We start from the raw sequence: 56,928 nt of genomic DNA, 5'->3' as shown, positions 1-56,928 counted from the left end.
GCTCGCGGTGGGCAAGATCGGCGACATCTTCGCCCATCGGGGCGTCTCCCATCTGCGCAAGGCGCCGGACAACATGGCGATGTTCGACCGCGCGGTCGAAGCGATGGGAGAGGCGACGGACGGCGACCTCGTCTTCGCCAATTTCGTCGATTTCGACACGCTGTTCGGCCATCAGCGCGACGTCGCCGGCTATGCGGCCGCGCTCGAAGCCTTCGATCGCCGCCTGCCCGAAGCACTCGACCGGCTTCAGCCTGGCGACCTCCTGATCCTGACCGCCGATCATGGCTGCGACCCGACCTTCCGCGGCACGGACCATACGCGCGAACAGGTTCCCATCGTCGGTGCCGGTCCGGGTCTCAAGCCGGGCTCGGTCGGCGTTCGCCGGAGCTTCGCCGATATCGGCGAGACGATCGCGGAACATCTGCGTCTCGCGCCCGGTCCGCATGGGCGATCCTTCTACGCCTCGATCGCCGCCGATGCCTGAACTGCCCGAGGTCGAGACCGTCCGGAGAGGACTCGCCCCGATCATGGAAGGTGCGACCATCGTCGCCGTCGAACAGCGCCGGCCGGACCTGCGCTTTCCCTTCCCGGAAGACTTCGCATCGAGACTTCAAGGCCGGCGCATCGTCTCGGTCGGCCGGCGGGCGAAGTTTCTCGTCATCCATCTCGACCGCGACCCGGTGCTGATCGCGCATCTGGGCATGTCGGGCTCGTTCCGCATCCATGACGGCACGAGCGAAGGCATCCCCGGCGACTTTCACCACGAACGCTCCAAGATCGCCGCGCACGACCATGTCGTTTTCCATCTGGAGCGCGGCGGCGCAGCGCATCGCATCATCTATAACGACCCGCGGCGTTTCGGCTTCATGGTCTTCTCGCAGGCGCGCGATCTTGAAAGCCATCCGTTCCTCGCCTCGCTCGGCATCGAACCCACCGGGAACGCGCTCGACGGCGCGGTGCTGGCCGCGCTTCTTGCCGGCCGCCGCTCGCCGCTCAAGGCCGCCCTTCTCGACCAGAAGCTGATCGCCGGCCTCGGCAACATCTATGCCTGCGAAGCCCTCTGGCGGGCCGGCCTGTCGCCGAAAAGACTGGCCGGAAGCGTCTCCGGCCAACGGGCCGCGCGCCTGGCCGATGCCATTCGCGCCGTCATCGCTGACGCGATCGCGGCCGGCGGGTCGAGCCTGCGCGACCATCAGTTGACGGACGGCTCGCTCGGCTATTTCCAGCACTCCTTCAACGTCTATGACCGCGAGGGCGAACCCTGTCGGCGCGCGGGCTGCGCGGGCACCGTCAAAAGGATTGTGCAGTCGGGGCGCTCCACCTTCTATTGCTCCGCCTGCCAGCGTTAGCTATGCCTCTGGCCGACAATCACGCCGGCATCGAAGGAGGAACAACTTGGCCTACGAAACTATCCTGGTCGAAACCCGGGGCCGCGTCGGCCTCATCACGCTGAATCGCCCCAAGGCGCTCAACGCGCTCAATTCCGACGTGCTCAAGGACGTGGTCGCCGCCGCCGAGGCGTTCGAGGCCAATCCCAAGATCGGCGCGATCGTGCTCACCGGCTCGGAAAAGGCGTTCGCCGCCGGCGCCGACATCAAGGAAATGCATTCGAAGTCCTATATCGACATGTATATGCAGGACTTCTTCTCCGGCTGGGATGCGTTCACGCGCGTGCGCAAGCCGGTCATCGCCGCCGTTTCCGGCTATGCGCTGGGCGGCGGCTGCGAACTCGCCATGATGTGCGACTTCATCATCGCCGCAGACAACGCGAAGTTCGGCCAGCCTGAGATCACGCTCGGCGTGATGCCGGGCATGGGCGGCTCGCAGCGCCTGACCCGCTTCGTCGGCAAGTCGAAGGCCATGGACATGTGCCTGACCGGTCGCATGATGGACGCGGCCGAGGCCGAGCGGTCCGGTCTGGTCTCGCGCGTCGTTCCCGCCGGCGAACTGGTCGAGGAAGCGATCAGGGCAGCCTCGAAGATCGCCGAGTTCTCGCTACCCGCCGTGATGATGACCAAGGAAGCGGTCAACCGGTCCTACGAGACATTTCTGGGCGAAGGGCTACGATTCGAACGGCGCGTTTTCCATGCGATGTTCTCGCTCGACGACCAGAAGGAAGGCATGGCCGCGTTCTCCGAGAAACGTTCCGCGAATTTCCGCAATCGCTAGGCGGGATGGGCGTTGACGCAAGGGGGCAAGTTCGACTATAAGCCCCCACGACTGAGGCAGCTTGCGGGCTGCCCCAATTGTTTTTGCGCCCGGCTCCAGCTCGTTCGGCGCGTCCACGCAAAAGAACTGAAGAGAGGCATTCGATGGCCAATACGTCTTCGGCCAAAAAGGCAACGCGCAAGATCGCTGCCCGCACGGCTGTCAACAAGAACCGCCGCTCGCGTGTTCGCACCTTCCTGCGCAAGGTCGAGGAAGCGATCCTGTCCGGTGACAAGACCGCCGCACAGGAAGCCTTCCGTGCCGCCCAGCCGGAATTGATGCGCGCCGCTTCCAAGGGGGTCTTCCACAAGAACACCGCCTCGCGCAAGGTCTCGCGTCTTGCCAATCGCGTAAAGGCTCTCGGGGCCTGAACCGGCAGTGATCCGACTTCGAAAAACCCGGCCTCGTGCCGGGTTTTTTGTATCCACTCACCATCCTCCCTGCCCTTTGGGAAGGGCAAAATGTCATCGATTGCAACGACTTGCCGACGAACGAATCCTTGGTCGCCCCTGACGTTCCCCAAGGTTACGGTCCAGCTTCGCGCCGGCAATTTTTTTGTCGTATAATCAATAGCTTAGCCGGGGTATTTTGAAGCGCCTCAAATGAGGTCCCCACCCCGCGAAGCTGCCAGCGAGTCAAGCTGCGTTTGGATTTTTTTTTTGCAACCCACAATCAAATCGACGGGCCGGCGAAAAGGTTTTGAATCAAAACGGTTTATGCGCCGACGAGCAATTCTGAGCGTTGCAAGAAGGGCTCGATCGGGATGCAGAGATGAAGAATCCGTTACGCCGGTCTTGCCTGCTCGCCACCGCCTTTTGTAAGGTCGCTTCCGTTGAGAGGGGCAGGGAAAACCTGCGGATTTAAGCCAAATCCGGCATGTCGGGCAACGTGGAAGCGATTCCACGCACGCTATCGGCTGGCTCACTTTCAGCACATTGCAAATCGAATTGCCGTCGTATCCGACGGCCTGCCGCGCTGGCTTTTTTGGCCGGACGGCATTGTATTGCCCAGGGGGCTCAAAAGCGGGCGGTTGCCACCAGACCGCGCAAGCAAGAGGATCGATGATCCCGGCAGCGACCGGGAGCGAGCGGAAATCAACGAGGAAGCGGCAGGTGGATCATCGTCGAGGAGATGCGCCATGCCGCTCGCACAACAGGGACACTTAACATGCAAAGCGGCGTCGAAGCGGGTGAGCGGGCAAGCACCTCCTTTTCGAAGATCAAGGTCGAGGGACAACAACAGATGGACGGCGACAGCGCGGCGGGGGCCGGAGCGACATTCGAACGCGTGACTGCGCAACTGAAGGCGCGCCTGGGCAACGATGTGTATTCGAGTTGGTTCGGCCGGATGCAGGTTGCCGAAGCCTCGCGCGGCATCGTCAGGCTGTCGGTGCCGACAGCCTTCCTGCGCCAGTGGATCAACGGCCATTATCGCGACCTGATCGGCGAATTGTGGAAACAGTCCGATCCCTCCATTCTCAAGGTCGAGATCGTGGTGCGCAGCGCCACCCGCCCGATCAAGGTCGTCGAGGATGAAGAGATCCAGCCCGACAAGCCGCGCACGCTTCCCGGCGCCACCGTCACGCAGTTGCCCGTCCGCGCCGGCATTGCGCCGGGCCACCTTCCGCGTTCGAGCGCAAGCGAACCCTTCGTGCAGCGTCAATCCGTGCTCGGTTCGCCGCTCGACAGCCGATACACCTTTGCGTCCTTCGTCGATGGACCCTCGAACCGGGTGGCCTTCGCCGCCGCCCGCGCCGTCGCCGAAAGCGCGTCGAACGCGGTGCGTTTCAACCCGCTTTTCCTTCACGCCTCGGTCGGCCTCGGCAAGACGCATCTGCTCCAGGCCATCGCGGCAGAGGCGCTTCAGCGCCGTCCGCAGTCGCGTGTCGTCTACCTCACGGCCGAATATTTCATGTGGCGCTTCGCCACCGCGATCCGCGACAACAATGCGCTGACCTTCAAGGAGCAGTTGCGCGACATCGACCTGCTCATCATCGACGACATGCAGTTCTTGCAGGGCAAGTCGATCCAGCACGAATTCTGCCATCTCATCAACACGCTGCTCGACAGCGCCCGCCAGGTCGTGGTGGCGGCGGACCGCCCGCCATCGGAACTGGAATCGCTCGAGCCGCGCGTGCGCTCGCGCCTGAATGGCGGCGTCGCGCTCGAAATGGCGACGCCGGACTTTTCGATGCGGCTTTCCATGCTCCAGCAACGCCTTGCAGCCGCGACTGCGGAAGATCCGTCCATCGCGATCGCCGACGGCATTCTCGAACATGTAGCCCAGACGGTGACCGGCTCGGGCCGCGAACTCGAGGGCGCTTTCAACCAGCTTCTCTTCCGCCAGTCCTTCGAGCCGCAATTGTCGGTCGACCGGATCGACGAACTGCTGGGCCACATGTACCGCACCGGCGAGCCCAAGCGCGTGCGCATCGAGGACATCCAGCGCATCGTGGCGCGGCATTACAATGTCTCGAAGACCGAGCTTTTGTCCAACCGGCGCACGCGTACCATCGTCAAGCCGCGTCAGATCGCGATGTATCTCGCCAAGATCATGACGCCGCGCTCGCTGCCAGAGATCGGCAGGCGTTTTGGCGGCCGCGATCACACGACGGTCCTTCATGCCGTCCGCAAGATCGAGGGGCTTACCGATGGCGACACCAAGATGGCGCAGGAGCTGGAACTCCTGAAGCGCCTGATTTCCGATCAGGCGTGATCGACCCCGAGGCAGGGTCTATCCACGCCTTTGACATGCTTCCGGGTCGCTCCTTGCGGCCCGGACTTGCGTTTTCGCCGGATTTCCTGTCAGTCTGCCCACCCGTTTCCGGCGCCGTTCCGGCCGCCAGAAACCCTGCCATCAAGTCCTTCGCGAGTATAATCGGTCATGCGCGTCATCCTCGAACGGTCGAACCTCCTCAAGTCGCTCAACCATGTTCACCGTGTGGTCGAGCGGCGCAACACGATACCGATCCTGTCGAACGTGCTGCTCAGCGCCGACGGCGACCACCTGTCGCTCAAGGCGACCGATCTCGACCTCGAAGTGACCGAGGCGACGCCGGCAAGTGCCGAGCAGGCAGGGGCGACCACGGTTCCCGCCCATCTCCTCTACGACATCGTTCGAAAACTGTCGGACGGCTCGGAAGTGATGCTCAAGCTCGACGAAGGCGGCAATGCGATGTCGGTCGTCTCCGGCCGCTCGTCCTTCCGGCTTCAGTGCCTGCCGCAATCGGACTTCCCCGAACTCACCGCCGGCTCCTTCACCCATCGCTTCCAGATGCCGGCAGAAGCGTTGAAGCGCCTGATCGACAAGACCCAGTTCGCGATCTCGACCGAGGAAACGCGCTATTATCTCAACGGCATCTATCTCCACGCCATCGAATCCGATGGGCGCCTGCGCCTGCGTTCGGTCGCGACGGACGGGCATCGCCTGGCGCGCGCCGAGACGGAAGCGCCTTCCGGCTGTGAAGGAATGCCGGGCATCATCATTCCGCGCAAGACGGTGTCGGAACTGCAAAAACTCGTCGACCAACCCGACCTGGAAGTCTCGATCGAGTTGTCTGATACCAAGATCCGCTTCACCATTGGCTCGGTCGTGCTGACGTCCAAGCTGATCGACGGTACCTTCCCGGACTATCAACGCGTCATCCCGACCGGCAACGACAAGAAGCTCCTGATCGACCGCCAAAGCTTCGCGCAGGCCGTCGACCGCGTCTCGACCGTCTCCTCGGAGCGCGGCCGCGCGGTGAAGCTGTCCATCGGCGACGGCATGGTGACGCTGGCCGTCAACAATCCCGACTCCGGCAGCGCGACCGAAGAGGTCGCCGCCGACTATGCGTCCGACCCGATCGAGATCGGCTTCAATGCCAAATATCTGCTCGACGTCGCCGCGCAGTTGTCGGGCGGCGAGGCGCAGTTCATGCTCGCCGATGCGGGTTCGCCGACACTCATCCAGGACGGCTCGGACGCCGACACGCTCTACGTCCTGATGCCGATGCGCGTCTGACCGCCGGATCTGGAACTTGGCCGAACAGACCGCAATCCGTAAGTTGACACTTACGAACTTCCGGAATTACGGCCAGTTGTCGCTGTCGCTCGAGCGCGGTCCCGTGGTGCTGACCGGCAACAATGGCGCCGGCAAGACAAATCTGCTCGAAGCCATTTCCTTCCTCACGCCCGGCCGTGGCCTGCGCCGCGCTGCGCATGAGGAAATTGCCGCAGCAGCCGCTTCCACCGGCTTCGCGATCAATGCGAAGATCGACGGGCCGTTCGGCGAGGCGTCGATCGGCACCGGAACGCTTTCCGACCAGCCGGGCATGGTCGAGCCTGCCCGCCGGGTCCGCATCAATGGCGTGCCGGCGAAATCCGCCGACGACCTGCTCGAATGGCTGCGGATCATCTGGCTCGTGCCGTCGATGGATGCTCTCTTCAACGGCCCGGCCGGCGATCGCCGCCGCTTCCTCGACCGGCTGGTGCTCGCCATCGACCCGCAGCATGGCCGCCGCGCGCTCGACTATGAGAAGGCGATGCGCGGGCGCAACCGGCTCCTTGCCGAGGGCAGCCGCGACGATGGCTGGTTCGAGGCGATCGAGACGCAGATGGCCGAAACGGGCGTTGCCATCGCCTCGGCGCGCATGGAACTCGTCGGCCTCCTCGCCGGCATGGTCGAGAAGCTGCCCGATGACGGGCCGTTCCCGAAATCCGACATCGCGCTCGACGGCGTCCTGGAGTCCATGGTCGGCACCGCACCGGCGGTCGATATCGAGACGGCGTTTATCGCGCGGCTCGCCGACAATCGCGCGCGCGACCGCGCGGCCGGGCGCACACTCGAAGGTCCGCACCGGTCGGATCTGACCGTGACGCACCGGCCGAAGGCGATGCCTGCTGCACTCTGCTCGACCGGCGAGCAGAAGGCGCTTTTGACCGGCATGATTCTGTCGCAGGCGCGGCTGGTGGCGGAGATGACCGGCGCCACGCCAATCCTGCTCCTCGACGAAATCGCCGCCCATCTCGATCCCGGCCGGCGCGCCGCGCTCTTTTCGATTCTCACCGATCTCGACTGCCAGGCATTTCTGACCGGCACCGATGCCGAACTGTTTTCCAGCCTCCACAGTCGCGCACAATTTCTCGAAGTGCGGGCCGGCACCGTTTCACCGCGATGACAAATGGTGGCCGCGTGGCTAACATCGCGACATGAACAAGCCCCCTCCCCTTTCCGACGACGAACTCGAACGCTATGCCCGCCACATCGTGCTGGCCGAGATCGGCGGACCGGGGCAGCAGAAGCTGAAGCGCGCGCGGGTTCTGGTCATCGGCGCGGGCGGTCTCGGCGCGCCGGTCCTGCAATATCTCGCGGCGGCCGGCATCGGAACGCTGGGCATCGTCGATGACGACCACGTTTCCCTCTCCAACCTCCAGCGACAGGTGATTCACGCGACCGACGCTGTCGGCACCGCCAAGGGCGAGAGCGCCGCCGATGCGATCGGCCGGCTCAATCCCAATGTGACTGTCGAGATTCACGCCCTGCGCATCACGGCCGAGAACGCCGCCGGCCTCCTCGCCGGTTGCGACGTCGCGGTGGATGGCTCGGACAATTTCGACACGCGCTATGCGCTTGCCGATGCCTGCGCTGCGGCCGGCATTCCGCTCGTCACGGGGGCGGTCGGCCGTTTCGACGGATCGGTCACGGTGTTGAAGCCCTTCGAGGCCGGGCCGGACGGGCGGCAGAATCCCTCCTATCGCGATCTTTTCCCCGAGCCGCCGCCGGCCGGCCTCGTTCCGTCCTGCGCGCAGGCCGGCGTCGTCGGCGCGCTGACGGGCGTCATCGGCACGCTGCAGGCAATGGAAGTCATCAAGCTCATCACCGGCGCAGGCGAGCCGCTGGTCGGGCGGCTCCTCCTCTACGACGCGCTCGGCGCGCGCTTCGACGTGGTGAAGTACAAATCGGCTAGAGTTTAGCCGCGCATCGGATTCTCCGAAAACCGGTTCCCACTTTTGGGTCCGCCGCGTCAGACCTTAAGCGGCAACACCCGGTCCGGCGGGCGGTGGCCGTCGAAATAGGTGCGGATGTTGATGATCACTTTCTCGCCCATGTCGATGCGGCCTTCGATCGTTGCCGAGCCCATATGCGGCAGGATTACGACGCGGCCCTTGGCGGCGAGTTTCAACAGCTTCGGGCTGACCGCCGGCTCGTGCTCGAAGACGTCGAGGCCGGCGCCGGCGAGCTTGCCCTCCTGCAGCATCTTGATCAGCGCGTCCTCGTCGATGATGTCGCCGCGCGCCGTGTTGACCACATAGGCCGAAGGCTGGAGCAGCGCCAGCCGGCGGGCCGAGAGGAGATGAAACGTCGCCGGCGTCGACGGGCAGTTGACCGAGATGATGTCCATGCGGGCCAGCATCTGATCGAGGCTTTCCCAATAGGTCGCCTCAAGTTCGTCCTCGATCTTCGGCGCGACGCGCTTGCGGTTGTGGTAGTGGATCGACAGGCCGAACGCCTTGGCGCGGCGCGCGACGGCCGAGCCGATACGCCCCATTCCGACGATGCCGAGCCTTTTGCCCCAGATGCGCCGCCCCAGCATCCAGGTCGGCGACCAGCCGGGCCATCTGCCGTCTTCGCTCAGCACGTCCGCGCCCTCGACCAGCCGGCGCGGCACGGCGAGCATCAGGGCCATCGTCATGTCGGCCGTGTCCTCGTTGAGGACATTCGGCGTATTGGTGACGGTGATGCCCTTCCTCGCGGCCGCCGAAACGTCGATATTATCGACGCCGTTGCCGTAATTCGCGATCAGCTTCAAATTGGGGCCGGCCTGCTCGATCAGCGCCGCGTCGATCCGGTCCGTCACCGTCGGCACCAGCACGTCGGCATCGCGCATAGCGGCCACGAGTTCGGGTTGCGCCATCGGCCGGTCGTCGACGTTCAAGCGCGCGTCGAACAGTTCGCGCATCCGCGTTTCGACCTGGTCCGGGAGCTTGCGGGTAATGACGACCAGGGGCTTCTTGCGGCCTGCCATGGGTTCCTCGAATCCTGACGCGTTGAGACCTCTTTAACCAAGAACGCCGATAGTTCAAACCGGAATCACCCGCATCTTTCGCATGGCTGCGTTCGGCCGCCGGCTCCGGCAGCGCCATTGACGAAGATACGTCAGAAAGGCTCGTTTCGACCATGCAGGACCCCACCCCCTCTTCCCCGCGCCTGCGCCGCCTTGCCCTGGCGGGCCTCGCCGCGTTTCTGGCGGTGGGCAGTTTGGGGTTTTCGGGATTCGTCCCGCAATCGACGGCCAGCGCTCAGGAAGTCGGTCCGAGCGGCCTGCCTTTGCCGCGCTTCGTCAGCCTGCGCGCCAACCGGGTCAATCTGAGGGTCGGGCCCGGCACCAATTACGCGGTCGAATGGATGTACCTGAAATCCGGCCTGCCGATGGAGATTATCCAGGAATACGACAATTGGCGCCGGGTGCGCGATGCAGATGGCGCCGAAGGCTGGATCAACCAGTCGCTGCTTTCGGGCAACCGCACCGCGGTCGTCGCGCCCTGGCACAAGGGCAAGGACGACGTGCAGATCAATCTTTATGGCGAGGCCAACCGCGCCGCGGCGATCCGGGCCTATCTCGAGCCCGGCGTCATCGGGTCCATACGGGCTTGCAATGGCGAGTGGTGCGAGATGGAATTCTCCGGCCATCGCGGCTGGGTCGAACAGGCGCAGGTCTGGGGCGCCTATCCGGGCGAAACCTATAGCAACTGAAGATCCGAAACGGGATCAGGTCCGCTTGGGACGCAGGCGAATGACGATGTCGACATTCGCGATCTCCATGCCTTCGGGCGGCTCAGGCAGGTTGCCGACAGTCACCGGACCATGCTCGATGTCCATCACCCGATTCTCGCCCTCGACGAAGAAATGGTGGTGGTCGGACGTGTTGGTGTCGAAATAGGTGCGCGCGCCCTCGACGGCGAGAATGCGCAGCAGACCTGCCTCGGTGAACTGGTGCAGCGTGTTGTAGACGGTCGCCAGAGACACGGCGACGCCGGCGCCCTGGGCTTCCTCGTGCAATTCCTCGGCCGACAGATGCCGGTCGCCTTGCGCGAACAGAAGATCGGCAAGCGCGACGCGCTGACGCGTCGGACGAAGTCCCGCACGCCTGACGCGCGTCTCGACATCGATCGCAAAGGTCTCCGTGCCTGAGGCCATTCTCTTGCCGATAAACTCGCTTATACCCATGGCGCTGCCGATTTCCGACGCAGCGTTACCGCGAAGATATATTCGCTAAGCCCATCGCGATCAATAGCGGCACATTGACCGCCAAAGACAGGCACGTTAAGCGCGAAGCGCGGTTTCCTCGGGCAAACCGACTATGCTAGGGACTTTCTCCAAAGGTCGCAGGGCGACCGCGCCAACGGGACGGAGCGATATGGCTGACCAGAAATCGAGCTATGGTTACGAGGATCTTCTTGCCTGCGCCGAGGGCAGGCTGTTCGGTCCCGGAAATGCCCAGCTCCCCGCGCCGCCGATGCTGATGTTCGATCGCATCACTGAAATTAGCGAGACGGGCGGCGAATTCGGCAAGGGCTTCGTGCGCGCCGAACTCGACGTCAAGCCGGACCTCTGGTTCTTCCCGTGCCATTTCCCCGGCAACCCGATCATGCCCGGCTGCCTCGGCCTCGACGCCATGTGGCAGTTGACCGGCTTCTTCCTCGGCTGGCTCGGCGAGGAGGGCAAGGGCATGGCGCTTTCCACCGGCGAGGTGAAGTTCAAGGGCATGGTGACGCCTTCGGTAAAGAAGGTCGAATACGGCGTCGACTTCAAGCGCGTCATGCGCGGCCGCCTCGTCCTCGGCATCGCCGATGGCTGGCTAAAGGCCGATGGCGAACCGATATACAAGGCGATCGACCTCAAGGTCGGCCTGTCGAAGCAGGAAGCCGCCTGAGGCATACCGTCCGAATTCCGGGCATCATGATGCCCGCCATCAAATGGAGCGCCATATGAGACGCGTCGTCATCACGGGTTTGGGGATCGTGTCCTCGATCGGAAGCAATGCCGACGAGGTGACGGCCTCGCTGCGCGACGCGCGCTCGGGCATCTCCTTCTCCGACGAGTTTGCCGAGCACGGCTTCAAGTGCCAGGTCTGGGGCAAGCCGGACCTCGACCCGGCCGAAGTGGTCGACCGCCGCGCCATGCGCTTCCTGTCCAAGGGCGGGGCGTGGAACCATGTCGCGATGGAACAGGCGATCGCGGATGCGGGTCTCGGCGAAGCCGAGATCACGAACGAGCGCACCGGCATCATCATGGGCTCCGGCGGCCCGTCCACCCGTCAGATCGTCGAGGCTGCCGACATCACGCGCGAAAAAGGCAGCCCCAAGCGCATCGGGCCGTTCGCCGTGCCGAAAGCGATGTCGTCGACCGCCTCCGCCACGCTTGCCACCTGGTTCAAGATCCACGGCGTCAACTATTCGATCTCGTCGGCCTGCTCGACTTCCGCGCACTGCATCGGCAATGCCTATGAGCTGATCCAGTTCGGCAAGCAGGACCGCATTTTCGCGGGCGGCCACGAAGACCTCGACTGGACCATGTCGAATCTCTTCGACGCGATGGGCGCCATGTCGTCGAAATACAACGATCGCCCGCAGGTCGCCTCGCGCGCCTATGACGAGGGCCGCGACGGCTTCGTCATCGCCGGCGGCGCAGGCGTACTCGTGCTGGAAGACCTCGAAACTGCCAAGGCGCGCGGCGCGAAGATCCATGCCGAGATCGTCGGCTATGGCGCGACGTCGGACGGCCACGACATGGTCGCTCCCTCCGGCGAAGGCGCGGTGCGCTGTATGCGCCAGGCGCTCGCCAACGTGAAAGGCGATGTCGACTACATCAACACGCACGGCACCTCGACGCCGGTCGGCGACTCGAAGGAAATGGGGGCGATTCGCGAAGTCTTCGGCGACAAGATCCCCCACATCCAGTCCACCAAGTCGCTCACGGGCCACTCGCTCGGCGCGGCCGGCGTTCAGGAATCGATCTACTCGCTCCTGATGATGCAGGCCGGCTTCATCGGCGAGAGCGCGCATATCGAAAATCTCGATCCCGAGTTCGAGAACATGCCGGTCGTGCGCAAGCGCATCGACGACGCCAAGTTCGACATCGCACTCTCGAATTCGTTCGGCTTCGGCGGCACCAATGCGACGCTGGTCTTCCAGCGCTACCAGGGCTGATCCGATGGACGGTTTGATGAAAGGCAAGCGCGGCCTCGTCATGGGCGTCGCGAACGATCATTCGATCGCCTGGGGCATCGCCAGGCAGCTCGCCGAGCACGGCGCCGAACTCGCCTTCACCTATCAGGGCGAAGCGTTCGGACGGCGTGTCAAGCCCCTTGCCGAAAAGGTCGGCGCGAAACTCGTCCTGCCCTGCGACGTCGAGGATTCCGCTTCGATCGACAGCGTTTTCGACGCGCTGCGCGACGAATGGGGTTCACTCGACTTCGTCGTCCACGCCATCGGTTTTTCCGACAAGAACGAGCTCAAAGGCCTTTACGCCAACACGACGAAGGACAACTTCACCCGCACGATGGTCATCTCGTGCTACTCCTTCACGGAAATCGCCCGCAAGGCGGCCGAGATGATGAACCCAGGCGGGTCGATGCTGACGCTCACCTATGCCGGCTCGGTGCGCGTCATGCCCAACTACAACGTCATGGGCGTCGCCAAGGCCGCGCTGGAAGCCTCGGTGCGCTATCTGGCGGACGATTACGGCCCGCGCGACATCCGCGTCAACGCGATCTCGGCCGGGCCGGTGCGCACGCTGGCCGGCGCGGGTATTTCGGACGCGCGGCTGATGTTCTCCTTCCAGAGTCGCAACTCCCCGCTCCGCCGCACGGTCACGATCGACGAGGTCGGCGGCTCGGCGCTCTATCTCCTGTCGAACCTGTCGTCGGGCGTGACCGGCGAAATCCATTATGTCGATTCGGGATACCACATCACCTCGATGCCGCAGCTCGAAGAGCTGAAGTCGACCGACAGGATTGTTGGTGAAGGCGCGTAAATCCGTTCAGGGTTGCAAAATATATCTTAAGGAGTCCGCGGTAATACATCTGTGAAACAGGGTATTGGCGCATGACGTCTCGAAATCCGATCCGGACGAAGGGCTTCCGGCTGCTGACGATCGCGGCCTGTACGCTCGGAAGCTTCGTCATCGGTCTGGTGGCCACCCGCTACGGCATGGGCGGCGTCGCGGGCGTTCCCGCCGAGATCGTCGGCCTCAGCATGGCGGCGCTTTGCGCCTTTGCAGCGGCGAGTTCGGCCGCATCCTTCTTCGCCGGCGTCGATGAATCCGTCCAGTATATCTATCATGAGACCCAGCACGACAAGCTGACCGCCCTGCCCGGCCGCCAGGCAATGATGGCGAGGATTCGCGAGGCGGCGGACCGCACCCGTTCGACCGGTTCTCCCGTCTTCCTGATCGACATCGACATCAACCGCTTCAAGTCGATCAACGATGCGATCGGCTATTCCAATGGCGACGAACTGGTTCGCGTCTTTGCCGACCGGCTGCGGCAGGTGGTGCCGTTGGGCACGGCAATCGGCCGGATCGGAGCCGGCGAGTTTGCGCTGCTCTATCAGGACCAGGGCGGGGCGGAACGGGTCGACATCTTCGTCGAGCGCCTGTTCGACCTGATGACGAAGCCCTACCGCCTGTCCACCCATCTGCAATCGATCAATCTGTCGATCGGCATCGTGTCCTTGCCCAAGGACGGTTTCGAGCCAACGCGCCTCCTGCGCCTGTCCAATCTGGCCCTCCAGCACGCGCGCGCCTCCGGTGTCGGCGGGTGGGCGGTTTTCCACCCGGAAATGGGAGAGGTCGCGGACTACCGCCAGTGGATTGAAGCCGAGCTCAACGGAGCGTTCGAACGCGGCGAATTTTCCCTGCACTACCAACCGCAGCACGACCTTTCGACCGGACGCATTGTCGGCTACGAGGCTTTGATGCGCTGGAACCATCCGTCGCGCGGCATGATCCCGCCGGCCGAGTTCATCCCGATCGCCGAAGAGACGGGCATGATCACCACGATCGGCGCCTGGGCGCTTCGTCAGGCCTGCCTCGATGCGCACCGCCTTCCACAGGACTGCTTCGTGGCAGTCAACATTTCGGCCGTCCAGTTCATGACGCGCGACTTCATCGCCCAGGTTGCCGCGGTCCTCGCCGAAACGGGCATTGAGCCCTCCCGGCTCGAACTCGAAATCACCGAAACCGCGATGATGCAGGACCGCGAGCGGGCAGCTGCGATCCTCAAGGACCTGACCGCCATGGGGCTGACCGTCGCCGTCGACGATTTCGGGACGGGCTACTCCAATCTGAGCTACCTGATCGATTTCTCGTTCCACAAGCTCAAAATCGACCAGTCCTTCATCCAGCGGCTGGAGACCGACGCGAGCACCGGCGCGGTCGTCTCGACCATTGTCGGCCTGTCGCGGGCGCTTGGCGTCCACACCATCGCCGAAGGCGTCGAGACGGAGCATCAGGCTACGCTGCTGCGCGCGGCCGGGTGCCATATCGTGCAGGGCTATTTCTACGGCCACCCCGCGCCGCTGCCCGTTGAGACCGCCGACGAAAAGCCGCTCCTGCGCGCCGTCGGCTGATTACTTCCGCGCCCACAAGATTTTGAAGCCGGATTCCCGCGCGCTGAGGCCGCTGGCCGAGAACTTCTCCGCGAGCTCCGCCTCATAAGGCAGGTGGACATTGGCGACGAGAAGCAGCCGCCCGCCGGGCTTCAATAGCCGCCACGCGCCCGCGATCATCGCCTTACCGACATCCGGATCGCCGCTGCGCCCGGTGTGGAAGGGCGGGTTCATCACCACCGCGTCGTAGCGTTCGCGCGGGTCTTCGCTGGTAACGTCCAGCCAGCGCGTGGTGCTGGCGGTCGCGCCGGCGAGACGCTTCATGTTCGCCTCCGCCGCTTGTGCGGCCGCATGGCTCGCTTCGTAGAGGTCGATCCGCTTCGCCTTCGGGCAGCGCGCGGCGATCTCGACCGAGAGATACCCCCATCCGGCGCCGAGATCGGCGACCGCGCCATGAAGGTCCTTCGGCAGGTGTTCCGCCAGAAGTGCTGAGCCCGGATCGATCTGATCGTGGGAGAACATGCCGGGCCGCGTCTCGAAGCGGCCGTCGACGACCACGGTCTCCAGCGTATCGGCCGGTGCACCATCGGCGCGGAACCAGAAGACGTTGCCGTGGTGCTTGGCCGCCTGCCCCTCGACCTCGAAGCGATCCTTCAGCCGCTTGCGCAGGCTGTCGGCGCCATCGGTCTTGAGGCCGGCGACGACCACGAGGCCACCCGGCGCCACGCGCGCATTGGCCTCGAGCACGTAGTGCTCGTTCATCTGCCGGTGGCGGCCGCACAGGACCAGCGCCAGCGCGTAGTCCTTGCCGTCAACGTCCGGCGTCACGCGGCAACCGGCACGCTCCAGCTTGAGGAATTCGGGCCGGAAATCCTGCACCGCATCGACGTTCGAGGTCTTCAGCCCACGCGCCAGCGGTTCCGTGGCGTTGAGCGCGAGGACGCGCCCGCCCTCGGGCAGGTCGAGCATCCCGGTCTCGAACGGATGCAGCAGCGTCTTCGTCGCGTCGGTCACGGCAGCCTCACAAAAAAACGGGCGCGAAGATCGCGCCCGTTGCATTTCGGATGTCGGCGAGGATCAGGCGTCGGCCTCTTCGGCGTCGGCCGACTTCTTCTCGCGGACGAATTCCTTGCCGGTCTCCTGGTCGACGACCTTCATCGACAGGCGGACCTTGCCGCGCTCGTCGAAGCCGAGCAGCTTGACCCAGACCTTCTGGCCTTCCTTGACGACATCGCCGGTCTTGGCGACGCGGTCGGCGGCGAGCTGGCTGATGTGGACCAGCCCATCCTTGGGGCCGAAGAAGTTCACGAAGGCACCGAAATCGGCCACCTTGACGACCGTGCCCTCGTAGATTTCGCCGACTTCCGGCTCGGCCACGATGGTATGAATCCACTTCCTGGCCGCCTCGATCTCCTTCGCATTCGACGAGGCGATCTTCACCGTGCCGTCGTCCTCGATGTTGATCTTGGCGCCGGTCTTTTCAACGATCTCGCGGATGACCTTGCCACCGGAGCCGATCACGTCGCGGATCTTGTCGGTCGGGATGTTCATCACTTCGATGCGCGGTGCGAATTCGCCGAGTTCCGAACGGCCTTCGGAGATCGCCTTGCCCATTTCGCCGAGGATGTGAACGCGACCGTCCCTGGCCTGGCCGAGCGCGATCTTCATGATCTCCTCGGTGATGCCCTCGATCTTGATGTCCATCTGAAGCGAGGTGATGCCCGCATCGGTTCCCGCCACCTTGAAGTCCATGTCGCCGAGGTGATCCTCGTCGCCCAGGATGTCGGAGAGGACCGCGAAGCGTTCGTCTTCCTTGATCAGGCCCATGGCGATGCCGGCAACGGGCTTCGTCAGCGGAACGCCCGCATCCATCAGCGCCAGCGAGGTGCCGCAGACGGTCGCCATCGAGGACGAGCCGTTCGACTCGGTGATCTCGGAGACGATGCGCAGCGTGTAGGGGAACTGCTCGACGGCCGGAAGCATCGGACGGATCGCACGCCAGGCGAGCTTGCCGTGGCCGATCTCACGACGACCGGGCGAACCCATGCGGCCCGTCTCGCCGACCGAATAGGGCGGGAAGTTGTAGTGAAGGAGGAAGCGCTCCTTGTAGGTGCCGGTCAGGGCATCGACGAACTGCTCGTCCTCGCCGGTGCCGAGCGTGGCGACCACGATCGCCTGCGTCTCGCCGCGGGTGAAGACGGCCGAGCCGTGGGTGCGCGGCAGGACGCCGACTTCCGAGACGATCGGACGGACCGTGGACAGGTCACGGCCATCGATGCGGCTCTTGGTGTCGAGGATGTTCCAGCGGACGATCTTCGCCTGGAGCGACTTGAACACGGTGCCGATCTGCTCGGACGTGTATTTCGCTTCCTCGCCTTCGGCCGGGGTGAAATGCGCCTTGACCTTCGCCTTGACGGCGTCGACGGCGCCGTAACGCTGCATCTTGTCGGTGTTCTTGTAGGCGGCGCGAAGCTCGTCCTCGACGAGGCCCAGCATTTCGGCTTCGAGGGCCGAGTAATCGGCCGGCTTGAATTCGCGTGGCTCCTTGGCAGCGACTTCGGCCAGCTTGATGATCGCGTCGATCACCGGCTGGAACGAGCGATGGCCGAACATGACGGCACCGAGCATGGTCTCTTCGTCGAGTTCCTGCGCTTCTGACTCGACCATCAGAACCGCATCGCCCGTTCCGGCGACGACGAGGTCGAGCTTGGATTCGGGCATCTCGTCGACATGCGGATTGAGCACATATTCGCCGTTGATGTAGCCGACGCGCGCGCCGCCGATCGGGCCCATGAAGGGAACGCCCGAAAGCGTCAGGGCAGCGGAGGTCGCGACGATCGCCAGGATGTCCGGATCGTTTTCGAGGTCATGCTGCATGACGGTGACGACGACCTGCGTGTCGTTCTTGTAGCCGTCGGCGAAGAGCGGGCGGATCGGACGGTCGATCAGGCGGGAAACCAGCGTTTCCTTTTCGCTCGGACGGCCCTCGCGCTTGAAGAAGCCGCCCGGAATCTTGCCGGCGGCATAGGTCTTTTCCTGATAGTTGACGGTGAGCGGGAAGAAGTCAAAACCGGGCTTCGGCTCCTTGGCGGAGACGACGGTCGCCAGAACGACGGTCTCGCCATAGGTCGCCAGAACGGCGCCGTCGGCCTGGCGGGCGATCTTGCCCGTCTCCAGAACCAGCGGGCGGCCTGCCCATTCGACTTCCACGCGATGGTGATTGAACATGTCTTGTCCTTTCGTGGCCGAACCTTGCAAAGCCTTCGCCTTGCCGATCCCGGCCTGTCTTTGGCGGGACGAGCCACGGGCAAGACAACGGGAGGCTCTTCATTTGCGCCTACCGGCGCGAGCATCCTGCAATCCTGCCCCATGACCGATCCCATGGAGCGTCCCGGCCGTCGCGGCCTCTGGGACGAGTCGGGCACCGTGCCCGAATGCGAAAATCGGCGGGAACGCAAGCGATCCCGCCGAATGACCGTTAGCGGCGCAGGCCGAGCTTTTCGATCAGCGTCTGGTAGCGGCCTTCGTCCTTGCCCTTGAGATAGTCAAGGAGGTGACGGCGCTGCGAAACCAGAGCCAGCAGACCACGGCGGGAATGGTTGTCCTTCTTGTGGTCCTTGAAGTGCTCGGTCAGGTTCTTGATCCGCTCGGAGAGCAGCGCAACCTGGACTTCCGGAGAACCGGTATCGCCCTTCTTGGTCGCGAATTCGGAGAGCAGTTCCTGCTTGCGTTCAGCGGTGATCGACATCTCATGTTTCCTTTCGACTGGGAGGAATGGGGTCGCCCACGGCCGGGATGTCGTCCAGCGGGGGCCATTGGTCGCGGCAGCACGGCTGCGGCGATGGCGGGCATATAATCCATATGCGCCCACAATGCCAGCTAATTCAGCGATGTCGGCTTCAGCCGCCGAACCTGCGCTCCGCCTTCATCGCGTCAGGGTCGGGCAGAAGCTTTCCGACAGGCATGGTGAAGCGACAATGCAGCCCGTCATCGCCGATCTCACGCTCGATCACGGCGTCGAGCGTGCCGCCCAGCATCCGCTCGATGACCTCCGTGCCGAAGCCGCGGCCTTCCTCGCGCGGCTCCATCCGCGAGACCGTTTCGCGCCAGTCGATCACCAGATCTCCATCGGTAACTTTCCAATCGACGTCGAGGCGCCCGCTATTGGTGGAGAAGGCGCCGTATTTCGATGCATTCGTCGCCAGTTCGTGAACCGCAAGCCCGATCGTCTGCGCCGCCTGGTTGGACAGCCGGAAGCGCGGACCCTCGATCTTCAGGCGGCTTGTTTCGCCCGGCCGGAACGGCTCGATCTGCGCATCGAAGAGTTCGCGCAGTTCCACGCCCGCGACGCCGCCTGCGATGAGGAGATCGGTCGAGCGCGCCAGTCCCTGAACGCGCTTCTGGAACGAATCCTGGAAAGCGTCGAAATTCGGTGCGTGACGCGCCGTCTGCTTGGCGATGGACGACACCACGGTCAACTGGTTCTTGGAGCGATGGGCGACCTCGCGCATCAGGAAGCGGATTTCCCCTTCCGCCTCCTGCCGGTCATGCGACGCTTCGGCAAGCGCGGACGAGACGGTCGCGATCTCGGATATCTTGTATGGCTTGGCCGCCACGGCCTCGCCCGCCCCCAGGCGTCGCGCGTCGGCAGCCAGTTCGCGCACAGGCCGCGTCACCTGGCGCGCGAGCACGAAGGCGGAGAGGGCGCTCAGCGCCGCAAGGAGAAGCCCGCCGAAGGCGAATGTCTGCAAGGCGCGCGTCAGGGGCGCGGCCACCACTTCCGTCGGCGACCAGACAACGACCTTCCAGCCGCTCAGGCGCGAATTGACCGTGAACGTCTCGTAGTCCGCGCCGTCTACGGACAGCGTCTGGCGCGAAGGGGCGCTTTGGGAGCGGCCCTCCTCCCAGAGCAGGAACGGCTTGCCGATGTCGGACGACATGAAGGTCGTCGCGACGACGGTGCCATTGCCATCGACGACCGAAGCGTTCCAGCCGCCCCGCAGGTTCTGGCCTGCGATGAGGCTCGTCAGATCTTCGGCATTTTGGGTCAGGACCAGAACGCGCCGCTTTTCATCCTCCTGCCAGGGAACCACCACGTTGAAAACCCATTTCTGGGCGATCTGTCCGTAGAACGCGTTCGAGATGACGGTGTTGCCCGTATCAAGCGCACGTTGCGCGGGCAGCGGATCGGAGGTCTGACCAAGCTCGGCGCCAAAATCGACACGCGTGTTGATCAACTGGTCGAGATTTTCATCTAGCAGGATGAAATATGACTTGGTATCGCGAAGCGCGCTTCGGGCCCGATCATAGAACTCGACGAAATCGTCGGTGTCGAGCGCACGCGATGTCGACAGGACGCGGAGCGTTGTCGTCATGCCGGCGAGTTCGCGGTCGATGGTCTCGACGATCGATCCGGCCGTCGCTTCAGCCAGCGTCGTCAGCACATCCTGCTGGGCGCGGTTGTTGCGCTCGAGCAGGACCGCGGTGAACAGGAGCGTCGGGATTAGGGCCACCGCCACCAGCGCGCCGAGATAGGCGCCGATGGGCAGCGGCCAGGAAAACAGCCGATTGCGCGAGTTTTCGGAAGGCATTTCGGTCGCACCGTCGCTCAAATCGTCCCCCCGGCTCGCGAGCGATTCGAGCTCGTCACGAATTCACGTTACCGCATGTCTCGTCGTTCACGCGCTAACAATTGATGAACGACCCCATGCTCGCGGATCGTTCGTCGATCGCTAAAATTCAATTGGGGCGAAAAGCCGGGTGGACGTCGTTCAGCCGACGAAAACGCGCTTCGGCTTGAACATTCCGGCCTCGATCATACCGATCGCGACCAGCTTGCCGCGTGCGGTCGCACAGGCTTCGTCGGCCTCGAGCGGCGCATCGCGACCCCGGATTATGACGGGATTGCCGAGCCGGATGCGCGCGGCGGCATCGTCGGTCAGGGCCACCTGCGGCAGGCAGTCGAGTGCGGCGCCGGTATCGACGAGCAGGTCGTCGAGCGCCTTCAGTTGCGCACCTTCCGGCCGGCGGGGCGCCTCGCCCTCGGCCAGTTCCGGCGCGTTGGAGGCGACGGCCGCTTCCAATTCGGCGAGCGTGACCAGATCATCGGCGGTGAAAGGATCGACTTCGGTGCGCCGCAGCGTCGAGATGTGGCCGTAGCAGCCAAGATCCCGGCCCATGTCGCGGGCCAGCGAGCGGACATAGGTGCCCTTGCCGCATTCGATCTCGAAGACAGCGCTGTCCTCGCCGCGCTCGATCAGGTCGAACCGGCCGATCTCGACCTCGCGGGCGGGGATGTCGACGGTCTCGCCGTCGCGGGCGAGATCGTAGGCGCGCTCGCCGGCGATCTTGATGGCGGAGAACTGCGGAGGCGTCTGCATGATGACGCCGGTATAGTTCGGCATGACCGCGCGGATGTCGGCCTCAGTCGGCCGCGTATCGGACCGCTTCGTGACCTCCCCTTCGAGATCGTCGGTGGTGCGTTCCTCGCCCCAGGTCACGGTGAAGCGATAGATTTTCGCACCGTCCTGCACGTAAGGGACGGTTTTGGTCGCCTCGCCGAGCGCGATCGGCAACATGCCGGACGCAAGCGGGTCGAGCGTGCCCGCATGGCCCGCCTTTTCGGCATTGAACAGCCACTTCACCTTCGAGACCGCATCGGTGGAGCCCATGCCCACCGGCTTGTCGAGGATCAGCCAGCCGGAAACCGGACGCCCCTTCTTCTTGCCGCGCCGCGCCATCCTAAGTCCTGTCCTCGTCTTCGTCGTCAAGATCGCGCACCACTTCCGGCGAGCGGAGAAGCGCGTCGATCTTGGCGAAATTGTCGTAGCTGGTGTCGAGCCGGAACCGGAATTCGGGCATGTATTTCATCTGGCGCAAGGCTCCGGAAACGCGGCCGCGAATGAATTTCGCGTTCCTGGCCAACGCCTTGATCACGGCCTGGTCGTCCTTTGCGCCGAGCGGCGAGACGAAGGCGGTCGCGATCTTCAGGTCCGGCGACATGCGCACTTCCGAGATCGAGATGACCGTGCCCTCGATCAAATCGTCGCGCACCTCGCCGCGCTGGATGACATCGGCCAGCGCATGGCGAACCTGCTCGCCAATGCGAAGCTGGCGCTGGGACGGACCGTCCGAAGCGAAGCGGGACATGGGATACCTCAATCTCGCGCGGTCGGGGTCAAACCGCCGCGACTTCGTTCAACCGAAGACGGCGGCAGAAACCTGCCGCCGCTTCCGTTTCCGGCGAACGCTCCCTAGAGCGTGCGCGTGATCATCTCGACGCGGAAGCACTCGATGACGTCGCCGGCACGGATGTCCTCGTAGTTCTCGAAGGCCATGCCGCATTCCTGGCCGACCGGCACTTCCGCGACTTCGTCCTTGAAGCGCTTGAGCGTCTTGAGCTTGCCCTCGTGGATGACGACGTTGTCGCGCACCAGACGCACGCCCGCGCCGCGCTCCATCTTGCCTTCCGTGACGCGGCAACCGGCAACCTTGCCGACCTTGGTGATGTTGAAGACTTCGAGGATCTCGGCATTGCCTAGGAAGGTCTCGCGGCGCTCGGGCGACAGAAGGCCGGACATGGCGGCTTTGATGTCGTCCACGAGGTCGTAGATGATGTTGTAGTAGCGAATCTCGATGCCGGCCTGTTCGGAAGCCTCGCGCGCCTGCTTGTTGGCGCGCACGTTGAAGCCGATGATCGCCGCACCCGACGTCTCCGCCAGCGAAATGTCGCTCTCGGTGATCGCGCCGGCGCCCGAATGAACGATGCGCGCGCGCACCTCGTCGGTGCCCAGCTTGTCGAGCGCGGAAATGATCGCCTCGATCGAGCCCTGAACGTCACCCTTGATGAGAAGCGGGAACTCCTTGAGACCCGAGGTCTGGAGCTGCGACATCATCTGTTCCAGCGAGCCGCGCTGGCCGGCCTGGCGAGCGACCGACTTCTCGCGGGCAAGACGCTGGCGATATTCGGCGATCTCGCGGGCCTTGGCCTCGTTATCGATCACGGCGAAGCGGTCACCTGCCTGCGGCGTGCCCTGGAATCCCAGGACCTCGACCGGCAAGGCCGGGCCGGCTTCCTTGATCTGGCCGCCCTTGTCGTTGACGAGCGCGCGCACGCGGCCCCACTCATTACCGGCAACGATAATATCGCCGATCTTGAGCGTGCCGGCCTGCACCAGAACGGTCGCGACCGAGCCGCGGCCCTTGTCGAGCTTGGCTTCGATGACGACGCCCTCCGCGGTGCGGTCCGGATTGGCCTTCAGGTCGAGAATTTCGGCCTGGAGCAGGATCGCCTCGAGCAGCTTGTCGAGATTGGTCCCCTTGATCGCCGAAACCTCGACGTCGAGAACCTCACCGCCCATCGATTCCACGAACACTTCATGCTGCAAGAGCTGCGTGCGCACCTTTTGCGCGTCGGCCGCCGGCTTGTCGATCTTGTTGATCGCCACGATGATCGGCACGCCGGCCGCCTTGGCGTGGCTGATGGACTCGATCGTCTGCGGCATCACGCTGTCGTCGGCCGCAACCACGAGGATCGCGATGTCCGTCGCCTGGGCGCCGCGAGCGCGCATCGCGGTAAAGGCAGCGTGGCCCGGCGTATCGATGAAGGTGATCATCTGACCACCCTGCTCGACCTGATAGGCGCCGATATGCTGGGTTATGCCGCCGGCCTCGCCCGAGACGACATTCGCCTTGCGGATCGCATCGAGCAGCGAGGTCTTGCCGTGGTCGACGTGACCCATGATCGTGACGACCGGCGGACGCGGCTTCAGATCCTCGGGGTTGTCGGCGATGTCGAACATGCCGGTCTCGACGTCGGATTCCGACACGCGGCGGACCGTGTGGCCAAATTCGGACGCGACAAGCTCGGCCGTGTCGGCATCGATGATGTCGCCGGGCTTCATGATCTGGCCCTGCTTCATGAAATACTTCACCACATCCACGGCGCGCTCGGCCATGCGCTGGGCAAGCTCCTGAATGGTGATCGTCTCGGGAAGCGTGACCTCGCGGGAAATCTTCTCACGCGGCTCCTGCATCTGGGCGCGCTTGAACTTCTCCTGGCGGCGGCGCATCGACGAGAGCGAGCGGCCACGCGCATCGCCATCATCCGAGGTCGCGGTGGAAAGCGTCAGCTTGCCGCGGCGCCGGTCGTCGTCCGAACGCGGCTTGGCCGGGCGCGGCGCCTCGGCGGCAGCCTTGACCGGACCGCGCTTGATCGCGGTGGCCGGACGGGCCTTGGCGCGCGAATCCGCCTCTTCCTCTTCGGCAGCGGCCGGAGCCACCGGGGCACGGCGACGAGCTTCCTCTTCGGCACGGCGGCGCGATTCCGCCTCGGACTGGAGCCGGGCTTCTTCCTCAGCCTGACGGCGCGCGGATTCCTCACGTTCCTTGGCGCGGCGCGCATCTTCCTCGGCGCGGCGCTTGGCATCCTCGGCGGCGCGCTGGCGCTCCTCCTGCTCGCGGACACGGGCGCCTTCGAGCGCGCGGCGGCGCGCATCCATCTCGCCGCTCGACAGCGAGTTCAGGACCATGCCCGAACCGCGATTGCCGACCGGACGCGGCGCGGGGCGCGGGGCCTGCTGTGTTGGCGCGGAGCGCTGCGGCTGCGGCGTGCGGGCGACCGGCTCGATCACCGGAGCGGGCGCAGCCTGGACGGGCGCGGCCGGCTTCGGCTTCGGCGCGGCAATGGGCGCGTCCGCAGGCGCAGCGGCGACCGGCGTCTCCGGCTTGTCGTCCGGACGCGTGAACTTGCGCTTCTTGGTCTCGACGACGACGGACTTGGTGCGGCCGTGCGAGAAATTCTGGCGCACGGTTCCCTGCTCCACGCCGGGGCGCTTCAGCGTCAAGGTCTTCTTGGTGTTGACGCTCAACGTCTTGTCGTCACCCGATTTCGTATCACTCATTCCGTATCCTCTGCGGCCTCTTTGTGGTCGACGACCGCCGCATTCGCATTCCGCTCGTCCGGGGTTCCGCCCCGATATCGGTCAAGCGCACCCACGCGCTTTGCCGCCGCCTTGCCGGCATCCAAGCCGAGCACGGCAGCATGTATCACATTTGCCCCCCCCAATGCCAAACCCAATTCGGCCTGCGAAAAGAGTTTGTAGGCGGGGATATCCGGCCCTCCCAAATGCACCACGGAACTGCGTGCCTGGGTAATCTTGCGCACGCCGTCCTCCGATCCTTCGATCGCGTGGAGGACGAGTCTGGCCTTGCCGCTGCGCACCGCAGCCTCGACCTTTGCGGCGCCGAGCACCAGTTGCCCGGCCTTGCGCGCCAGCCCGATCGAGCCCAGCGCCTGCCGGGCGAGAAGCCGGTCGACGAGGTCGCCAAGGTCGGGCGAAACGGTCACCTTCTCCTTCAGGGCCCGGGCGAAGAGGTTCTTCGCCACCGCCTTGTCGACGACGGCCCGCTCACCGGTCACCCAGCAGCCGCGTCCGGGCAGATTGCGCTTGAGATCGGGAACGACGTGCATGTCGGGACCGGCGACGAAGCGGATCAAGCCGTCAGGCGATCCGCCCTGCCTCGTCACTATACATGTGCGTTCGCTCGCGGCGTTCAAGTGCGCTCCGTCCATCCGGTCCCGATCAGGCGCCCAGGGCTTCGTCCTGGACCTGATCCTCGACGTCAGCCTCCTCTTCGGAAGCCAGATCGTCCTCGGTGATCCAGCCGGCCTTCAGGCGTGCGGCGACGACCATCTGTTCGGCATCGGCGCGGGTGACGCCGAAGGGCGACAAGACGCCCTCGAACATCTTGGTCTCTCCGTCCTTGCGTTCCTTCCAGCCGACGAGATCGTCGACCGCGTAGCCGGCGAAATCCTCGATCGACCTGACGTCATCCTCGCCGACGGCGACGAGCATCGCAGTCGTCATGCCGGGAATCTCGCGCAGTTCGTCGAGAACGCCGAGCGCACGGCGCTTCTCGTCATACTCGGTCTCGATCCGTTCGAGATGCTCGCGCGCGCGCTCCTGAATCTCGGACGCCGTGTCCTCGTCGAAGCCGTCGATCGACGCGATCTCGTCACTGTCGACATAGGCGACTTCCTCGACGCTCGAAAAGCCCTCGGAAGCCAGCACCTGGCCGACCATCTCGTCGACATTGAGCGCGTCCATGAACAGGTTCGAACGCTCGACGAACTCCTTCTGGCGGCGCTGCGACTCTTCTTCCTCGGTCAGGATGTCGATGTCCCAGCCGGTGAGTTGCGAGGCAAGGCGCACATTCTGGCCGCGGCGGCCGATCGCCAGCGACAACTGATCGTCGGGTACAACGACCTCGATGCGCTCGGCGTCCTCGTCGAGGACGACCTTGGCGACTTCGGCCGGCTGCAACGCATTGACGATGAAAGCAGCCGCATCCTGGCTCCAGGGGATGATGTCGATCTTCTCACCCTGAAGCTCGCCGACGACCGCCTGGACGCGGGAGCCGCGCATACCGACGCAGGCGCCGACCGGATCGATGGACGAATCGCGCGAGATGACGGCGATCTTGGCGCGCGAGCCCGGATCGCGGGCGACCGACTTGATCTCGATGATGCCGTCGTAGATTTCCGGCACTTCCATGGTGAACAGCTTCGCCATGAACTGAGGATGGGTGCGCGACAGGAATATCTGCGGGCCGCGCTGCTCGCGCCGCACGTCATAGACATAGGCACGCACACGATCGCCATATTTGTAGTTCTCGCGCGGGATCAGTTCGTCGCGGCGGATGATCGCCTCGCCGCGACCCAGATCAACGATGACATTGCCGTATTCGACGCGCTTGACCGAGCCGTTGACGATCTCGCCGACGCGATCCTTGTATTCGTCATACTGGCGGTCGCGCTCGGCCTCCCGCACCTTCTGGACGATGACCTGCTTGGCCGACTGGGCGGCGATGCGGCCGAAATCCATCGGCGGGAGCTGTTCGGCGATGAAGTCACCGACCTGCGCGTCCGGATTGCGGTGGCGCGCGTCCTCAATCGAAATCTCGCGAGCGTATTCTTCAGGCGTCTCGACCACTTCGAGCAGGCGTTGCAGCTTCATCTCGCCGGTGGTCGGGTTGATGTCGGCGCGGATGTTGGTCTCCTGGCCGTAACGCGAGCGCGCCGCCTTCTGGATGGCGTCGGCCATCGCGGCGATGACGATCTGCTTGTCGATCGACTTCTCGCGCGCGACGGCGTCGGCGATCTGTAGAAGCTCGAGCCTGTTTGCACTCACTGCCATGGTAAGTCTCCTTGGGCACTCCGCCCGGCGAACCGCGCCGGCGGTCGTCAAAATCAGTTGTCGTTGTCGGCGTCGGGTCCGTTGCCTTCGAATTCCACGTCGTCGTCGAGCTTGCGCGCCTTCTTGGCGGCCTTGTCGCGCTTCAGCGTCTCGCGGATCAGATCGTCGGTCAGGATCAGCCTGGCATCGGCGAGCGCGTCATAGGGGATGCGCGCGACCGGCTCCTCGCCATAGCTCAACTGGTCGCTCTCGATCGTGATGCCGTCATCGTCGGCCTCGACGATCCTTCCCTTGAAGCGCTTGCGCCCGGCGACCATCAGGCTGGTCTCGATCTTGGCCAGGTGCCCCTTGGCATGGATGAAGTCGGACTTGCGCACCATCGGGCGGTCGATGCCCGGCGAGGACACTTCGAGATGATAGGCTTTTTCGATCGGATCCTCGACATCGAGAATAGGCGAAACCGCGCGGCTGACCTCCTCGCAATCCTCGACCGTCATCGTTCCGTCGAAGCGCTCGGCCATGATCTGCAACGTCAGGCCGTTCTGACCCGACAGGCGCACCCGAACGAGCTGGTAGCCCATCGAGCGCATGACGGGCTCGATGATCTGCGCGACACGCGCATCGATGCCCGTCTCGCGGATGAGGCGGTCGTCGCCAGAAGGTTTGGAAATGTCCGTTTCGCTCACGTAGCAACCCTGATCGAACGGCCGGTAACAAAAAAGAGCGGGACCGGGTGGACCCACTCTTTGCCATACCGACCAAGAATTTGACGCTCCTATACGCCAACAGGGCCGATTGATCAAGAGCGCGAACGTCAGATCCGCCGGAAGGTCAGGTAGCAAGGCGTGCGCCCCTCGCGGATCGCCTTCGCCTCATAGCGCGTTCCCGGCCAGCCCTCATAGGGCCGTCGCCAGTCGTCCGGTCCCCTTGCCTGCCACTCGAAATCGTCGTGCGCGCGGCAATGCGCGAGCGTCCAATTGATGTAATGCGGGATGTCGGAGGCAAAGCGGAACCGTCCGCCCGGCTTCAGCACGCGCGCGAACCGGTCGAGATTGACCGGGCTGACGAAACGCCGCTTCCAATGCCGTCTTTTCGTCCACGGATCGGGATAGAGCAGGTCGATCCCTGCAAGAGACGCCGCAGGCAGCCAGTCGAGAAGTTCGGTGGCGTCATCGTCATGGACCCGGACATTGGCGAGCGGCGCGGCGTCGAACCGCGACACGAACTTCGCCATGCCGTTGACGAAGGGCTCGACGCCGATGAAGCCGACTTCAGGAAATCGCGCGGCTTCGTGATGGAAATGCTCGCCGCCGCCGAAGCCGATCTCCAGCCTCACGTCCTCAATCGGCACCGAAAACAGCGTGCGCAGATCACCCGGCGCAGGGGATTCGAGGTCGAGCTTCAGGCGCGGCAGATGGGTCGCCATCTGCGCCACCTGCTTCGGACTCATCGTCTTCCCGTGGCGGCGGCCGAAAAAGGCTTCGGTCGCCCGCTCTCCCCAAACGTGCCTGGACATTTTCAGGCGGCGACCGCTTGCCTGAGGGCTTTCACGAGGTCCGTCTTTTCCCAGGAGAACGAGCCGTCGCGACCGGCCTTGCGTCCGAAATGGCCATAGGCGGCCGTGCGCGCATAGATCGGCTTGTTCAGATCGAGATGGCGGCGGATGCCGGAAGGCGACAGGTCCATCACCTCGCGCAGTGCATTTTCGACCGCCTCCTCTGTCACCTTGCCGGTGCCGTGCAGGTCGACATAGACCGACAGCGGCTGCGCGACGCCGATGGCGTAGGAAAGCTGGATCGTGCAGCGGTCGGCAAGCTTTGCCGCGACGACGTTCTTGGCGAGATAGCGGGCGGCATATGCGGCCGAGCGGTCGACCTTGGTCGTGTCCTTGCCCGAGAACGCGCCGCCGCCATGCGGCGCGGCGCCGCCATAGGTGTCGACGATGATCTTGCGGCCCGTCAGGCCCGCATCGCCATCCGGGCCGCCGATCACGAACTTGCCGGTCGGATTGATGTACCAGTTGCAGTCGTCGGCGATCGAAAGCCCGCCCGAGGACAGCGCCTCGCGTATATAGGGCTCGACGACCTTACGCACCTTCTTGTTGTCCCAGTCGGGATCGATGTGCTGCGTGGACAGGACGATCTGCGTCGCTTCCTTCGGCTGGCCGTCGACATAGCGGACCGTGACCTGGCTCTTGGCGTCGGGGCCAAGTTTGACCACGTCGCCGTCGCCATTCTTGCGGGCATCGGCCAGCAGTTCGAGAATCTTGTGGCTGTAATAGATCGGCGCGGGCATCAGGTCGGGTGTCTCGCGGCAGGCATAGCCGAACATGATGCCCTGATCGCCCGCGCCTTCCTCGCCCTGCTTGTCCGCCGCGTTGTCGACGCCCTGCGCGATATGGGCGGACTGGCCGTGCAGGAGGACGTCGATCTTGGCCGTCTTCCAGTGAAATCCATCCTGCTCGTAGCCGATTGCGCGGATCGCCTTGCGCGCCACCGACTTGAACTTCGTCGGATTGACCATCGGATTGCCGGCGGCATCCTTGACGAATTCACCGTCCTTCGACTTCTTCAACAGCGTGTCGGGCACCCGGACCTCGCCGGCGATGATCACGCGGTTGGTGGTGGCCAGCGTTTCGCAGGCGACGCGGACCTTCCAAGCATCCATCTGCGGCTTGCCGTTTCCGTTCTTCTTCGCGGCCTCGCGATAGACGAGGTCCACGATCTCGTCGGATATGCGGTCGCACACCTTGTCGGGATGGCCTTCGGAAACGGATTCGGAGGTGAAGATGTAGTTCTGGCGCAAGATCGGGTGTCCCCTCTGGAAAGCGCGCTGCCGAAGCGGCAGGCGGGAAAGACGTGTAGCCAAGCGCGGAACGCTCGGTCAAGCCATGCTCGACCGAGTTCTCAATTCCGTCGGGCTCTTCCGTCTACGACGTTTCGTCGTCCGCGGATGCGAGCGACTTGACCAGATCGATGATGCGGCGCCGAACCTTCGGATCGGAAATCTTGATGAAGGCGCGGGCCAATTGAAGACCTTCGGAACTGTTGAGGAAATCGACCACATAGGCCGACCCATCGTCCTCGGCAAACCCGCTTCGGTCGTCATCCTGTCCCGGCGCATCCTCGAAGAAGTAGGAAACCGGAACATTCATGACGGTTGAAATCGCCTGAAGGCGGCTTGCACCGACGCGGTTCGTGCCCTTTTCATACTTCTGGATCTGCTGGAACGTGATTCCCAGCATTTCACCGAGCTTTTCCTGGCTCATGCCGAGCATGTTGCGACGCAGCCGCACCCGACTCCCGACATGGATGTCGATCGGATTCGGCTTCTTCTTGTTGGTTATCATGTTGTCAGCCCATTGGAGCAGGCCATTGTCGTTGAGCTTTGCGCTTCTGGCCGCGTGTCGTGCGAGCGCCCCAAGGCCCGCCCGACTCTAGATCGCGGTTCGCTGACTATGTTTCGCTAATATATGTGTGTCAATTGACACGATCGCGCGACCTCAGGTTGTTCGCTATGGCAGCGATGCCAAGTGCGAGCAGCAGCCCCCACCCGATGAGTCCGGGGCGCAGGGGCGGCAGGAGCGTATCGGCTTCGGCCAACGGAATCGCGACGTCGAGCACGCCGACAGCGTCAAGCGCCAGCCCGTCGATGACGCGGCCATAGCCATCGACCGCAGCAGAGATGCCGTTATTGGCGGCGCGAGCGAGCGGCAGTCCCGATTCGACCGCGCGAAGCTGGGCCTGCCGGAAATGCTGATGGGGTCCGGGCGTGTCGCCGAACCAGGCGTCGTTGGTGACGTTGATCAGCAGCCGGGCGTCCGTGCCGCCGCGCGGTGCGATGCCGGGAAAAATCACCTCGTAGCAGATGAACGGCAAACCGGTCATGCCGCCGCCGAGATCGAGCGGCCGACGCGTCGTGCCGGCGGAAAAACCACCGATGTTCTGCGCCAGTTGCCGCAGGCCGAAACGCGACAGGAACTCCTGGAAGGGAAGATATTCACCGAACGGCACCAGCCGCACCTTGTCAAAGGCGTCGACGATCTCCCCCGTTCCGTCGATGACGACAATCGAATTGTAGTAATCCGTGCCGCCGTCGGCGGCAGCCTGCGCGCGAACGATGCCCGCAAGAAGACGCTGGTCGTCGCCGACCGCCGCACCGAGCGCGGCCAGCGCATCCGGTCTGTCACCGAAGAGAAACGGAACGGACGTTTCCGGCCAGATGATCACATCCGGCGCCGCCGCATCTTGCTCGGCGGGGCGTGTCGTCAGGTCGAGATGCGCCTGGAATATCCGGTCGCGCTCGGCCATGTCCCATTTCTGGCTTTGCAAGATCGACGGCTGGATGACGCGGACCGCGATGTTTTGGGCGCCATCCGTCAAACCCGCCTGCGACAGTCGCAGCGCGCCGTAGCCCAGATGCAGCGCGACCAGCCCGATGCCAAGTGCCGCGCCGAGTTTCAGATGCTCCCGGCCCGCCAGCAAAGCCGGCAATGAAAAGACGAAGACGGCAAGGACATTGATGCCGGTCGCGCCGGCAACGGCAATCGACTGCATGGCAAGCGGCACCGGCATCGCAGCATAGCCGATGGCATTCCATGGAAAGCCTGAAAAGAGAATGGAGCGCAGCCATTCGGCAAGCGCGAAGGCGACGGCAAGCGCTGCGATGCGGCCGATATCGTCGCTCCAGGCGATTTTCGCCAGCGCCGCCGCAATGGCATAGAAGAACGCCAGCACTGCCGGCAGGCCGATGATCGCCAATGGCAGCGCCCATGCAAACAGGTCGGCCTCGACCAGAAGCGCGTTTCCCGTCCACCAGAGTCCGGCAAGGAAATATCCGAAGCCGAACATCCAGCCGACCAGAAAAGCCGGCACGAGGCGGCGCAAACCGCGGCGTTCGGGCGCGGCGACCGCGCCGTCAAGCAGCCAGACGAGGAGGGGAAAGGCGACGAAGGCGGCGAGCGGAAAATCGAAAGGCGCCTGGGACAGACTGGCTATCGCACCGGCAGCCATCGCGGCCAACGCCCTGCCGGCACCCGACAGGAGAATTATCTTGCCCGCAAGGCGTTCCATTCACCCGTCCGCTGCCAGAATCAGACCCCGCATCTCTTTAGCAAAGCCGCGGAGGCTTTCCAAACGGACGATCAGTTCGCCACCTGCCGCGCCTGGCGACGGCGACGATCCGTGACCCGGCTCTGGACGATGCGCACGCGCTTCACCCGGCGCGGATCGGCGTCGAGCACATGGAACTCGAAACCGGGAATGGCCTGGACCACCTCGCCGCGGGCCGGCACGCGGCCGAGCGCGTTGAAGATCATGCCGCCGATCGTGTCGACATACTCCCCGTGCTCGCCGGCCGAGAACGCGCCGCCGATCTTTTCGGCGACGTCGTCTATCTCGGCCTTGGCATCGACGATGAAGACGCCTTCGCCCGTCTGGGTTATCATCGCCTCGTCGTCGTCATGTTCGTCCTCGATGTCGCCGACCACCATCTCGACGATGTCCTCGAGCGAGACGAGGCCGTCGGTGCCGCCATATTCGTCGATGACAAGCGCCATTTGCAGCCGTTCGGCCTGCATTCGCGCCATCAGGTCCGAGGCGAGCATCGAGGGGGGAACGAAGAGCAGCTTTCGAACGAGACTCAACTCGCCGATGCTCTTGCCCAGGTCGACATTCGACAGGTCCAGCGTCGCCGCATCGAGCGGCTTCTTCGTCGCGCGCGTCCGCTTTTGCCCCGCCGTGCGGGTGATGTGCGCGATGACGTCGCGGATGTGGATCATGCCGCGCGGATCGTCCAGCGTCTCGCCATAGACGGGCATCCGCGAATGGCCGAGCCGCTCGAAGGTCACCATCAGGTCGCCCAGCGTCATCGTGATCTCTACGCTCTGAATGTCGGCGCGCGGGATCATGACGTCCTCGACCTTCAACTCGCGCAGCCGCAGAATGTTCTTGAGCATCGCCCGCTCGCCCGGCGAGAAGCCGGCCGAATCCAGGGAATGCTCGTCCAGCGCATCGGCCAGGTCCTCGCGCATCGACGAGCCGTTCCTGGGCCGGAAGAGCCCCGAGAGCCTGTGGAGGAAGGTGGTGGACTTGCCGGCCGTGCCAGCGGTCCTACTTTGGGCGTCCGAACCTTCGTCGGAGCCGCCCGCTTCTGCCCGTTCGGGCGAAGCGTCAATCTGCGTTTGTTCGTTCATTGTCCCTAAGGCCGCGTTGGCCCTACCAGTTAGACATACGGATCGGGAATGGCAAGACGCGCGAGCACCTTGCGTTCCAGCCCCTCCATCTCGTCCGCTTCTGCGTCATTTTCGTGGTCGTAGCCCAGAAGATGAAGCAGTCCGTGGACGATCAGATGGGTCAGATGGTGCGCGAAGGGCTTTGCTTCCAGTGCCGCTTCGGCCGAAACCGTCTCGAAGGCCAGAATAATGTCTCCGAGCATCGGCGGCAACGGGTCGCCCGGAACGACCTCGAATGCCGGAAAGGACAGGACGTTCGTCGCCTTGTCCTTGCCGCGCCAGTCGCGATTGAGTGTGCGTATCGATGCATCGTCGGTGAAAAGAAGACTTAGCTCCGAGGCGGGATCGGTGATCGCCAGTTCGGCTAAGACCGCGCCGGTCGCCATCCCGGCATGGCCGCGCAGTTCCTCTTCGGCCGGCCAATCGCCGGCCTCTCGCGCAATGTCGATCTCGATCGCCATTCAGACCTGGATCGCACCCCGGCCCGGCATTCCCGCGCCTTCACGGTCATAGGCGCGGACAATCTCGGCGACGAGCGGATGACGCACGACGTCGACATCGTTGAAGCGGCAAGTGACGATGCCCGGCACGTCGGTCAGGACGCGCAGCGCCTCGACCAGCCCGGACTTCGTGTTGGGCGGAAGGTCGATCTGGCTCGGATCGCCGGTGACGATCATGCGCCCGCCCTCGCCGAGGCGGGTCAGGAACATCTTCATCTGCATCGGCGTGGTGTTCTGCGCCTCGTCGAGGATGATCGCGGCATTGCGCAAAGTGCGGCCGCGCATGAAGGCCAGCGGCGCGATCTCGATCACCTCGGCGGCAATCGCGCGCTCGACCTTGTCGGCCGGCATCATGTCGTAGAGCGCGTCGTAGAGCGGGCGCAGATAGGGGTCGACCTTCTCCTTCATGTCGCCCGGCAGGAAGCCGAGGCGTTCGCCCGCCTCCACCGCCGGCCGTGACAGGATGATGCGCTCCACAGCGCCGCGCTCCAGAAGCATCGCCGCGTGGGCGACCGCGAGATAGGTCTTGCCGGTGCCGGCCGGCCCGATGCCGAAGACGAGTTCGGACCGTTCCAGCGCGCGCATATAGGCGTCCTGGTTGACCGAACGGGCATAGATGGTGCGTTTGCGCGTCGCGATCTGCGCAGCCGCCATCTTGCCCTTGCGTTCCAGCGTCGGCAGCGTCAACTGGTCGTCGGCGGCGATCGAGATGCGGATCGCGCCGTCCACTTCCGAAGGCGAGACGTCGTGGCCCTTCTGGAGCAGGCCGTAGAGATAGTCGAGCGCGCGGCGCGCCTGTTCGGCCGCGCCCGGCTCGCCGCGGATCGAGAGCTGGTTGCCCTTGGAGCGGATGTCGAGGCCGAGCTTCTGCTCGATGCGCGCGAGGTTCTGATCGAACTGACCATAAAGCGCGGAGGCAAGCCCGTTGTTGTCGAAGGTGAGTACGATATGCGCCATGTCCGACGCCCCCTGGGGGCCGGGCTTCAGTTCCGGTGCGACGCTCAATCGGCTCTCCTCATTGGTGCCTGACCTCAAACCGGCGCGGCAAACAGGCTGTTGCGGCCGGCGCTCAAAACCTTCACCCGGACAATGTCGCCGATTCGGCCGACGGTTTCATCAAGAATCACCGGCTGCAGCCAGGGCGAGCGTCCGACGATCTGTCCGTCGCGCCGTCCCGGCTTCTCGATCAGCGTATCCATCACCATTCCGACGCGGCTTTGCGTGAAGGCTTCGAGCTGATTTGTCAGCAAAGCCTGCAATTCCTGCAGCCTTTCGTCCTTCACGCGCTCCTCGACATGCAACTTCATCTCGGCGCCCGGTGTTCCCGGACGCGGGGAATATTTGAACGAGAAAGCCTGTGCATAATCCACTTCGCGCACCAGCTTCATCGTCGCAGCAAAGTCCTCGTCGGTCTCGCCGGGGAAGCCGACGATGAAATCGCCCGACATGGCAATGTCGCCGCGCGCACTGCGAATGCGCTCCACCAGCCGCAGATAGTCGTCGGCCGTGTGCTTGCGGTTCATCGCCTTCAAAATGCGGTCCGAGCCCGACTGCACCGGCAGATGGAGATAGGGCATCAATTGTTCAAGGTCGCGATGCGCCGCGATCAGCGCGTCGTCCATGTCGCGCGGATGGCTGGTCGTATAGCGCAGCCGGTCGAGGCCCGGAATTTCGGCCAGCCGGAACAGAAGCTCGCCGAGGCCCCACTCGCGTCCATCCTTGCCCTCGCCATGCCAGGCATTGACGTTCTGGCCGAGCAGCGTGATCTCGCGCACGCCACTTTCGGCCAGACGCTGCGCCTCCGCCACGATCTGCGCGACGGGCCGCGAGATTTCCGACCCGCGCGTATAAGGCACCACGCAGAAGGTGCAGAACTTGTCGCAGCCTTCCTGCACGGTCAAAAAAGCCGTCACGCCGCGCGACCTGACCGCCGCCGTCTTCGGCTGCGGCAGATGCTCGAACTTGTCCTCGAGCGCATATTCGGTCTCGACCACCTTCTCGCCGGCCCGTGCCTTCTTCACCACAGCCGGCAGGCGGTGATAGGTCTGCGGTCCAACGACGAGGTCGACCGCCGGTGCCCGGCGCAGGATCTCGTCGCCCTCGGCCTGCGCCACGCATCCCGTCACGCCGATCACCATCTTGTGGCCCGCAGCCGCGCGCTCGGCCTTCAGGTCGCGGATGCGGCCGAGTTCGGAATAGACCTTTTCGGCCGCCTTTTCGCGGATGTGGCAGGTATTGAGCAGGACCAGATCGGCATCCTCGATCGTCTCCGTCGGATGGTAGCCGTCGGCGGCCAGCGCATCGGACATGCGTTGCGAATCGTAGACATTCATCTGGCAGCCATAGGTCTTGACGAAGACCTTTTTCGTCTGCGCCGAACCGGCATCCCGCTGAGCGATCGTATCTGTCTGTTCCATGCGGCGAGCCTCTAGCGCTTTTTGACGCCAAAGGACAGACCGCGCGTCATCACAGCTTCGCGCCGCGCCGGACCCCGGTCACGAGATCGCGGATCGCCGCTTCCGAGCGCGCCGAGACCTGCTTGCGGTTCGTGCCGGCGAAGCCGATCGGCTCGCCGAAATTCACCTCCACGTCGACCGGACCGCTTTCGAGAATGCGCAACAAGTGCGGAACCAGGTCCTCGTCGCCGATCCAGGCATAGCGCGCGCGGTGCCGCCGCCCCATCGCCATGCCGTGCAGCCGCGAATAGAAGATCGCAGCCGGCTGCACCGCGAAGGCCTCGTCCGACAATTGCGCCGCTGCACCGAACAGCGTCGACTTGAACGGCAGGAGCCGGTTGCCGCAGGCCGTCGTGCCTTCCGCGAACAGCACCAGCGGGTCGCCCGATTTCAGCGTCTCGGCCACTTCCCGCGTCTGGTGACCCGAGTGGTGCCGTGCCTCGCGCTCGACGAAAACGGAGTTCTGCGAACGGAAAAGACGCCCGAGCACCGGCCATGTCGCCACTTCCGCCTTGGCGATGAAATTCACCGGAGTGATCGACCCGAGCACCATGATGTCCGTCCAGGACACATGATTTGCGGCGATCAGAAGCGGACGTTGCGGTGTGAGCGGACCGCTCACATGGACGCGGATGCCGAGCAGCGCCAGCACCATCTTGTGCCATAACAGCGCCGGCCGACGCGGATCGCCGATGCGCGTCACCTTCATCGCCGCCTGCCATGCCACCAATCCTGCCGTGCCGAGCGCAAAGCCGATCAGGGCAAGGGCGAGCTTCGCCTTGGCGCGCATGGTTCAGTGCAGGTCGCGACGCATGACGATCGCGCCCGTGCGCCCACCGCCCGGCTGCTTGTAATAGTCGGGCCGCTTGCCGACCTGGATGAAGCCGAGCCGCTTGTAGAGTCCAATCGCCGCCACGTTCGTCTCGTCGACCTCGAGAAAGAGCGAGGCGGTGCGTTCGGCATGGAGCGCGCGCAAAACGGCATCCATCAGGCTGCGCCCGAGCCCCAGCCGCCGCGCCGAGCGCGCCACCGCGACAGTCAGTATTTCGGCCTCGTCCGCCGCCTGCCGCACCAGCACGAAGCCGACCGGCCCGAGATGCCGCTTGCCAACCTCGCGCGCGGCGAAGCCGAAGACATTCGCCTGCGCCAGCAGGTCGGCGAACTCGTCCTCCGACCAGGGCCGGATGAAATCCTCCTCGTGGATGCGCGGCAGAACCGCCGCGTCATCGATTTCCAGTGGCTCGATGGCGAATTCCCGCGGGCTCGACCAGAAGGGCACCTTCATGACGCCGCCTTGCGGGGAACCGCAAAGCCTTCCTGCACCTTGGCGTCAGCCGAGCGCAGATAAAGCGGTATCGGCCGCGAACCGGTGTCGGTCTTGGCAAGTCCGGGCATGGCATAGGCCGCAATGTCGGCCGTTGCCTGCCGGCCAGCGACGCCGAGCGCTCCGCCCGCCGCCGCATTGATCGCGTCCGCCGCCGTGCCGGTGAGGATTGCGTTCGCGTGCGTCGCAATTTCGCAAGCCGTCTCCAGATCGGTCGCCGTCGGCGCTGCGATTTCATTGCCATCGGCACCGTAAAGCGCTGCATGGATTTCACCCCGCCCGCCATCGAGCGCTGCCAGCACGCTGCGTCCCTCGTTGGCCTGCCGCGCTTCGAATGCGAGAGCTTCGAGCGTCGTCACACCGATGGCGGGGATTTGCAGCGCCAGCGCCAGTCCGCGCGCGGCGGAAACGCCGACCCGGATACCGGTGAACGAGCCCGGTCCGACCGCGACGGCGAGCCTGTCGAGATCGGCATAAGACTTTCCCGCCGCCGCCAGTGCATCGTCGATCACCGCCATCAGATGCTCGGCATGACCCTTGCCGAGATCGCGCACAGAGCGGCCGAGTTCGCCGGTCGCCGTTTCGTGGACGCAGGCGGCGCAGAGATTGGCGGTGGTGTCGATGGCGAGGACGATCATTTCAGGACAAGTCCAATCAGACGTTCCGCTTCGCCTTCAGTTCCAGCCGCCGCCGATGCAGCACCGGCTCCGTATAGCCGCTCGGCTGCTCGCGTCCCTTGAACACCAGATCGCAGGCCGCCTGAAAGGCGATCGAGTTCTCGAAATCGGGCGCCATAGGCGAATACAGCGCATCGCCTTCATTCTGCCGATCCACCACGGCCGCCATGCGCTTCATCGTCTCCATCACCTGATCGCGCGAGCACACGCCATGATGCAGCCAGTTCGCCATGTGTTGCGCCGAAATCCGCAACGTCGCGCGGTCTTCCATCAGGCCGACATCGTTGATGTCCGGCACCTTGGAGCAGCCGACGCCCTGGTCGACCCAGCGCACGACGTAACCCAGAATGCCCTGCGCGTTGTTGTCGAGCTCGCGCTGAATGTCTTCCGGCGTCCAATTCGGCCGCGTGGCGACCGGCACCGACAATATGTCGGCCAGCCTGGCGCGGGCGCGGGCCTTCAATTCGTCCTGCACCTTGGCGACGTTGACCTTGTGGTAATGCGTCGCATGGAGCGTCGCGGCCGTCGGCGACGGCACCCAGGCGGTGTTGGCGCCCGCCTTCGGGTGGCCGATCTTCTGCTCCAGCATCGCGGCCATCAGGTCCGGCATGGCCCACATGCCCTTGCCGATCTGCGCGTGGCCGGCCAGCCCGCATTCGAGGCCGATATCGACGTTCCAGTTCTCGTAGGCGCCGATCCAGGCCGCCTGCTTCATGTCGCCCTTGCGGATCATCGGGCCGGCTTCCATCGACGTATGCATCTCGTCGCCGGTGCGGTCGAGGAAGCCGGTATTGATGAACACGACCCGCGATGACGCCGCGCGGATGCACTCCTTGAGGTTCACCGTCGTTCGGCGTTCCTCGTCCATGATGCCCATCTTCATCGTGTTCGGCGCCATGCCGAGCATCGCCTCGACGCGGCCGAAGAGTTCGGACGCGAAGGCGACTTCCTCCGGGCCGTGCATCTTCGGCTTCACGACATACATCGAACCCTTTGGCGAGTTCGCGCGCCGACCGTTCGGGCCGATGTCGTGCAGCGCGATCAGGCCGGTTATCGCCGCGTCCATGATGCCTTCCGGCACCTCGTTGCCGTCCGTGTCGAGGATCGCCGGATTCGTCATCAGGTGGCCGACATTGCGCACGAGCATCAGCGAACGGCAGCGCAGCGAGAAGGTCGAGCCGTCAGGCGCCGTGTAGTCGAAATCGGGATTGAGCTTGCGCGTGAAGCTCTTGCCGCCCTTGGTCACTTCCTCGGTCAGGTCGCCCTTCATCAGGCCGAGCCAGTTGCGGTAGACCTCGACCTTGTCCTCGGCGTCGACGGCCGCGACGGAATCCTCGCAATCCATGATCGTGGTCAGCGCGGATTCCAGCCAGACGTCGGAAATATGCGCCGGGTCGGACTTGCCGATGTCGGATTCCGCGTCGATCAGCACCTCGATATGGATGCCGTTGTTCTTCATCAGGAACTGCGTCGGGGCAGCCGCATCGTCGACATAGCCCACGAATTGCGCCTCGTCCTTCAGCCCGGTGCGCCCGTTCGCCGTCTCGACGACCAGCTTGCCGCCCTCGACTGCGAAGGACCGCGTATCGGTCCAGCTCGCGCCTTCGAGCGGCACCGCCCCGTCGAGGAAATCGCGCGCCCAGGCAATCACCTTCTGGCCGCGCTTCGGATTGTAGCCCTTGCCCTTTTCCGCGCCATCCGTCTCGGGAATCGCGTCGGTGCCGTAGAGCGCGTCGTAGAGCGAACCCCAGCGCGCGTTGGCGGCGTTCAGCGCATAGCGCGCATTCATCACCGGAACGACGAGTTGCGGACCGGCGATCGTCGCGATCTCGTCATCGACGTTCTCGGTCGTCACCTTGAAGGCGGGACCTTCGGGAACGATGTAGCCGATGGAGCGCAAGAAGTCCTCATAGGCGGCCAGATCGGCCGGCGCGCCGTGCTCGCGGTGCCAGGCGTCGATCTTCTCCTGGATCGCGTCGCGCTTTTCCAGAAGCGCCCGGTTCTTCGGCGCAAGGTCGGCTACGATCGCGGCGAAATCCTGCCAGAACCGATCCGCATCAATGCCCGTTCCGGCCACGGCCTCTTCGGCGATGAAGTCATAAAGAACGCGGTCGATCTTCAGGCCGTGGGCGTCAACGCGGTCATTCATGCAGCAGGTCTCCTCAAAAAGCGCATGTCGATGGCCTCGACGGGCCTCAATGGCTTTCACCACGTAGGGAACGACCGGTCAATTCGGCAAAAGACGAAACTGTCTTTCGCGAAATTCTAACGCAAGGTGATGCGCGGACGGCCCGTCGCGACCGCGCGCAGGCTGGCCTCGATGAACGAACGCTGCCCCTCGATCGTCGCGGTGCGCAGATCGGTCGCCACATCGACCTCGACATCGTCGCTGCCGGCCCGCCGCGCCGCCTCGCGCGCCAGGTCGTGCAGATGCGCGCGCGCGACAGTGAGCGCATCGTCCTCCGAGGAATGATCCGAAATCGTCTCACCGGCGCTGACGCGGAAAATCCCTTCCACCGGCTGGGTGACGACCGCCTCCGCGCTGACGCGCACCTGGCCCACCACCGCGCCGATGGCATTCGCCACGTCGGCATTCTCCGGCACGACGCAGCCCTGCCCGACCAGCGCCGGCAGGCCGGCATAGTGCAGACTCGCGGATGCGCCGAGGCCAATCACCTGCCGGTCGAGGCCGACCGCCAGCCTTGCAATGCCGGCCTTGCCGTCGAGCGCGCGCTGGACCAGCGGCCCCGCGACGATTGCCGCGCCGTCGAGCCCGTCATCGGCGAGCGCCGATTCCAGCATCAATTCGGCCGATCGCCGCGTCACCACCTCCAGCACGCGCCGCGAAATCATCTCTGTGCTCTCCGCAATCGGCTGACCGCGCCCGTCGCGCTTGCGCGCCACCAGTTGCGCGCCGAGCCGGGCCGCACGCGCGTCCCAGTTGTCCTGCCGCCCGAGCACATGCGCGGCGTCGGACGGCGTGAAGCCGCACAGATGAACGAGGCCGCGCGCGACGAGACGTTGCAGCGTCGCTATCTGCGCCGTCGAGGTCAGCAACTGTTCGAGCGGCAACGGCGTCGCCGTCACCTTTTCATACAGCCGCACCTCGGCGCTGGAGAGGCCCGCCGCCAGTCGGTCCGGCACGCCGGTTCGCACCGCGAAGCGGCCGTCCATCCGACCGGGATTGGTGGTGCGAAGCTGGCGTTCCAGAGTCTCCGCGATGATCGTGCCATGCTGGTATGCGGCAAGCGAAAGCGGGACCATCCGTCGCGGCCCGAGCAGGATCGCCGGATCGAGCCCGCCATCGGCAAACGTCACTTCCGAATCCCCTCCAAGCCCGAAAGTGCGCATCGCCACCGCCTCGACCATGGTGCGGAACCCGCCGACCGTCGCCCCGTCCGGATCCAGTCGCGGGACGCCCTTGTCGAGGATCGCGATGTCGGTCGTCGTCCCGCCGATGTCGGAGACGACGGCATCGTCCAGCCCGGTCAAATGACGCGCACCGACGATGCTCGCCGCCGGTCCCGACAGGACCGTCTCGATCGGCCGCTGTCGGGCGAAACGCGCGGAGACGAGCGCGCCGTCGCCGCGCACGACCATCAGCGGCGCGTCGATGCCGCGGATTTCGAGGAAACCCTCCGTGGCGGCGATCAGCCGGTCGATCATCGCGATCAGCCGCGCGTTCAGAAGCGTCGTCAGGGCGCGGCGAGGACCGCCGAGCCTGGAGGAGAGTTCATGGGATGTCGTCACCGGCAGACCAGTCCGTTCCCGGATCAGGTCTCGCGCCCGTATCTCATGCTTCGGATTTCGGGTGGAAAAATAGCCGCATACGGCGAAGCCGGAGACACTCTGCGCCAGTTCCGGCAGGGCCTGTTCCATCTCCGAAAGGTCGAGCTTCGTCTCGTTGCCGTGGACGTCGTGACCACCGGGCAGGAACATTACCGGATCGGTGCCGAGGGCGGTTCTGAGCCCGTCCCTGTGGAGATCGGGTTCGGCGAATCCGATCATCACCAGGCCGACCCGTCCGCCCTGTCCCTCGACGAGGGCATTGGTCGCCAGCGTCGTCGACATCGAGACCAGGCGGATCGCCTGGGGTTCCACCCCGGCCAGCGCGATCACGCGATCGGCGGCCTCAGCTATGCCAATGGCGAGGTCGTGTCGCGTGGTCAGCGCCTTCGCCTTGGCGACGACGCCGCGCTCCTCGCTAAAGAGCACGGCGTCGGTATAGGTGCCGCCGGTATCGAAACCGAGATAGAGCGGCGCATCGTCAATTCCGGCCATGGAGATCGCCCGTTGAAGACGATCTCCTTAACGCGGCCGGGTCGGCCAGGAAAGGCCGTTTACTCGACCCAGATGACCTCGCGCGTGCCGCGCTCGACCACGATGGGGCCGGTCTCGGTGTAGACATAGCCGTAATACGGGTCTTCCGGCACCTCGATGATCTGGACGTCGGCCGGCAGGATCGCGCCGGTCGAAATCTCGGCGTCGATGACGACCGGATCGGCCGGGTTTTCGGTGATGTAGGTCACGGTGCGCTCCGGCACGACGTAGCCGGGCGAATAGACGACCTCGCGGCTCTCATACTCGACCAGGACCGGACGGCCATTGACGTAGATATAGCCATATTCCGGGCTGTCCGGCACCTGCACGACCTCGACCTCGGCCGGGATCACGGCGCCGGCTGCGATCTCGCCTTCATAGGTGACGGTCGGAACCGGATTGTCGACGACATAGCCGACGACCTCGTCGGGAACGGCCGTTTCCGCGCCGATGACCGCACCGGCGAAGCCGCCGACGATCGCGCCGATCGGGCCGCCGACGACGGCGCCCGCAACGGCACCGGTCGTTCCGCCGGCCGTCGCGCCGAAGCCGCGCTGCGTGTCTTCCTGGGTGGTCTGGGCATGGGCCGCGCCGACCGAGAGGGCGGCGATGGCGGCGGTCGCAAGAAGGATCTTACGCATGATGAGTGCTCCTTTGATGATCGGCGCGGATCCCCTTCTCCGGGGGCTTGAGCGCCGCAAACGTTCAGTGACGTCCCTAGGCCTCAAAAATGCGTGAGCGCAGGCTGCGTTCCCCTCGAACGGCATCACGGAACGTAACAGAGCGTCCCCGTCGATGGCCGCGATCAGCCGTCGAGCATGTCGCGCTGGTCTTCCGTCAAAGGCCGGATGCCGGGATCGGCGGGAGCAACCAGCGCGGCCGGTGCGACCGGTGCGACCGGCGCGACGGTGGCCGCCGGCACGGGGGGCGGGCCGGCATCGAAGGTCGAGCAGGCGGGAAGGGCGAGAAGGAAAAGAAGCCGGAAGCGCATCGGCCAGCCCTGCCTTGCGATCATGGCGCAGATAGGGTGCGGAGCGCGCCGCAACGAAATTGCTCGCCTTTCAGGCATCAGGCGGACGCCTCCGCCCGATGTTCCGGGCTCGCGACATACGTGCGCAGCCAATCCTCGAGAACGGGCTTGCGAAAGGTCCCGGCTTCGAGATGCCCATAGATGAAGGTAATGACCGCTTGGGGTTCGGCATCGAGGCGCGCGCCATTGAGGCCGAGAAAAATGTCCATGCAGGGAAACGCTCTGGCCTGCCCTTTCTCGCACAAGCCTTAGTTGTCCCCCATCTTCAGCGCCTCGATGAACGCCGCCTGCGGAATTTCCACCTTGCCGAACTGGCGCATCCGCTTCTTGCCTTCCTTCTGCTTTTCCAGAAGCTTGCGCTTGCGCGTCACGTCGCCGCCATAGCATTTGGCCGTCACGTCCTTGCGCAGAGCCGATATCGTCTCGCGGGCGATCACCTTGCCGCCGATCGCCGCCTGGATCGGGATCTTGAACATGTGCTTGGGGATCAGATCCTTCAACTTTTCGCACATGGCGCGGCCGCGCTTTTCGGCGGCCGAGCGGTGGACCAGCATGGAGAGGGCGTCGACGGGTTCTTCGTTGACGAGGATCGACATCTTGACGAGGTCGCCCTCGCGATAGTCGGTCAACTGGTAGTCGAAGGAGGCGTAGCCCTTGGAGATCGACTTCAGGCGGTCGTAGAAATCGAACACCACCTCGTTCAGCGGCAGGTCGTAGGTGACCATGGCGCGCTTGCCGACATAGGAGAGGTCGATCTGGACGCCGCGGCGCTCCTGGCACAGCTTCAGGATCGCGCCGAGATAATCGTCGGGCGTCAGGATCGTCGCCTTGATCCACGGCTCCTCGATGCCGGCGATGCGGACCACGTCCGGCATGTCGGCGGGGTTGTGCAGTTCGATCTCAGACCCGTCATTCATGTTGAGCTTGTAGACGACCGACGGTGCGGTCGCGATCAGATCGAGGTCGAATTCGCGCTCCAGCCGCTCCTGGATGATTTCGAGGTGCAAAAGGCCGAGGAAGCCGCAGCGGAAGCCGAAGCCGAGCGCGGCGGAGGTTTCCATTTCGAACGAGAAGGACGCATCGTTCAGGCGCAGCTTGCCCATCGCGGCGCGCAGGTCTTCGAAATCGGCGGCGTCGACGGGAAAGAGGCCGCAGAAGACCACCGGCTGCGCCGGCTTGAAGCCCGGCAGGGCGGTCGCGGTCGGCTTGCGGTCGTCGGTGATGGTATCGCCGACGCGGGTGTCGGCCACTTCCTTGATCGAGGCGGTGATGAAGCCGAGTTCGCCGGGGCCGAGATCGTCGACCATCACCATCTTGGGCGTGATCACGCCGACGCGGTCGACCGTGTAGCGCGCATTCGTGCCCATCATGCGGATTTGCTGGCCCTTCTTCAGCCGACCGTCGATGATGCGAACCAGGACGATGACGCCGAGATAGGCGTCGTACCAGCTATCGACCAGCATGGCTTTCAAGGGCGCGGTCTCGTCGCCTTCCTTCGGCGGCGGAAGCCTGGTGACGATTGCCTCCAGCACGTCCTCGATGCCGATGCCGGTCTTGGCCGAGATCATAACCGCGTCGGAGGCATCGAGGCCAATCACCTCCTCGACCTGTTCCTTGATGCGCTCGGGCTCGGCGGCGGGCAGGTCGATCTTGTTGAGGACGACGACGATCTCGTGGTCGGCGTCGATCGCCTGGTAGACATTCGCCAGCGTCTGCGCCTCGACGCCTTGTGAGGCGTCGACCACCAGCAGCGAGCCCTCGCAGGCGCGGAGCGAGCGCGAGACCTCGTAGGCGAAGTCGACATGGCCGGGCGTGTCGATCAGGTTCAGCACGTAGTGCTCGCCGTCCTTCGCGTCATATTCGAGCCGGACGGTGTTGGCCTTGATGGTGATGCCGCGCTCGCGCTCGATGTCCATCGCGTCGAGCACCTGCTCCTTCATCTCGCGCACCTCCAGCGAGCCGGTCATCTGGATCAGCCGGTCGGCGAGCGTCGATTTGCCATGGTCGATATGGGCGACGATGGAGAAATTGCGGATCTTTGAAAGGGGCGTCTTCATGCGCCGCGCTTTAGCAGGGCGGCGGGGGGTTCACAAGCGGGGCGAAGTGGCGTTTGGCCTTGCGCTGCCCTGCACCATCAGGTTGAGTGTCGCCCGGCGAACGGGGGAAGGCGGTGCTTCAGAAATTCGAGACCTATTTCAAGGCATTGGCCTCGGCCTATGCGGATGGCGGGACCGAGCATAGCGGCCGGACACCGCTGGAGAACCTACTTGGCACATTTGCCGCGGCCGCCATGGCGCCGGGAATCGCCGTTCAGCATGAGCCGTCGCGCGAAAAGGGTCACGGCGCGCCGGACTTCAAGGTCAAGCGGCAGGGCATGATCCTCGGCTATGTCGAGGTGAAGGAACTGGGCGCCAATCTGGACAAGGTGCTAAAATCCGAGCAGATCGCCAAATACCGCAAGCTGTCCGACAACATCGTCGTCACCGACTATCTGCGCTTCATCCGCATAGACGGGGCGGGCAAGGTTATCGACCGCGCAGAACTTGCCTATGCGAGCGACCTCGAAGCGCGGCAATTGCGTGTCGATCCGGCCAGGGCGGAGGCGGTCGAGAAGCTGCTCTCGGCGTTCTTTTCGTCGCCGCCGGAGGGTTTGAAAAGCGCGCAGAAGCTGGCGCTGGCGCTCGCCACCCGCTCGAAACTCCTGCGCGACTACCTCACCGAGGAATTGCTGCGCCAGTCGAAGGCAGGGCAGGAAGGCCGGCTGCACGCGCTCTATGATGTCTTCCGCACGCAGGTCTTCCACGAACTGACGGTGAAGGAATTTGCCGACGCCTTCGCGCAGATGCTGGCCTACGGCCTGTTCCTGGCCAAGCTCAACGCGGCGGACGACCAAGTCATACAGGCATTCCCCGACCGGGGATAAGTCGCGCTTTGGCCTCGCCGCCGCCATCCCGCTTTGCGATGATCGCATGATCGAATCGCACAGGGACTTTCGACACGATGAGCCAGAGCGACCTCTTCGGCACAGCCGAGTCTCAAGGCGACCTTTTCGGCGCCGGGCCGGCCGTGCCGCGATGGAAGCCCGACCCGGACAAGGTCCGGCGGCGGCTGGAGCGCATTCTGGCCGAGGCGCGCGGGGCCGAAACCATGCCGTGGGACTGGTCGAAGCAAAGCCTCTACCAGACGATCTTTCCGCAAATGGCCCGCCTGCTCGACGCCGACGAGGCGGCGCAATACTGCTTCCAGTTCGAACGGGAATGGAAGCGTCTGAAGGCCGCCTGAATGGTGCCGACATGCTTTATGTGACGCTGGTCCTCGTCGAACTGACCGCCCACGAACAAGTGTTCTATCTGCCGGGTGCATGACGGCCAGGATATATCGAGCTTCAGACAAAAGCCGCCAGAAGCGATGCCGGCAGCAGGCCGACATGAAAGCCGGCATGGGCGAGCATCGCGGCTTCCAGATCGTGGCGGGCGAAGAGCGCGCCGAAGAGAAGGCCGAGCGTCGCGTTCCAGAAAAGGGTGCGGAAGACCAGCGCCTGCGTCAGTTCTGCCCCGCTCGACGCCAAAGCCGGCAGATGGCCGAGCGCGAAGAGCACGGCCGCGATGGCGATGCCGGCCCAGAGCTGGATCGCCGAGGGGCGCGGCGCGTTGCGCCCGAACGCCTTCCAGACGAGCAGCACGGCAAGGCTCATGACGCCCCAGCGCAGCGTGATTTCCTCGACAATGCCGCCATAGAAGATGCCGACGGTCAGGCTGGCGAAGCGCCAATTGTCGGTCAGCGCCGGGGTCAGGCCGTGCGGGTCCTGCCAGAGCGTTCGGGTCGCATGATCGGCAAGGCCGACGAAGATGCCGGCGGCGATCCCGACAAGGGCGAAGAACGCCGCCCGCGGCGGTAGGAGCGATACGGCATGGCCCGATGCGCGCTCGGCGATGCGTGATCGCAAACCGCAGACGGGGGCGATGAAGGTGCCGGCGACGACGAAGACGGCGAGCATCAGTGCCGGATTGACGACATAGGCCCAGCGCGGCAGTTCCGTGACCGGCGGCAGCGCCATATAGAGCGCCGCGATGCCGGTGAGGCCGACCGCGAAGAGCGCGAAGGCGGCGCGCAGGCGGCGGATTTTCGGGGCCGGAGCCTGCGCGTTCATGGGTCGATGCGGCCTGTCAGTCGTAGGTCAGGTCCGTCGCCTTACCACCGAAGATCCGGTAGGCATAGAAGGAATAGCCGATGATGACGGGCAGCACGAAACAGGTGCCGACCAGGATGATGGCGAGGCTTTCCGGCGCCGACGCCGCTTCCCAGATCGTCATCTGGTCGGGCACGACGTACGGATAGAACGAATAGGCAAGGCCCGCAAAGCCGAGCGTGAAGATCCCGGCCAGCACCAGGAACGGCGTGATCGCATGGCGGTCGTCCTTGAGGGGCAGCCTGAAGGTCAGCAACCAGAGCCACAGGAACATCGCGCCGGTGATCACCGGCAGCGGCGCAACATAGACGATCTCCGGCCAGGTGAACCATTTTTCGAAGATTCGCGGGCTGGCGAAAGGCGTCGCCAGCGAGACCGCGACCATGCCGACGGCGGTGAAGACGAGCGCGGAGCGCAGGAACCGCACCGCCTTTCGCTGCAACTCGCCCTCGGTCTTGTAGATCAGCCAGGCAGCGCCCATCGCCGCATAGGAAGCGGCAAGGCACAGCGCCACCAACGCGCCGAAGCCGAAGGTCGCCGCGCCCCGCTCCAGCCCCAGCACATAGACGCCTAGCATGTAGCCCTGCGCCAGCGAAGCCGTCAGCGAGCCGGCGAAGAACAGGAAGTTCCAGCGATGCTTGCGATGAACCGGAACCTTGGCGCGGAAATCGAAGGCGACGCCGCGGATGATGAGGCCGAGCAGCAGCACGAAGACGGGCAGATAGAGCGAGGTCAGGATGATGCCATGCGCGACCGGGAAGGCGACCAGCAGCAGTCCCACCGCGAGCACCAGCCAGGTCTCGTTCGCATCCCAGAACGGGCCGATCGAGTTGATCATCGTGTCGCGCTCCTCATCGGTGGCGACGGAGAACAGGATGCCGATGCCGAGATCGAACCCGTCGAGCACGACATAGATCAGGATCGACAGCCCCATGAGGCCGGCGAAGATCAGGGGCATGGCGATGTGCCAGTCAATGTTCATTGCGCCGTCTCCATGCGGGAAAACGCGGACGGGGTGGGTGCCCCATGACGTGCGAAACCCTTCGAAATCATGCTCTACTCCCCCGCCACCGGCTGCGACAGCGGCTCGTCCTCGACAGCGGGACCGGGCTCGTCGTCGCCTTCCTTGCCGGCCTTCAGCGCCAGATGCGTCAGGACGCCGAGATAGACGACCATCAGCACCAGATAGAGGATGACATAGACCGCCAGCGTCAGCGCGACATGGGCGCCGGGGACGGGAGCGACGGCGTCGGCGGTCTTCAGGACGCCGGCGACCAGCCAGGGCTGGCGGCCGATTTCGGTGGTGTACCAGCCGGCGAGCGTCGCCACCCAGCCCGAAAATGCCATGCCGGCAAAGCCGTAAGCGAGCGGCACCGGCAAGGCCCCGCGTCTATAAAGATAGAATGCCCCTGCCCATGAGAGCGCCAGCATCGCCATGCCGGTGCCGACCATGATGCGGAAACTCCAGAAGACGGGCGCGACCGGCGGATGCTCGCCCTCGTAATCGTTGAGGCCGGGCACGACGCCGTCGGGCGAGTGCTTCAGGATGACGCTCGCCATGTTGGGAATGGATATCTCGAAGCGGTTCTCCCGCGCCTCCTCGTCGGGCCAGGCGAAGAGGACGAGCGGCACGTTCGGCCGCGTCTCCCAGTTCGCCTCCATTGCCGCGACCTTTTGCGGCTGGTGTTCCAGCGTGTTGAGACCGTGCAGGTCGCCGACGAAAATCTGCACCGGAATCAGGATCGCGCCCATGTAAACGCCCGTTTTGAGCGCCTTTTGCATGGACGCCGAACGGTCGCCGCGAATGTAGCGCAGGGCCGAAAGGCCGGCGATGAGAAATGCCGTCGTCAGGCCCGAGGCGATCAGCATGTGGATCAGCCGGTAGGGGAAGGACGGATTGAAGATGATGGCGAACCAGTCGGTCGCGTGCGCCACGCCGTCGCGCATCTCGAACCCGGCCGGCGTCTGCATCCACGAGTTCAGCGCCAGTATCCAGAAGGCGGACATGGTGGTGCCGAAGGCGACAAGGAAGGTCGCCAGCGTGTGAACGCGGTTCGACACGCGGCGGAAGCCGAACAGCATGATGCCGAGGAAGACGGCTTCGAGGAAGAACGCCGTCAGCACTTCGTAAGCAAGCAGCGGGCCGGCGATGTTGCCGACCGTTTCCATGTAGCCCGGCCAGTTGGTCCCGAACTGGAAGCTCATCGTGACGCCGGAAACGACGCCGAGCGCGAAGGACAACGCGAAGACCTTCACCCAGAAAAAATACGCCTTCATCCAGGCATGGTCGCCGGTGCGATTGAATTGCAGCTTGAAGAAGAGAAGGACCCAGCCGAGCGCGATGGTGATGGTCGGGAACAGGATGTGGAACGAAATGTTGGCCGCGAACTGAATCCTGGAGAGGATGAGCGGGTCCATGACGTGGTCCTTGTCGATTGCCTGGACCGAAAGATAGGCCAAGCCGCGGAACCGTCAAAGGCGCCCGCTGTCGCAGGGGCACCTTGTCGCGCTGCGGCATTTTGGGCATGGACAACCATTCTTCGGCCCCATGCGTATGGCTCTGGGAAAACCGGCACCGGAGAGAGGCATGACGCTCGACAGACGAAAGGCCCGACGGCTGGTCTTCATTCTCGGCGACCAACTCTCGCCGGAGATGTCGAGCCTTCGAGACGCCGATCCGGGCGAAGACGTTCTTCTGCTTTGCGAAGTGGCCGCCGAGGCGAATTACGTGCGCCACCACAAGCAGAAGATTGCCTTCATCTTCTCCGCCATGCGCCATTTTGCCGACGAGATGCGGCAGGCGGGATGGACGGTCGATTATGTGAAGCTGACCGACCGTGGCAATTCGGGCAGCTTTACCGGCGAACTCGGACGCGCGGTGAAGCGGCATCGGCCGGAGCGCGTGATCGCAACCGAACCGGGCGAATGGCGCGTGATGGAAATGATGCGGGGATGGGAGAAGGTCGCCGGCTGCCCGGTGGAAATCCGCCCCGACACTCGCTTTCTCGCCAGCCATGACGCGTTCGCCGAATGGGCGGAGGGTCGCAAGCAACTCACCATGGAATATTTCTATCGTCAGATGCGGCGAAAGACCGGCCTCCTGATGGAGGGTGATGCGCCCGCCGGCGGCAAATGGAACTACGATTCGCACAACCGCAAGCCGGCCGGCGACGACCTGTTCATGCCGCAACCGAACCGCTTTGCGCCGGACGCGATCACGCGCGAGGTCATCGCGCTGATCGAGGACCGCTTTGCAGACCATTTCGGCACGCTGGAGAATTTCGGCTGGGCGGTGACGCGCAAGGATGCGGAACGCGCGCGCGATGCGTTTTTGGAGAATTTCCTGGCCGCCTTCGGCGACTATCAGGACGCGATGCTGGCAGGCCAGCCCTTTCTCTACCACTCGCTGCTGTCGCCCTATGTCAATGCCGGTCTTCTCGATCCGCTCGATCTTTGCCGCCGGGTGAATGCGGCCTGGCGGGCCGGCGACGTGCCGCTCAATGCAGCCGAAGGCTTCATTCGGCAGATCATCGGCTGGCGGGAATATGTGCGCGGCGTCTACTGGCTGAAGATGCCGGACTATGGCTCGATGAACGTCCTCGGAGCCACGCGCGCCCTGCCCGACTTCTACTGGACCGGCGAGACCGACATGAACTGCATGGCGCATGTGGTGAGGCAGACGCGTGCCCATGCCTATGCGCACCACATCCAGCGGCTGATGGTGACAGGCACCTTCGCGCTTCTGGCCGGGATCGACCCGCGTCAGGTGCATGAATGGTATCTGGCGGTCTATGCCGACGCCTATGAATGGGTGGAACTGCCCAACGTCATCGGCATGAGCCAGTTCGCCGATGGCGGGATTTTGGGCTCGAAACCCTATGCGGCGAGCGGTGCGTATATCGACCGCATGTCGGATTATTGCGGGTCATGCCGGTATGATGTGAAGCGGAAAACCGGGCCGGATGCGTGTCCGTTCAACCCGCTGTACTGGGACTTTCTGGATCGCAATTCGAAGAAGCTGTCGGGAAACCAGCGGCTGGCACAGGTCTATCGCTACTGGGCGCGGATGGATCGGGATAAGCGCAGGGTTTATCTCGACAGCGCCGCCGACGTGCTGAAGGGGCTGGACGATGCGCCGAAGACGTATGGACAGGGGAAGTGAGCATGAGCGGCGGCAGATCGGCTGACTGAAGCTTGTCCGTCGCGTGCGGCATGGAAGGGAGAGGCATGAGCGCATCGATGGTCCAGACAAACACTATCGCCGCGCAGCCCCATCCACTTTCGCCAACAGCGCCTGCTTCGTCTTCCTGTCGCAGAACGCCGCCTCGATGGCGGTGCGGGTCAGGGCCGTCAGTTCCTTGTCCGACAAGCCGAATTCGTCGCGGCCGATCTCGTATTCGCGCTTCAGAGACGTCCAGAAATAGGGCGGGTCGTCGGCATTGAGCGTGACCTTGCAGCCCGCGGCGCGCAGCCTGGAGAACGGATGCTCTGCGAAGGACGGATAGACCTTGAGCTCGATATTGGAGGCCGGGCAGATTTCCAGCACGACGCCTGAATCCGCGATGCGCTTGACGAGGTCCGGGTCCTCGACGGCACGCACGCCGTGGCCGATGCGCGCAGGGCGGATGTGGTCGAGCGCGTCGCGCACACTTTGCGGTCCGCCGAACTCGCCGGCATGGACGGTGATGCCGAGGCCGGCCTCGCGCGCGATCTCGAAGGCGCGGACATAATCCTCCATCGTTCCCATGCGCTCGTCGCCGGCGACGCCGAAGCCGGTAACGAGCGGGTGGGCGCACTTCGCCGCGAAGCGGGCCGCCTTTTCGATCGATTCGACGCCGACATGGCGCACGCCGGTGACGATCATCCGGCCCTCGATGCCCGTCTTGGCCTTCGCCCGCGCCATGCCCTCGCCGAGCGCGTCGGTATAGGCTTGCGGCGAAAGACCGGCTGCCTCGGCATGGTCAGGCGAGGTGAAGACTTCCGAATAGATCGCGCCATCGCGCGCGATCGAGGTCAGGTAGTGCTCGGCGAGACGGGCGTAGTCCTCCTCGGTGCGGAAGAGATCGGCGGCTTCGTCATAGGCTTTCAGGAAGCTGGTGAAATCGTGCCAGACGAACGAGCCGTCCTTGATGAAATGGGAAACGTCCTTGCCGTATCTGCGGGCTTGCGCTTCAACCAGTTCGGGCGCGGCAGCGCCCTCGATGTGACAATGCAGTTCGGCCTTGAGAACCATTACTGACTTTCTGACTTCGTTGCTCGGCGCGGCTCTTCATCGCGGGCGGGAAGATAGCGCCCCGACGGTCGATCGGCTATGGTCGCCGCGATTTTCAGGACGAAACAGGTGAATTGATGTCGGACGCACGCACCACTGCCCAGGGCGGCATGGAAACTTCCTACGGCTTCCGGCAGGTCGGCGAAGGCGAAAAGCAACCGCTGGTCAACGACGTGTTCCACAAGGTCGCCGAGCGCTACGACGTGATGAACGACCTGATGTCGGCCGGCCTGCATCGTGTGTGGAAGAACGCGATGGTAACGTGGCTGAACCCGCCGCGCCGGCCCGGCTGGAGCGTCCTCGACGTCGCCGGTGGCACCGGCGACATCGCATTCCGCATCGTCGAGGCGTCCGGCCGCAATGCGAAAGCCACCGTGCTCGACATCAACGGCTCGATGCTCGCCGTCGGCCAAGACCGGGCAATCAATCGCAAGCTCGACGCGCATGTGAATTTCGTCGAGGCCAATGCCGAGGAACTGCCGTTCGAGAATGCCAGTTTCGACGCCTATACGATCGCTTTCGGCATCCGCAACGTGCCGCGCATCGACAAGGCGCTGTCGGAGGCTTACCGCGTCCTGAAGCCCGGCGGCCGCTTTCTCTGCCTCGAATTTTCCGACGTCGAGATGCCTGTCCTCGACAAGGTCTACGAAGCGTGGTCGTTCAATGCGATCCCGCAGATCGGCAGGATCGTCGCGGGCGACGGCGAGCCCTACCGCTATCTGGTGGAATCCATACGCAAATTCCCCAACCAGGCGAATTTCGCCGCGATGATCCAAGAGGCCGGCTTCGACCGTGTGACCTGGCGCAACTATTCGGGCGGCATCGCCGCACTGCATTCTGGCTGGAAGCTGTGAGGCCGGCCACCCGATGACCACTCCTGGAGCCTATATTCGCCTGGCCCATGCCGGCTGGATTCTCGCGCGCGAAGGGGTGATCGCAGCGCTCCCCGGCGATCAGCTCATCGGCGCCCCGCGCATGGCGTGGCAGTTCGCGCGCAAGCTCGCGCGACGCCGTTCGCGCGGCCATGACGCCGCCGACCGCATGTCGAAAGCCGTCGACCGGCTCGGGCCCTCCTATGTAAAACTCGGGCAGTTCCTCGCGACGCGGCCGGATGTCGTCGGCGGCGACGTCGCCAACCAGCTTGCCCGGTTGCAGGACCAGATGGCGACTTTCCCGACCGCGCTGGCGCGCGCGGAGATCGAGGAATCGCTCGGCCGTCCGGTCGACGAGATGTTCCTTTCACTCGACGAGCCGATCGCCGCCGCTTCCATCGCACAGGTCCATCCCGGCTCGATCGAGCGCAAGGGACGGGTGGAAAAGGTCGCAGTCAAGGTGATCCGGCCGGGCGTGCGGCGGCGTTTCGCCAACGACCTCGAAGGCTTCTTTCTCGCCGCGCACATGCAGGAGCGGTTCATCCCCTCGGCGCGGCGCCTGAAGCCGATCGAGGTGGCGAAGACGCTGGCGCAGACCACCAAGATCGAGATGGATTTGCGGCTCGAAGCTGCCGCCTTGTCGGAACTTGCCGAAAACACGCAGGACGATCCCGGTTTTCGCGTGCCCTGGGTCGACTGGGAACGCACCGGCCGCGACGTCATCACGATGGAATGGATCGACGGCATCAAGATGTCGGACATCGAGGGGATGCGTGCTGCCGGCCACGATTTCCGGCGTCTGTCCGTCGGGCTGATCCAGTCATTCCTGCGTCACACGCTGCGCGACGGCTTCTTCCATGCCGACATGCATCCGGGAAATCTCTTCGTCGAAGCGGACGGAACCATCGTCGCGGTCGATCTCGGCATTGCCGGGCGACTGGGCAAGAAGGAGCGTCGGTTCCTCGCCGAAATCCTCTACGGCTTCATCACGCGCGACTATGTGCGCGTCGCCGAGGTGCATTTTGAGGCCGGCTACGTGCCGCGCACACATGACGTTCGCGCCTTCGCGCAGGCGATCCGCGCCATTGGCGAACCGATCCACGGCCAGCCGGCCGAGACGATCTCGATGGCGCGGCTCCTGACGCTGCTGTTCGAGGTGACCGAACTCTTCGACATGGAGACGCGCTCGGAACTCATCCTCCTGCAAAAGACGATGGTCGTCGTCGAAGGGGTCGCCCGCTCGCTCGATCCGGCCTTCAACATGTGGAAGGCGGCAGAGCCGGTCGTCGGCGACTGGATCAGGGGCAATCTGGGTCCGCGCGGCTTCCTGGAAGACACGCGCGATGCCGCCGGCGCGCTGGTCACGCTCGCCCGCCAGGCGCCCGACATCGCCGCGCGCACCGAACGCCTGTCGCGCGAGATCGACGCCATGGCCGAGAACGGCCTGCGCTTCGACGACGAGACGGCGGCGAAGATCGGCAAGGCGGAAGCGCGGCACACGCGCTCGGGGCGGATCGCGCTGTGGGTGATCGCGGCGGCGGCGGTATGGGTTGCAGTGCAAGTTGTTTGATATCAATGCTGGCAATGCAATCATTGCAATCAGGCTTTGTTGGCGCTATCTTTGCGTCGACAGGAGGTCGACATGGGCAACATGACCGTTCGCAAGATCGATGACGACGTGATGCGCGATCTAAGGATCAGCGCAGCCAAGCGCGGTGTTTCCATGGAACAGGAGGCGCGTGATCGCCTGCAGAGGCCGCTGCCGGCATCCGGCCCCGACTTTGCAGACCACGGCACATGGCGCCCGAAGGCTTCGCTGGAGGAGCTAATGGCGCTCGGCATCCGGCCGGAGAAGCCGATCGATCACAAGGCCGAAACGGACGCGCTTTACGACTACATGGACAAGATCTGATCCATGGTCGTCGACACATCGGCTCTCGTGGCAATCCTGCGCGCAGAGGATGAGGCTGAGGCGTTTCTGATTGCGCTCGGATGCGCACCGAAGCCGATGATGGGCGCATCGACCTATGTCGAGGCAGGACTTGTCATGTCGAATGATTCGTCTCCGCGCGGTTTCGAACGTCTGAACCTGTTGATCGAGAAGGTGGCAATCGAGGTCGTCTCCATGGGACGGACGGAGGCAGTCGTCGCGATTGAAGCGCATCAGCGCTTCGGTCGCGGCTCCGGTCACGCCGCAGGTCTCAATTTCGGCGACTGCTTCGCCTATGCGCTGGCCAAGTCGCGAAACATGCCGCTTCTGTTCAAGGGGGACGATTTCGTCCATACCGACATCGAGCCGGCGCTGAGGCCGGCGCGATGACGAGCGCAGCATGACCCTTTCCAACACGCGCATTCTCCTGATCATCTCCGGCGGGATCGCGGCCTACAAGTCGCTCGACCTGATCCGGCGTCTGCGCGAGCGCGGAGCGCATGTTCGGTGTGTGATGACGAAGGGCGCGCAGGAATTCGTGACGCCGCTCGCGGTCGGCGCACTGTCGGCCGATCACGTCTTCACCGGGCTTTTCGACCGGCAGGCCGAGCACGATGTCGGCCATATCCGCCTGTCGCGCGAGGCCGATCTGGTCGTCGTCGCGCCCGCCACCGCCGACCTGATGGCGAAGATGGCGCATGGACTGGCGGACGATCTCGCCTCGACCGTGCTTCTCGCGACCAACAAGCCGGTGCTTGTCGCGCCGGCGATGAACCCGGCGATGTGGAGCCATGCCGCGACGCGACGCAACCGGGCGGCGCTCGCTGCGGACGGCGTAAGCTTTGTCGGTCCCGCCCGCGGCGAGATGGCGGAAAGCAACGAGGCGGGCGAAGGGCGGATGGCCGAGCCGCTGGAAATCGTCGCCGCCATCGAGACATTGCTGCGCGTTGCGGACAAGCCGCTGGCCGGCAAGCGCGTCATCGTCACGTCGGGTCCGACGCATGAGCCGATCGACCCGGTGCGCTACATCGCCAACCGTTCGTCGGGCAAGCAGGGCCACGCGATCGCCGCGGCGCTGGCGAAGCTCGGCGCGGACGTGCGGCTCGTCTCCGGTCCCGTCTCGGTTGCCGA

At 64.5% G+C, this 56,928-nt stretch carries 54 protein-coding genes (2 of these 54 only partly in view); 21 read left to right on the top strand and 33 right to left on the bottom strand.

Annotation, left to right across the window (positions count from 1 at the left end; genetic code table 11):
• The 8 genes from PZ895_RS03360 to moeB form a co-directional block, all read left to right on the top strand.
• Positions 1-484, top strand: the final stretch of a protein-coding gene (locus PZ895_RS03360) for a phosphopentomutase (protein WP_275837632.1). The gene continues 746 nt to the left of window position 1, outside the view; the window shows 484 of its 1,230 coding nt (coding positions 747-1,230); its start codon lies beyond the left edge, outside the window; the stop codon is at positions 482-484.
• On the top strand, positions 477-1,349 hold the full coding sequence (mutM, locus tag PZ895_RS03355) for a bifunctional DNA-formamidopyrimidine glycosylase/DNA-(apurinic or apyrimidinic site) lyase (protein ID WP_275837631.1): 873 nt from the start codon (positions 477-479) through the stop codon (positions 1,347-1,349). The genes PZ895_RS03360 and mutM overlap by 8 nt, the downstream gene beginning before the upstream one ends.
• Before the next feature lie 46 nt (positions 1,350-1,395).
• The gene (locus tag PZ895_RS03350; RefSeq protein ID WP_275837630.1) at positions 1,396-2,169 is read left to right on the top strand and encodes an enoyl-CoA hydratase; all 774 of its coding nucleotides are present in this window, start codon (positions 1,396-1,398) and stop codon (positions 2,167-2,169) included.
• Positions 2,170-2,312: 143 nt separating this feature from the next.
• Entirely contained in the window at positions 2,313-2,579 is a 267-nt protein-coding gene (rpsT, locus tag PZ895_RS03345) for a 30S ribosomal protein S20 (protein WP_275837629.1), read from the top strand.
• A gap of 871 nt (positions 2,580-3,450) precedes the next feature.
• A complete protein-coding gene (dnaA, locus tag PZ895_RS03340) occupies positions 3,451-4,923 on the top strand; it encodes a chromosomal replication initiator protein DnaA (protein ID WP_275837936.1) in 1,473 nt (490 codons plus the stop codon).
• Positions 4,924-5,091: 168 nt separating this feature from the next.
• On the top strand, positions 5,092-6,210 hold the full coding sequence (gene dnaN, locus PZ895_RS03335; RefSeq protein WP_275837628.1) for a DNA polymerase III subunit beta: 1,119 nt from the start codon (positions 5,092-5,094) through the stop codon (positions 6,208-6,210).
• Positions 6,211-6,226: 16 nt separating this feature from the next.
• Positions 6,227-7,366, top strand: a complete 1,140-nt coding sequence (gene recF, locus PZ895_RS03330) for a DNA replication/repair protein RecF (RefSeq protein ID WP_275837627.1) — start codon at positions 6,227-6,229, stop codon at positions 7,364-7,366.
• 31 nt (positions 7,367-7,397) lie between these two features.
• Positions 7,398-8,162, top strand: coding sequence for a molybdopterin-synthase adenylyltransferase MoeB (gene moeB, locus PZ895_RS03325; protein ID WP_275837626.1), 765 nt, complete (start codon positions 7,398-7,400; stop codon positions 8,160-8,162).
• 50 nt (positions 8,163-8,212) lie between these two features.
• Here moeB and PZ895_RS03320 read toward each other — a convergent pair whose 3' ends face one another.
• Complete coding sequence (locus PZ895_RS03320; RefSeq protein ID WP_275837624.1) at positions 8,213-9,214, bottom strand: D-glycerate dehydrogenase; 1,002 nt, start codon at positions 9,212-9,214, stop codon at positions 8,213-8,215.
• Positions 9,215-9,366: 152 nt separating this feature from the next.
• On the opposite strand from PZ895_RS03320, the gene PZ895_RS03315 reads away from it, so the two are divergent.
• A complete protein-coding gene (locus PZ895_RS03315; RefSeq protein ID WP_275837623.1) occupies positions 9,367-9,942 on the top strand; it encodes an SH3 domain-containing protein in 576 nt (191 codons plus the stop codon).
• 15 nt (positions 9,943-9,957) lie between these two features.
• On the opposite strand, the gene irrA is transcribed toward PZ895_RS03315, so the two are convergent.
• Complete coding sequence (gene irrA, locus PZ895_RS03310; protein ID WP_275837622.1) at positions 9,958-10,386, bottom strand: iron response transcriptional regulator IrrA; 429 nt, start codon at positions 10,384-10,386, stop codon at positions 9,958-9,960.
• A 220-nt stretch (positions 10,387-10,606) separates the two neighbouring features.
• On the opposite strand from irrA, the gene fabA reads away from it, so the two are divergent.
• From fabA to PZ895_RS03290, 4 genes are all read left to right on the top strand, one after another.
• On the top strand, positions 10,607-11,122 hold the full coding sequence (gene fabA, locus PZ895_RS03305) for a 3-hydroxyacyl-[acyl-carrier-protein] dehydratase FabA (protein ID WP_275837620.1): 516 nt from the start codon (positions 10,607-10,609) through the stop codon (positions 11,120-11,122).
• Between the two features lie 55 nt (positions 11,123-11,177).
• Positions 11,178-12,398 (top strand): beta-ketoacyl-ACP synthase I, encoded by a 1,221-nt coding sequence (gene fabB, locus PZ895_RS03300; protein ID WP_275837619.1) that lies wholly within the window; start codon positions 11,178-11,180, stop codon positions 12,396-12,398.
• A 4-nt stretch (positions 12,399-12,402) separates the two neighbouring features.
• Complete coding sequence (gene fabI, locus PZ895_RS03295; protein WP_275837617.1) at positions 12,403-13,224, top strand: enoyl-ACP reductase FabI; 822 nt, start codon at positions 12,403-12,405, stop codon at positions 13,222-13,224.
• Positions 13,225-13,295: 71 nt separating this feature from the next.
• Positions 13,296-14,819: a bifunctional diguanylate cyclase/phosphodiesterase gene (locus tag PZ895_RS03290; protein WP_275837616.1), complete on the top strand. Its 1,524-nt coding sequence runs from the start codon at positions 13,296-13,298 to the stop codon at positions 14,817-14,819.
• Here PZ895_RS03290 and PZ895_RS03285 read toward each other — a convergent pair whose 3' ends face one another.
• The 27 genes from PZ895_RS03285 to lepA form a co-directional block, all read right to left on the bottom strand.
• Positions 14,820-15,812: a class I SAM-dependent methyltransferase gene (locus PZ895_RS03285; RefSeq protein ID WP_275837615.1), complete on the bottom strand. Its 993-nt coding sequence runs from the start codon at positions 15,810-15,812 to the stop codon at positions 14,820-14,822. It abuts the gene before it with no gap.
• Positions 15,813-15,875: 63 nt separating this feature from the next.
• Entirely contained in the window at positions 15,876-18,026 is a 2,151-nt protein-coding gene (gene pnp, locus PZ895_RS03280) for a polyribonucleotide nucleotidyltransferase (RefSeq protein ID WP_275837614.1), read from the bottom strand.
• Positions 18,027-18,276: 250 nt separating this feature from the next.
• Complete coding sequence (gene rpsO / locus PZ895_RS03275; RefSeq protein WP_275837613.1) at positions 18,277-18,546, bottom strand: 30S ribosomal protein S15; 270 nt, start codon at positions 18,544-18,546, stop codon at positions 18,277-18,279.
• Positions 18,547-18,697: 151 nt separating this feature from the next.
• Positions 18,698-20,389, bottom strand: coding sequence for a sensor histidine kinase (locus PZ895_RS03270; protein WP_275837612.1), 1,692 nt, complete (start codon positions 20,387-20,389; stop codon positions 18,698-18,700).
• 180 nt (positions 20,390-20,569) lie between these two features.
• The gene (truB, locus tag PZ895_RS03265) at positions 20,570-21,538 is read right to left on the bottom strand and encodes a tRNA pseudouridine(55) synthase TruB (RefSeq protein ID WP_275837611.1); all 969 of its coding nucleotides are present in this window, start codon (positions 21,536-21,538) and stop codon (positions 20,570-20,572) included.
• 1 nt (position 21,539) lies between these two features.
• Positions 21,540-21,947, bottom strand: a complete 408-nt coding sequence (rbfA, locus tag PZ895_RS03260; protein WP_275837609.1) for a 30S ribosome-binding factor RbfA — start codon at positions 21,945-21,947, stop codon at positions 21,540-21,542.
• A 104-nt stretch (positions 21,948-22,051) separates the two neighbouring features.
• A complete protein-coding gene (gene infB, locus PZ895_RS03255; protein WP_275837608.1) occupies positions 22,052-24,700 on the bottom strand; it encodes a translation initiation factor IF-2 in 2,649 nt (882 codons plus the stop codon).
• Positions 24,697-25,371 carry an RNA-binding protein gene (locus PZ895_RS03250; protein WP_275837606.1) on the bottom strand — a complete coding sequence of 225 codons (675 nt, stop codon included), beginning with the start codon at positions 25,369-25,371 and terminating at the stop codon, positions 24,697-24,699. Before PZ895_RS03250 ends, infB begins: the two co-directional genes overlap by 4 nt.
• A gap of 10 nt (positions 25,372-25,381) precedes the next feature.
• On the bottom strand, positions 25,382-26,995 hold the full coding sequence (nusA, locus tag PZ895_RS03245) for a transcription termination factor NusA (protein ID WP_275837605.1): 1,614 nt from the start codon (positions 26,993-26,995) through the stop codon (positions 25,382-25,384).
• Positions 26,996-27,048: 53 nt separating this feature from the next.
• A complete protein-coding gene (rimP, locus tag PZ895_RS03240) occupies positions 27,049-27,681 on the bottom strand; it encodes a ribosome maturation factor RimP (RefSeq protein ID WP_275837604.1) in 633 nt (210 codons plus the stop codon).
• Between the two features lie 128 nt (positions 27,682-27,809).
• Entirely contained in the window at positions 27,810-28,511 is a 702-nt protein-coding gene (locus PZ895_RS03235; RefSeq protein ID WP_275837603.1) for a tRNA (guanosine(46)-N(7))-methyltransferase TrmB, read from the bottom strand.
• A gap of 2 nt (positions 28,512-28,513) precedes the next feature.
• Positions 28,514-29,803 (bottom strand): methionine adenosyltransferase, encoded by a 1,290-nt coding sequence (gene metK / locus PZ895_RS03230; protein ID WP_275837935.1) that lies wholly within the window; start codon positions 29,801-29,803, stop codon positions 28,514-28,516.
• A gap of 121 nt (positions 29,804-29,924) precedes the next feature.
• Entirely contained in the window at positions 29,925-30,344 is a 420-nt protein-coding gene (locus PZ895_RS03225) for a helix-turn-helix domain-containing protein (protein WP_275837602.1), read from the bottom strand.
• Between the two features lie 130 nt (positions 30,345-30,474).
• Complete coding sequence (gene lnt / locus PZ895_RS03220) at positions 30,475-32,067, bottom strand: apolipoprotein N-acyltransferase (protein ID WP_275837601.1); 1,593 nt, start codon at positions 32,065-32,067, stop codon at positions 30,475-30,477.
• Positions 32,068-32,138: 71 nt separating this feature from the next.
• Positions 32,139-33,026 (bottom strand): hemolysin family protein, encoded by an 888-nt coding sequence (locus PZ895_RS03215; protein ID WP_275837934.1) that lies wholly within the window; start codon positions 33,024-33,026, stop codon positions 32,139-32,141.
• Between the two features lie 191 nt (positions 33,027-33,217).
• Positions 33,218-33,688 carry an rRNA maturation RNase YbeY gene (gene ybeY / locus PZ895_RS03210; protein WP_275837600.1) on the bottom strand — a complete coding sequence of 157 codons (471 nt, stop codon included), beginning with the start codon at positions 33,686-33,688 and terminating at the stop codon, positions 33,218-33,220.
• Complete coding sequence (locus PZ895_RS03205) at positions 33,689-34,684, bottom strand: PhoH family protein (RefSeq protein WP_275837933.1); 996 nt, start codon at positions 34,682-34,684, stop codon at positions 33,689-33,691.
• Between the two features lie 74 nt (positions 34,685-34,758).
• Positions 34,759-36,144: a tRNA (N6-isopentenyl adenosine(37)-C2)-methylthiotransferase MiaB gene (gene miaB / locus PZ895_RS03200; RefSeq protein ID WP_275837598.1), complete on the bottom strand. Its 1,386-nt coding sequence runs from the start codon at positions 36,142-36,144 to the stop codon at positions 34,759-34,761.
• Between the two features lie 49 nt (positions 36,145-36,193).
• Positions 36,194-36,973: a lysophospholipid acyltransferase family protein gene (locus tag PZ895_RS03195; protein ID WP_275837597.1), complete on the bottom strand. Its 780-nt coding sequence runs from the start codon at positions 36,971-36,973 to the stop codon at positions 36,194-36,196.
• 3 nt (positions 36,974-36,976) lie between these two features.
• Positions 36,977-37,468 (bottom strand): GNAT family N-acetyltransferase, encoded by a 492-nt coding sequence (locus PZ895_RS03190; protein ID WP_275837596.1) that lies wholly within the window; start codon positions 37,466-37,468, stop codon positions 36,977-36,979.
• On the bottom strand, positions 37,465-38,145 hold the full coding sequence (gene tsaB, locus PZ895_RS03185) for a tRNA (adenosine(37)-N6)-threonylcarbamoyltransferase complex dimerization subunit type 1 TsaB (RefSeq protein WP_275837595.1): 681 nt from the start codon (positions 38,143-38,145) through the stop codon (positions 37,465-37,467). The genes PZ895_RS03190 and tsaB overlap by 4 nt, the downstream gene beginning before the upstream one ends.
• Before the next feature lie 16 nt (positions 38,146-38,161).
• Positions 38,162-40,333, bottom strand: a complete 2,172-nt coding sequence (locus tag PZ895_RS03180; protein WP_275837594.1) for a malate synthase G — start codon at positions 40,331-40,333, stop codon at positions 38,162-38,164.
• A 116-nt stretch (positions 40,334-40,449) separates the two neighbouring features.
• The gene (locus PZ895_RS03175) at positions 40,450-42,465 is read right to left on the bottom strand and encodes a hydantoinase/oxoprolinase family protein (RefSeq protein WP_275837593.1); all 2,016 of its coding nucleotides are present in this window, start codon (positions 42,463-42,465) and stop codon (positions 40,450-40,452) included.
• A gap of 59 nt (positions 42,466-42,524) precedes the next feature.
• The gene (locus tag PZ895_RS03170; protein WP_275837592.1) at positions 42,525-43,145 is read right to left on the bottom strand and encodes a DUF1236 domain-containing protein; all 621 of its coding nucleotides are present in this window, start codon (positions 43,143-43,145) and stop codon (positions 42,525-42,527) included.
• Positions 43,146-43,309: 164 nt separating this feature from the next.
• Positions 43,310-43,495, bottom strand: coding sequence for a hypothetical protein (locus PZ895_RS03165; protein WP_275837590.1), 186 nt, complete (start codon positions 43,493-43,495; stop codon positions 43,310-43,312).
• 77 nt (positions 43,496-43,572) lie between these two features.
• Entirely contained in the window at positions 43,573-43,743 is a 171-nt protein-coding gene (locus PZ895_RS03160; RefSeq protein WP_275837589.1) for a hypothetical protein, read from the bottom strand.
• Between the two features lie 39 nt (positions 43,744-43,782).
• Positions 43,783-45,591, bottom strand: coding sequence for a translation elongation factor 4 (gene lepA / locus PZ895_RS03155; protein ID WP_275837588.1), 1,809 nt, complete (start codon positions 45,589-45,591; stop codon positions 43,783-43,785).
• A 113-nt stretch (positions 45,592-45,704) separates the two neighbouring features.
• Between lepA and PZ895_RS03150 the strand changes: the two genes are divergently transcribed.
• Together PZ895_RS03150 and PZ895_RS03145 are read left to right on the top strand one after the other, a co-directional pair.
• On the top strand, positions 45,705-46,457 hold the full coding sequence (locus tag PZ895_RS03150; RefSeq protein ID WP_275837587.1) for a hypothetical protein: 753 nt from the start codon (positions 45,705-45,707) through the stop codon (positions 46,455-46,457).
• 77 nt (positions 46,458-46,534) lie between these two features.
• Positions 46,535-46,816, top strand: coding sequence for a hypothetical protein (locus PZ895_RS03145; RefSeq protein WP_275837586.1), 282 nt, complete (start codon positions 46,535-46,537; stop codon positions 46,814-46,816).
• A 103-nt stretch (positions 46,817-46,919) separates the two neighbouring features.
• Here PZ895_RS03145 and PZ895_RS03140 read toward each other — a convergent pair whose 3' ends face one another.
• The 3 genes from PZ895_RS03140 to PZ895_RS03130 form a co-directional block, all read right to left on the bottom strand.
• Positions 46,920-47,684, bottom strand: coding sequence for a CPBP family glutamic-type intramembrane protease (locus tag PZ895_RS03140; RefSeq protein ID WP_275837579.1), 765 nt, complete (start codon positions 47,682-47,684; stop codon positions 46,920-46,922).
• Positions 47,685-47,700: 16 nt separating this feature from the next.
• Positions 47,701-48,705, bottom strand: a complete 1,005-nt coding sequence (locus PZ895_RS03135; RefSeq protein WP_275837577.1) for a cytochrome d ubiquinol oxidase subunit II — start codon at positions 48,703-48,705, stop codon at positions 47,701-47,703.
• Positions 48,706-48,779: 74 nt separating this feature from the next.
• On the bottom strand, positions 48,780-50,141 hold the full coding sequence (locus PZ895_RS03130) for a cytochrome ubiquinol oxidase subunit I (protein WP_275837576.1): 1,362 nt from the start codon (positions 50,139-50,141) through the stop codon (positions 48,780-48,782).
• A gap of 169 nt (positions 50,142-50,310) precedes the next feature.
• On the opposite strand from PZ895_RS03130, the gene PZ895_RS03125 reads away from it, so the two are divergent.
• A complete protein-coding gene (locus tag PZ895_RS03125) occupies positions 50,311-51,885 on the top strand; it encodes a cryptochrome/photolyase family protein (RefSeq protein WP_275837574.1) in 1,575 nt (524 codons plus the stop codon).
• 93 nt (positions 51,886-51,978) lie between these two features.
• Here PZ895_RS03125 and PZ895_RS03120 read toward each other — a convergent pair whose 3' ends face one another.
• Positions 51,979-52,956, bottom strand: a complete 978-nt coding sequence (locus PZ895_RS03120; RefSeq protein ID WP_275837573.1) for an adenosine deaminase — start codon at positions 52,954-52,956, stop codon at positions 51,979-51,981.
• 116 nt (positions 52,957-53,072) lie between these two features.
• Between PZ895_RS03120 and ubiE the strand changes: the two genes are divergently transcribed.
• From ubiE to coaBC, 5 genes are all read left to right on the top strand, one after another.
• Positions 53,073-53,849, top strand: coding sequence for a bifunctional demethylmenaquinone methyltransferase/2-methoxy-6-polyprenyl-1,4-benzoquinol methylase UbiE (gene ubiE / locus PZ895_RS03115; RefSeq protein WP_275837571.1), 777 nt, complete (start codon positions 53,073-53,075; stop codon positions 53,847-53,849).
• Between the two features lie 13 nt (positions 53,850-53,862).
• Positions 53,863-55,437, top strand: a complete 1,575-nt coding sequence (gene ubiB / locus PZ895_RS03110) for a 2-polyprenylphenol 6-hydroxylase (RefSeq protein WP_275837570.1) — start codon at positions 53,863-53,865, stop codon at positions 55,435-55,437.
• A gap of 72 nt (positions 55,438-55,509) precedes the next feature.
• Positions 55,510-55,779: a hypothetical protein gene (locus PZ895_RS03105; RefSeq protein ID WP_275837568.1), complete on the top strand. Its 270-nt coding sequence runs from the start codon at positions 55,510-55,512 to the stop codon at positions 55,777-55,779.
• A gap of 3 nt (positions 55,780-55,782) precedes the next feature.
• Positions 55,783-56,187, top strand: a complete 405-nt coding sequence (locus PZ895_RS03100; RefSeq protein ID WP_275837567.1) for a type II toxin-antitoxin system VapC family toxin — start codon at positions 55,783-55,785, stop codon at positions 56,185-56,187.
• A 10-nt stretch (positions 56,188-56,197) separates the two neighbouring features.
• Positions 56,198-56,928 carry the 5' portion of a bifunctional phosphopantothenoylcysteine decarboxylase/phosphopantothenate--cysteine ligase CoaBC gene (coaBC, locus tag PZ895_RS03095; RefSeq protein ID WP_275837565.1) on the top strand. The gene runs 493 nt beyond the window's last position, so the window shows 731 of its 1,224 coding nt (coding positions 1-731); the start codon lies at positions 56,198-56,200; its stop codon lies beyond the right edge, outside the window.

It is taken from the genome of Mesorhizobium sp. YIM 152430 (genome assembly GCF_029210365.1).
Taxonomy (GTDB): domain Bacteria; phylum Pseudomonadota; class Alphaproteobacteria; order Rhizobiales; family Rhizobiaceae; genus Aliihoeflea.
The sequence above is the reverse complement of the archived record's forward strand: the minus strand, read 5'-3'. Positions and strand labels throughout refer to the sequence as shown.

Excerpts from the sequence above, each read along its gene's own strand:
- PZ895_RS03160 (WP_275837589.1), bottom strand. The coding sequence starts at position 43,743 with ATGGACATTTTTCTCGGCCTCAATGGCGCGCGCCTCGATGCCGAACCC.
- PZ895_RS03135 (WP_275837577.1), bottom strand. The coding sequence starts at position 48,705 with ATGAACATTGACTGGCACATCGCCATGCCCCTGATCTTCGCCGGCCTC.
- nusA (WP_275837605.1), bottom strand. The coding sequence starts at position 26,995 with ATGGCAGTGAGTGCAAACAGGCTCGAGCTTCTACAGATCGCCGACGCC.
- miaB (WP_275837598.1), bottom strand. The coding sequence starts at position 36,144 with ATGGAACAGACAGATACGATCGCTCAGCGGGATGCCGGTTCGGCGCAG.
- PZ895_RS03195 (WP_275837597.1), bottom strand. The coding sequence starts at position 36,973 with ATGCGCGCCAAGGCGAAGCTCGCCCTTGCCCTGATCGGCTTTGCGCTC.
- truB (WP_275837611.1), bottom strand. The coding sequence starts at position 21,538 with ATGGCGCGGCGCGGCAAGAAGAAGGGGCGTCCGGTTTCCGGCTGGCTG.
- PZ895_RS03130 (WP_275837576.1), bottom strand. The coding sequence starts at position 50,141 with ATGGACCCGCTCATCCTCTCCAGGATTCAGTTCGCGGCCAACATTTCG.
- PZ895_RS03205 (WP_275837933.1), bottom strand. The coding sequence starts at position 34,684 with ATGGCGCATATCGTACTCACCTTCGACAACAACGGGCTTGCCTCCGCG.
- PZ895_RS03290 (WP_275837616.1), top strand. The coding sequence starts at position 13,296 with ATGACGTCTCGAAATCCGATCCGGACGAAGGGCTTCCGGCTGCTGACG.
- PZ895_RS03225 (WP_275837602.1), bottom strand. The coding sequence starts at position 30,344 with ATGATAACCAACAAGAAGAAGCCGAATCCGATCGACATCCATGTCGGG.
- fabB (WP_275837619.1), top strand. The coding sequence starts at position 11,178 with ATGAGACGCGTCGTCATCACGGGTTTGGGGATCGTGTCCTCGATCGGA.
- PZ895_RS03145 (WP_275837586.1), top strand. The coding sequence starts at position 46,535 with ATGAGCCAGAGCGACCTCTTCGGCACAGCCGAGTCTCAAGGCGACCTT.
- PZ895_RS03315 (WP_275837623.1), top strand. The coding sequence starts at position 9,367 with ATGCAGGACCCCACCCCCTCTTCCCCGCGCCTGCGCCGCCTTGCCCTG.
- dnaN (WP_275837628.1), top strand. The coding sequence starts at position 5,092 with ATGCGCGTCATCCTCGAACGGTCGAACCTCCTCAAGTCGCTCAACCAT.
- ubiB (WP_275837570.1), top strand. The coding sequence starts at position 53,863 with ATGACCACTCCTGGAGCCTATATTCGCCTGGCCCATGCCGGCTGGATT.
- mutM (WP_275837631.1), top strand. The coding sequence starts at position 477 with ATGCCTGAACTGCCCGAGGTCGAGACCGTCCGGAGAGGACTCGCCCCG.
- rpsT (WP_275837629.1), top strand. The coding sequence starts at position 2,313 with ATGGCCAATACGTCTTCGGCCAAAAAGGCAACGCGCAAGATCGCTGCC.
- PZ895_RS03125 (WP_275837574.1), top strand. The coding sequence starts at position 50,311 with ATGACGCTCGACAGACGAAAGGCCCGACGGCTGGTCTTCATTCTCGGC.
- ubiE (WP_275837571.1), top strand. The coding sequence starts at position 53,073 with ATGTCGGACGCACGCACCACTGCCCAGGGCGGCATGGAAACTTCCTAC.
- PZ895_RS03165 (WP_275837590.1), bottom strand. The coding sequence starts at position 43,495 with ATGCGCTTCCGGCTTCTTTTCCTTCTCGCCCTTCCCGCCTGCTCGACC.
- PZ895_RS03140 (WP_275837579.1), bottom strand. The coding sequence starts at position 47,684 with ATGAACGCGCAGGCTCCGGCCCCGAAAATCCGCCGCCTGCGCGCCGCC.
- irrA (WP_275837622.1), bottom strand. The coding sequence starts at position 10,386 with ATGGCCTCAGGCACGGAGACCTTTGCGATCGATGTCGAGACGCGCGTC.
- PZ895_RS03180 (WP_275837594.1), bottom strand. The coding sequence starts at position 40,333 with ATGAATGACCGCGTTGACGCCCACGGCCTGAAGATCGACCGCGTTCTT.
- rpsO (WP_275837613.1), bottom strand. The coding sequence starts at position 18,546 with ATGTCGATCACCGCTGAACGCAAGCAGGAACTGCTCTCCGAATTCGCG.
- PZ895_RS03175 (WP_275837593.1), bottom strand. The coding sequence starts at position 42,465 with ATGGCCGGAATTGACGATGCGCCGCTCTATCTCGGTTTCGATACCGGC.
- PZ895_RS03105 (WP_275837568.1), top strand. The coding sequence starts at position 55,510 with ATGGGCAACATGACCGTTCGCAAGATCGATGACGACGTGATGCGCGAT.
- lepA (WP_275837588.1), bottom strand. The coding sequence starts at position 45,591 with ATGAAGACGCCCCTTTCAAAGATCCGCAATTTCTCCATCGTCGCCCAT.
- pnp (WP_275837614.1), bottom strand. The coding sequence starts at position 18,026 with ATGTTCAATCACCATCGCGTGGAAGTCGAATGGGCAGGCCGCCCGCTG.
- dnaA (WP_275837936.1), top strand. The coding sequence starts at position 3,451 with ATGGACGGCGACAGCGCGGCGGGGGCCGGAGCGACATTCGAACGCGTG.
- fabI (WP_275837617.1), top strand. The coding sequence starts at position 12,403 with ATGGACGGTTTGATGAAAGGCAAGCGCGGCCTCGTCATGGGCGTCGCG.
- rbfA (WP_275837609.1), bottom strand. The coding sequence starts at position 21,947 with ATGTCCCGCTTCGCTTCGGACGGTCCGTCCCAGCGCCAGCTTCGCATT.
- fabA (WP_275837620.1), top strand. The coding sequence starts at position 10,607 with ATGGCTGACCAGAAATCGAGCTATGGTTACGAGGATCTTCTTGCCTGC.
- PZ895_RS03235 (WP_275837603.1), bottom strand. The coding sequence starts at position 28,511 with ATGTCCAGGCACGTTTGGGGAGAGCGGGCGACCGAAGCCTTTTTCGGC.
- ybeY (WP_275837600.1), bottom strand. The coding sequence starts at position 33,688 with ATGGCGATCGAGATCGACATTGCGCGAGAGGCCGGCGATTGGCCGGCC.
- infB (WP_275837608.1), bottom strand. The coding sequence starts at position 24,700 with ATGAGTGATACGAAATCGGGTGACGACAAGACGTTGAGCGTCAACACC.
- PZ895_RS03215 (WP_275837934.1), bottom strand. The coding sequence starts at position 33,026 with ATGCGCGAGGACCTGGCCGATGCGCTGGACGAGCATTCCCTGGATTCG.
- moeB (WP_275837626.1), top strand. The coding sequence starts at position 7,398 with ATGAACAAGCCCCCTCCCCTTTCCGACGACGAACTCGAACGCTATGCC.
- PZ895_RS03320 (WP_275837624.1), bottom strand. The coding sequence starts at position 9,214 with ATGGCAGGCCGCAAGAAGCCCCTGGTCGTCATTACCCGCAAGCTCCCG.
- PZ895_RS03270 (WP_275837612.1), bottom strand. The coding sequence starts at position 20,389 with ATGCCTTCCGAAAACTCGCGCAATCGGCTGTTTTCCTGGCCGCTGCCC.
- PZ895_RS03250 (WP_275837606.1), bottom strand. The coding sequence starts at position 25,371 with ATGGACGGAGCGCACTTGAACGCCGCGAGCGAACGCACATGTATAGTG.
- PZ895_RS03120 (WP_275837573.1), bottom strand. The coding sequence starts at position 52,956 with ATGGTTCTCAAGGCCGAACTGCATTGTCACATCGAGGGCGCTGCCGCG.
- lnt (WP_275837601.1), bottom strand. The coding sequence starts at position 32,067 with ATGGAACGCCTTGCGGGCAAGATAATTCTCCTGTCGGGTGCCGGCAGG.
- PZ895_RS03190 (WP_275837596.1), bottom strand. The coding sequence starts at position 37,468 with ATGAAGGTGCCCTTCTGGTCGAGCCCGCGGGAATTCGCCATCGAGCCA.
- tsaB (WP_275837595.1), bottom strand. The coding sequence starts at position 38,145 with ATGATCGTCCTCGCCATCGACACCACCGCCAATCTCTGCGCCGCCTGC.
- PZ895_RS03100 (WP_275837567.1), top strand. The coding sequence starts at position 55,783 with ATGGTCGTCGACACATCGGCTCTCGTGGCAATCCTGCGCGCAGAGGAT.
- PZ895_RS03170 (WP_275837592.1), bottom strand. The coding sequence starts at position 43,145 with ATGCGTAAGATCCTTCTTGCGACCGCCGCCATCGCCGCCCTCTCGGTC.